The organism is Aquabacterium sp. CECT 9606 (assembly GCF_918741295.1).
Classification (GTDB): domain Bacteria; phylum Pseudomonadota; class Gammaproteobacteria; order Burkholderiales; family Burkholderiaceae_C; genus Aquabacterium.
This window is the reverse complement of sequence record NZ_CAKKNB010000008.1, coordinates 1-40,751: the sequence shown is the minus strand read 5'-3', so window position 1 is coordinate 40,751 and position 40,751 is coordinate 1. Positions and strand designations below refer to the sequence as shown.

General features: G+C 64.8%; 14 protein-coding genes. 5 read left to right on the top strand and 9 right to left on the bottom strand.

Going from position 1 to position 40,751, the window contains the following annotated elements; all coding sequences use genetic code 11:
- The 5 genes from LQ232_RS23220 to LQ232_RS23200 all read right to left on the bottom strand — a co-directional run.
- On the bottom strand, positions 1-7,468 hold a 7,468-nt coding region (locus LQ232_RS23220; RefSeq protein WP_230182783.1), incomplete at its 3' end, for a DUF4347 domain-containing protein.
- Positions 7,469-7,478: 10 nt separating this feature from the next.
- Complete coding sequence (locus LQ232_RS23215) at positions 7,479-8,621, bottom strand: efflux RND transporter periplasmic adaptor subunit (protein WP_230182782.1); 1,143 nt, start codon at positions 8,619-8,621, stop codon at positions 7,479-7,481.
- A gap of 241 nt (positions 8,622-8,862) precedes the next feature.
- Positions 8,863-10,869 (bottom strand): DEAD/DEAH box helicase, encoded by a 2,007-nt coding sequence (locus LQ232_RS23210; RefSeq protein WP_230182781.1) that lies wholly within the window; start codon positions 10,867-10,869, stop codon positions 8,863-8,865.
- Positions 10,870-10,874: 5 nt separating this feature from the next.
- Positions 10,875-13,043, bottom strand: a complete 2,169-nt coding sequence (locus LQ232_RS23205; RefSeq protein WP_230182780.1) for a PqqD family peptide modification chaperone — start codon at positions 13,041-13,043, stop codon at positions 10,875-10,877.
- A gap of 9 nt (positions 13,044-13,052) precedes the next feature.
- Positions 13,053-14,504, bottom strand: coding sequence for an efflux RND transporter periplasmic adaptor subunit (locus LQ232_RS23200; RefSeq protein ID WP_230182779.1), 1,452 nt, complete (start codon positions 14,502-14,504; stop codon positions 13,053-13,055).
- Positions 14,505-14,680: 176 nt separating this feature from the next.
- Here LQ232_RS23200 and LQ232_RS23195 point away from each other — a divergent pair, with 176 nt between their 5' ends.
- Positions 14,681-15,397, top strand: coding sequence for a response regulator transcription factor (locus tag LQ232_RS23195; RefSeq protein ID WP_230182778.1), 717 nt, complete (start codon positions 14,681-14,683; stop codon positions 15,395-15,397).
- 6 nt (positions 15,398-15,403) lie between these two features.
- A complete protein-coding gene (locus tag LQ232_RS23190) occupies positions 15,404-17,236 on the top strand; it encodes a hybrid sensor histidine kinase/response regulator (RefSeq protein ID WP_230182777.1) in 1,833 nt (610 codons plus the stop codon).
- Between the two features lie 589 nt (positions 17,237-17,825).
- Here the strand turns inward: LQ232_RS23190 and LQ232_RS23185 are convergent.
- The 4 genes from LQ232_RS23185 to LQ232_RS23170 all read right to left on the bottom strand — a co-directional run bounded on the left by LQ232_RS23185 (position 17,826) and on the right by LQ232_RS23170 (position 22,493).
- The gene (locus tag LQ232_RS23185) at positions 17,826-18,779 is read right to left on the bottom strand and encodes a nitronate monooxygenase family protein (RefSeq protein WP_230182776.1); all 954 of its coding nucleotides are present in this window, start codon (positions 18,777-18,779) and stop codon (positions 17,826-17,828) included.
- A gap of 87 nt (positions 18,780-18,866) precedes the next feature.
- On the bottom strand, positions 18,867-20,672 hold the full coding sequence (locus LQ232_RS23180) for an acyl-CoA dehydrogenase (RefSeq protein WP_230182775.1): 1,806 nt from the start codon (positions 20,670-20,672) through the stop codon (positions 18,867-18,869).
- 125 nt (positions 20,673-20,797) lie between these two features.
- Positions 20,798-21,730, bottom strand: coding sequence for an electron transfer flavoprotein subunit alpha/FixB family protein (locus LQ232_RS23175; RefSeq protein WP_230182774.1), 933 nt, complete (start codon positions 21,728-21,730; stop codon positions 20,798-20,800).
- Between the two features lie 13 nt (positions 21,731-21,743).
- On the bottom strand, positions 21,744-22,493 hold the full coding sequence (locus LQ232_RS23170; protein ID WP_230182773.1) for an electron transfer flavoprotein subunit beta/FixA family protein: 750 nt from the start codon (positions 22,491-22,493) through the stop codon (positions 21,744-21,746).
- Between the two features lie 135 nt (positions 22,494-22,628).
- Here LQ232_RS23170 and murI point away from each other — a divergent pair, with 135 nt between their 5' ends.
- From murI to LQ232_RS23155, 3 genes are all read left to right on the top strand, one after another.
- Entirely contained in the window at positions 22,629-23,474 is an 846-nt protein-coding gene (murI, locus tag LQ232_RS23165; RefSeq protein WP_230182772.1) for a glutamate racemase, read from the top strand.
- A gap of 378 nt (positions 23,475-23,852) precedes the next feature.
- Entirely contained in the window at positions 23,853-33,872 is a 10,020-nt protein-coding gene (locus tag LQ232_RS23160) for an S-layer family protein (RefSeq protein ID WP_230182771.1), read from the top strand.
- A gap of 115 nt (positions 33,873-33,987) precedes the next feature.
- The coding region (locus LQ232_RS23155; protein ID WP_230182770.1) for a heme utilization protein at positions 33,988-40,751 on the top strand (6,764 nt) is incomplete at its 3' end.

Below are 40,751 nucleotides of genomic sequence, written 5' to 3'. Positions count from 1 at the left end.
TCGTGTTGGGCGATGCATCCAGGTCCACACCGCCATTGGCCGTGCCACCGTTGTCTTGCACCTGGAAGGTGAAGCTGGCATAGCCCGTGCCATTGGCGTTGGCCGTGGGCGTGAACTTGAGCAGGCCAGAGTTGATGTTGGCCGCCGAGATCACCTGGCCGGCCGTCACCGCCACGCCGTTCAAGGTCAGGCTGCCTGCGCCCGGCAAGGTGGTGATCTTCACACCCAGCAAGGTGTTGGCGGGCGAATCGCTCACGTCGGTGAAACCAAAGTCGGCCGCCGTGAAAGTGTAGGCGGTGTCTTCGTTGGTGGTCACCGTCTTGTTGGTGCCCGCAGGCGCATCGTTGACCGCCGTGACGTTGACGGTCATCGTGTTGGGCGATGCATCCAGGTCCACACCGCCATTGGCCGTGCCACCGTTGTCTTGCACCTGGAAGGTGAAGCTGGCATAGCCCGTGCCATTGGCGTTGGCCGTGGGCGTGAACTTGAGCAGACCAGAGTTGATGTTGGCCACCGAGATCACCTGGCCGGCCGTCACCGCCACGCCGTTCAAGGTCAGGCTGCCTGCGCCCGGCAAGGTGGTGATCTTCACGCCCAGCAAGGTGTTGGCCGGCGAATCGCCGGTGTCGGCAAAACCAAAGTCGGCCGCCGTGAAAGTGTAGGCGGTGTCTTCGTTGGTGGTCACCGTCTTGTTGGTGCCCGCAGGCGCATCGTTGACCGCCGTGACGTTGACGGTCATCGTGTTGGGCGATGCATCCAGGTCCACACCGCCATTGGCCGTGCCACCGTTGTCTTGCACCTGGAAGGTGAAGCTGGCATAGCCCGTGCCATTGGCGTTGGCCGTGGGCGTGAACTTGAGCAGGCCCGAGTTGATGTTGGCCACCGAGATCACCTGGCCGGCCGTCACCGCCACGCCGTTCAAGGTCAGGCTGCCTGCGCCCGGCAGGGTCGTGATCTTCACGCCCAGCAAGGTGTTGGCTGGCGAATCGCCGGTGTCGGCAAAACCAAAGTCGGCCGCCGTGAAGGTGTAGACCGTGTCTTCGTTGGTGGTCACCGTCTTGTTGGTGCCGGCCGGCGCATCGTTCACAGCCGTCACATCCACCGTCATGGTCCGAGGTGTGGTGTCCAGGTCCACACCGCCATTGGCCGTGCCACCGTTGTCCTGCACCTGGAAGGTGAAGCTGGCATAGCCCGTGCCATTGGCGTTGGCCGTGGGCGTGAACTTGAGCAGGCCCGAGTTGATGTTGGCCACCGAGATCACCTGGCCGGCCGTCACCGCCACGCCGTTCAAGGTCAGGCTGCCTGCGCCCGGCAAGGTGGTGATCTTCACGCCCAGCAAGGTGTTGGCGGGTGAGTCGCTCACGTCGGTGAAACCAAAGTCGGCCACGGTGAAGGTATAAACCGTGTCCTCCAAGGTGGTGATGGTGGTGCTGGCCCCCGATGGTGCATCGTTGACCGCATTGACCGTGATCGCCACCGTGTCCGAATCTGTCAGCGGACCGCCGCTGCCCGTGTTGCCCTGGTCCGAGGTGACGATGCTCAAAGTATCCGCGCCCGCATAGTTGCCGGCGGGCGTGTAGCTGAGTCCAGCCAAGGCGGCATTGATGTTGGCGATCGTTCCCGTGAACACCATGCTGGCGTCACCCGTGCCATCGCCCGAGGTGAAGCTCAAGCCGGTCAGGCCGGACAAGGTCAAGGTGCCATGCAGCACGCTCAGGGTTACCTGCATGGTCCCTCCGGCCGCGTCCACATCGCTGATCGAAATCAGGTTGCCATTGCCCGACGAAAACACCAAAGGGGCTTCTTCGTTGGTGGACTGCGCGCCGGGCTTGGTGTTGGCCGGCGCGTCATTGACCGCTGCGACCGTGACCGTCACGTTGTTGTCCAGGCTGGCCAAGCCAGTGGAACTCGTCAAGACATAGCGAACCGTGCGGTCGGTGGTCGACGGCGTCGAGGTGTTGGTGTTCTGGTACGTGATATTGCTGATCAGGGCACCCACGGCGGCGTCGGTGGCATTGGCATTCAAGGTGATCACCAGGTTGGTGCCACCTGCCCCGCCCGACAGCGTTCCGATCAGGGTGCCGGCATAGCTGACGTTGGCGCCACTGACGCTGATCTGCCCTGCCCCAACGCCCTGGTTGCGCACGCCCAGCACGTCTTCGGCGCTGGTGCTGCCTGCCGTGAATGAAACCGTCAGGTTGCCGCCGTTGTAGCCATAGCCGCTGCTCAACACCGCACTGGCCGCCGTGCCCTGGTCAATCACCGTGGCGGCCTGGTCTTCCGTGTAGGCCAGTGTGTCCCCGGCCAGGTTCATGATGGCTGGCGCGCTTTGGTACCAGACGTAGGTGAAGTTCTCGCGGTAAGTCTGCCCGGTGTCCGCGTCCAATTGGGTAACCGCCCCCCAGGCGCTGCCATCCCAGGCCACGAAGTTCAGGTCGGCGGCATTGTCCTGCACGCCCATCATGATGGTGTTGGTGTACGGATCGGCGAACAGCTTGAGAACCTGCGGCGCGTCGGTCCCGCCCATGGAAGGGCCTGTCTGCTCTGACGACCAACCGCCTCCGCTGGTCCAGGTGCGGTAGAAGACATTGGGCCCGCTGGCCTTGCCATAAGCGGCCAATAAATCGCCAGACTGGCTTTCAAAGGCCACCGACATGCCCGCGTGGTGGTCGGTCATGTCCGAGCCGGTGGCTGTGGCCAACTGACTGCTACCCCAGCTACTGCCATTCCACACTGACAGCCACACCTCGTCGGCGGCGTCTTGAACGGCGATGGCGATGCGGTTGCTCTTGGCGTCCGAGGCCAGCACGGTCGAGTACACGTCGGAGGAAACCGTCACGCCCACGGGCGCCGTGATGGTTGATTCGGCCGACCAACTGGTGCCGTTCCAGAGCCGGTACTGAACGCTGGAAGAACCTGATGCGGAGGCGTCGTACACCACCATGACCCGGCCGCTGAGCTGCTCGTAAGCCACGTTGATCTCAAACTTCTGGCTGTCCGTGTTCGAGCCCAGAGTTTGCGCATTGCCCCAGCTGCTGCCGTTCCACACCATGGCGTACTGGTTGTTGGACGCGGCCGAGGTCTGCACCGCCAACACCATTTCGTGCGTGTTCGCACTGGAGACCAGCTTCATCTGAAGGGGCTCGCCGCTGACGGGCGCGGTGACCGTGCCGATGGATGACCAGGTGCTGCCATTCCAGGTTGCATAAGACAGGCCGGTGGTGCCTGTGTTGCCGTTGTCCCAGACCAGCATCGCATCGCCGCTGACATTGTCATAAGAGATGGCGAAGCTGTCGTACTGCGAGGCGGAGGCACTTGGACTGGCCACCGGCAAGGACAGCACCGATGACCAGGTGCTGCCATTCCAGATGGCAGCCAGGATCTTGCCGGACACATCGGCGGAACCGATGAAGATGATCTCGTTGCGCGTGGGCGCTTCGGCCGCCGCGATCATGGAAATGTCATCGGTCAGATTAAGGCCTGTGGTGCCAACACCGCTCCAACCCGAGGGGCCCCAATCGGCATAGCTCTGGTAATAGCGGTCATTGGCATTCCAGATGACCTTGCCTCGCGGCGCATTGGCAGGTGCCACCGCCTGAACTGCCATGGCGAACTCCGACGCACCGATCGGCCCACCCTCCACGTTGGCCACGGCCGTGATCCAGTCACCCACGCTCACCCCCGTCACGGTGAGCGAGAAGCTCGCGTCACCAGTGGTGGCATCGGTGGTCACCTGCGCAAAACCCAGGTAGGTCTTGCCCTCGCCAAAGCCGCTGGCATCCTTGCTGGTGCTGGAGAAGAACTCGATGTAGATGGGTTGCGCCTGGGCATCCCATTCAATCGACCCCGAAATGATGGTGCTGGTCCCATTGGTGACCACCGAGGTGATCACCGGGAAGTTGTTCGAGTAGTTGGCGCCGCCATCGCCGTCGTTGTAGTCGTTGGCGGTGACACCGTCGTTGCCCAGGTCGATTCCCAAGCCGGTGTTGCTGTAGATCGAGTTGCGGTAGAACAGATCGCGGATGCCGCCCACCACCGCGATGCCCGCACCGCCATTGCCGGCGATGATGTTGCCATCGCCACTGTTCTTGCCGCCGATGATGGTGTTGTCGCCCGTGATGTACACCCCGGCCGAGCCATTGCCAAGCAAGGTGGTGCCATCCGCCCCCACGCCAATGTAGTTGCCCTTGATGACGTGCCCACCCGTGGGGCTGGACACCACCTGGATGCCGTAAGTGGAGTTGCCGGAGATGATGTTGCGTGCGGCGGCCGTGTTGCCGCCGACCGTCGAGGCATTGCCGGTGTTCAGGTACAGGCCCACGCCCGTGTTGCCCAAGGCGGCGGTGCCGGCCGCATTCAGCCCCACGGTGTTGCCTTGCACCGTGGCCCCACCCGTGCTGCCCACGTAGATGCCGCCACCGTCGTTGCCTGAAATCAGATTACCTGCGCCCGCGGCCGTGCCACCGATGATGGCGCTGCCGCCATCGTCCACGTACAGGCCATAGCCCGTGTTGCCCAGATCGACCGTGCCCGTGTAGTCCGTGCCGATGTAGTTGCCTTGCAGGGTCACCGTGCCCGTCGTGGTCACCCACACGCCCCGATTGGTGAAGCCCGAGACCACATTGCCCGCACCAGCCGCCGTACCACCGATGGTCACGTTGGTGGCTGAGTTCTCGATCATGATCCCGTAAGCGCCGTTTGTGGTCGTGAAGGCGGCCGTGCCCGCCGCGTTCAAGCCGATGTAGTTGCCTTTGATGACAGCCCCATCAGCGCCGGTGGCCAGGTAGATGTTGTAGGCCGAAGCATTGCCCGAGATCACATTGCGATCAGCCACCGTGGTACCGCCGATGGTCAGGTTGGCGCCGTAAGCCTCGATGCCCTCGGACGCATTGCGCTTGGCCGCGCCCGCGTTGCTGCCATCGGCATTGAAGCTACCGATGTAGTTGCCCACGATGGTGTTGTTGTCCGAGCCGGCCTGCACATAGATGCCATTGGCGCTGAACGCCCGGATGACCAGGCCCCGGATGGTGCTGCCATCGGCGGTGTTCGACAAGTACAGCCCCTCGCCCGATCCGCCATTGCCGTCCAGCACCACGATGGGCCGGTTGGTGTACCCCGTCTGGCTGGCCGCGTTGATGTAGACGGCGCCCGTGATGGTGGGCAAGGCCGAGGCCATCGTGATGGTGTATTCACCGTAGGTGCCGGTGGCACCCGTGATCGCAAAATTGATGGTGTCCAGGCCGGCCTGGGTGTTGGCGGCGATGATGGCTTCGCGCAGAGACACCTTGCTGTCAGTGCCGCCGTTCAAGGCGTTCAATTGCTCGGCCGTGAAGCTGGTGCCGAGGCCGCTGTCGTTGTTGTCGGTGATCGTGGTCACCGTCAGCGTGGAAACCACGTCGGTCACGGTCACCGCAAGGGCCTGCGTGTCGGTCAAGGTGCCATCCGAGACCTGAACGATCACATCGTAGACATTGTTGGCGCCCACGTCGGTGGGTGCTTCGAAATCAGGGGCGGCGTTGAAAGTCAGCACACCAGTGGTCGCGTTGATGCTGAACTTGCCCGAGTCCGCGCCACCTGAGATGGCGTAGGTCAACGACGCACCCTCCACGTCGGTGGCGGTGACCGTGGTCACGGCGGTCAAGGTTTCGCGCACGCTGACCGCCCCAGATGCGCCGCCGCCATTGCTGCCGATGACCGGCGCGTCATTGACGCGTGTCACCGACAAGGTGGTGGTGGCCGTGTTGGTAACGGCGCCATTGGTGTCGGTGGCCACCACATTGATCGTGCGGTTGGTCGTGGTTGGGTTGTCCGAGGTGTTGCTGTAAGTGATGCTGCGCAACACCGTTTGGTAGTTGGCCACCGTGTCGGTACCCGACAAGGTCAGCACGCCGGTGCCGCTGTTGTAGGCGGCTGAGATGCTGGTGCCGGTGGTCGTGGCCGCCAAGGATTCCAGCACGCCGTCCAGCGGGTTGGCGATTGTCGCCGTCATGCTCGTCAGGCTGGTGGTTGATCCGCCCGAGATGGTCGCGTCGGTGTCAGCAATCTTGAGGGGCGTTTGCTCGGTGAAGGCGCCGGTGTAGCTCGTACCTGTGGCGCCTGAGCTGTTGTTGGCGTCCAGGTCAATCGATTGGGGCGTCGGCGCCGTGTAGGTGACGTTCAAGGTGGGCCGCCATGCCGCCGTGGCGTTCTCCGATGAAGCAAAACTCGCCTTGGACGAGTTGTCATCGCAGAACAAATACCAGCCCTGGTTGCTGGACGGGGTGTTCACCCAAGCCTGCACCGTGGCAATCATCGCGCTGTTGCTGGCAAAGGTGTACGACTTGACGCCTGAGTCGGTGATGGTCTGATCGGCCGTGAGTCGGTATTCGGCACCGTCCACACCGCTGCCCAGGGAGGAGTAGGTGGAGGTGTCTGTCCACGAGGCCAGCATCCGGTAGAGGCTGAAAGTGGGGTTGGTGAAAGTCGGCGTCGCGGTCATGTACATCGTCAGGGTGACGCTGGTGATGACCGAGCCTTGCGGAATCTGGTTGGTGCCGGCGCCGATGATGTCGTCGAACTTCACCAGTGTCTGGAAGGCGTTCTGGGTGGTGGAGCGGCCTGAGCTCAGGGTGGTGCTGGCGCTGTTGTCGGTGCCCGGGCTCAGCTGATCCAGGAAGGTGTCGCTGGTGCCCACATAGCCGTTGGAGCCCTCTTGTAACGTCAAGGTGGCCAGGACGTGGTCCCACGAACTGGCCAGGCTCGCGTCCACCACGACGTTGGCATCAATGTGGCCGCGCTGGTATTCCAGCACCCAGTTGCCGCCCAAAGCCGCCGCCCCGGTTCGGTCAATGCTGGAGGCCACATCGGCGCCCGTGAGCAGCGCCAGGTTGTCCACCAAGGCCTGCCCTTCAGCCGAGCTGCTCAGGTCGCAGCCATAAAGCATCAGGTCGGCTTCTTGGGCCAGTGACTGGCCCCATGACGACACGGCCCCCAGGTTGGCGTTCAAGCTGGCCGCGTCCAGGCGGCTGGTGCCCAGGGTCAAACCCGAGGCATCGCCATGGCTGATGATGTGCACGGCGTCCAGGTCGTGACGTTGCTGCAGCGCGTTGGTGATGACAGCCAGGCCATCCTCGCCGGCCTGGATCACGATCACGTCGATCACCTTGCTGGCCGAAGCATTCGCCTGGATGCCCTGGATCAGCTTGTCGGCTTCCGGAACGCTGGCGTCCACAAACACCAGTTCATGCCGCACCGAAGTCTCAGGATCCTGGGCGGGCGCGGCCAGCACGGCCTGCATGACGGGGATGGAGGCCGCCGATGCGTCTTCAGACACGGTGGCTTGGGCGTCGTTCGCCGTTGCAGGCGCCGCCAGTGAGACCGGCAAGCCGAGCAATGTCGCTGCATCCGCGGAGAAAAGGAGCCTCGGCTCCAGCTCTTCAACCTGAAAAGACACTCCGCGGCCACGGCGTTGGGGTGGGACCTGCCGCATGGCCATTCCTTCAGCGCATCGCAATCATCCGGGGAACCACGAAAGAAGGCATCGGTTGCACCTTGGCTTTGCCAGGGGACGCCAATGACGTGCTGATGCTCAAACGAGCTTGGCGCATCAGCAGATAACTCTTGACCGCTGCCCGGCTACCGGGCGGCTGGTTCAGCGCAAAGACGCGCCCGCCTGGCAGGGTCTGGCCGGCCCGGGTCACACTTTTCTTCAAAGCCGACATGTCCAATGGGTCGGTCAGTTGATTGGTGCCTGGAGGCAGCTTGGGCTTCTGCCCGACCGGTGATGGCACCGCCATGGGCGCTGTGGGCAGCACGGGCGCAGTGTCCTTGGCTGCCGGTTGTGCCACCAGAAAATCGACACGGCACCGCAATCCGGCGGGGATGCGGTTGTTGGGATTGGGCAGCACCATGCGCACGCGGAAGCTGTTGGAGGCCGGGTCAATCACCCGGTCCACCAACACCACTTTGGCGTTCAGGGCCCCGAAGTTGGGAAGATCGGTTTTGACCAAAGCACCCTGCCCGGCCAGGATCGAACCGAACTGGGATGCCGGCACGATGGCCTCGACACGCAAGGGATCGACACGCGCCACGCGCACCAGTGGTTCGCGCTCGATGCGCTCGCCTTCGGTGCGGTACCGCTCGATCACCACGCCATCGAAGGGGCTGCGCACATCGCGTTGCCCGAGTTGCACGGCAGAGAGTTGGTATTCGCGCAATGCCACACGCTGGGCTTCCTTGGCCTGCGCGACACGCTGCTCGGCCACCCGGGCCTCGGCATCGGCCTGATCCAAGGCCTGGTCCGACACAAAATCCTTCTTGACCAGATCGCGGGTGCGCTCCAGTTTGCGCTGCGCGAGCACATTGGAGGCCACGGCCTGCTTGTACTCGGCATCAGCCGCTGATTTGGTTTGGGCCACGTTCACAGACGCGCGCTCGACCTGCGCCGTCAGGCGCGCCAGGATCTGGCCAGCGGAGACGCTGTCTCCACGCTCGACCTTCATTTCTTCCAGGACCCCAACCACTTGGGTGCCCACATCCGCAACGCGGTCCGGCTCGATCAGGCAGCCCATGGATTCAGCATGGCAGCCGACACCCCACCCGAGGGTAGAGGCTGCCAACAAGCTCAACGCTTTGATCTTCAATGCATGCTCCTGGACCACGAATCTTCGGACTTCCGATAGTGGTTACTTTTTGACATATGTCGTCTTTTCGGCCGTTTTTGTGCAGGACTTGATGCCCCAAAACCGGCGTGGACGTTGAAATGCCAACTAAGTCACCAAAACCGGGTGCGACTACTGGAAGAAGCGCATCGTTTAACGCTCTTCAAGCACCGCCATCATGGCTTTCGGAAGGTGAATGCGATCCATGGAATAGGAAAGGTGTTCAGTCCCAATCCTGGCGTCCGGCCAGGGCCAACTGGCGCGCAATCAGGCGCTCGTTGACCAGCAAAGACCAGCGCTGATGGCGGCTGGCGCCTTCCTGGCGCTGTTGGGCGCCACGGCACAACCACACGCCCAGCATGCGCGACCGCAGCACCTGGGTGGACAAACGCCAGACCAGCGCGTGCCACCCTGGGGCAGTGGCCGCTCGGGTGGCCTCATCTTCCCAGCTCAGCACGCATTCGCAACTGCCAGGCATGCCTTGGCGTGCCGCGCGGCCGTACAGCTGGCGGTCGATTCGGCGCGAGGGGTTCAGGTTGGTGTTGATGACGTGCAGGCCGCCACGCTGCAGCACTTCGGGGCTGAGGTGGATGTCGGTGCCGCGCCCGGCCATGTGGGTGGCCACGGTGATGGCGCCGGGCAAACCAGCGGCCGCGATCACCGCCTGTTCGGCCTCGCCGCTGGCCTCGTCCTGCCGGGCGTTCAGCAACTGGTGCGTCACACCAGCCGCCACAAATGCGCGCGACAAGGCATCCGAATCAGCCACTTTGTCAGTGCCGATGAGCACTGCGCGGCCGGCCTTGGCTTCGGCATGGGCCCGGCGGACCACGTCGCGCCACTTTTCATCGGCGGTGGCCAGAACATGCGTGGCGCGGACCTGCCGGCGCGAGGGCAAACGCAAAGGCACGCGCACCACGGGCAAACCGTAAACACTCATCAACTCGGTCCGGCCTTCGAACACGGTGCCACTCAGCCCAGCCAGCGCGTGGTATCGCGGAAAAAAGGATTGGTAGGTGGTTTCGGTCAAGGTTTCGTTTTCGGCCTGGGGCGCCTGGCCTTCCTTGATCGCGATCATCTGGTGCAGCCCCCGTGACCACACGCGGCCAACGGCGAGGCGGCCGGTGTTGCTGTCCACGATGTGGATGCCGTCTTCACGCACCAGGTAGTCCACATCGCGCTGAAAGCAATGCAGGGCCGACAAACCCAGGCAGACCTGCTCCTCACGGTACCTTTTGAGCTTCCAGGGGCCTTCCAGGGTTTTGGTCAGCGAGGCGAGCAGTTTGGTGCCGTCTTCGGTCAACCGCACCGCGCCCTGGCCGGGCAAGGCAAAGTCGCGGGACTGCACCAATTGGCGGGCCAGGAACAAGGCCAGGCGGTAACGCTGGTCGGCCTCGCGCTGGCTGATCTGCTTGGACAGGATCAAGGGGGTGCAGGCTTCGTCGATCAGGATGCTATCGGCCTCGTCCACGATGGCCATGCACAGGCCGCGCAACACGATGGAGCCCGTGTCCAGGGCGGCGCGGGCAGCGCGGTCACGCAAGTGGTCAAAGGCCACCTCGCGCGCGGTCACGTGCACCACGTTCTGCTGGTAGGCCTTCTGGCGCTCCGGTGGCGTGCTGGCGGCCATCACCCAGGCCACGCTCAGGCCCAGGGCCTCGTAGATGGGCTTGAGTTGCGTGGCATCGCGGCGGGCCAGGTAGTCGTTGGCGGTCATCACGTGCACGGGCACGCCAGCCATGGCCGCGGTGGCGGCCGTCAGCAACACCGTCAGGGTCTTGCCCTCGCCGGTGGCCATTTCCACCAGCCGGTTGCCCAACATCCACCAGGCCGCCTGCTTTTGAACATCGTGCAGCGAAAATCCCATGTGGCGTTTGACCTGCAGACCGATCACCGCAAAGGCCTCGGCCACCAGTTCGGGCAGGAAGCCGGACACGCTCAGGCGAACGCGCAGGTTTGCCAGGCGCTCCTCGAACTCGCGGGCGCTCAAACCGGCCCAGATTTTTTCGGACCGCTGGATCTGCTTCAGCAATGTCTTGTCCTGCCTGGCCGACGGCTTGGCCGGCGCGGCCAACATCGACTGCGCCCAGGCGATCATGGGGCTGGTGGACCGCAGGGGCAGATCACGCAAAGGGTAGTTGCCAAACACCGGGCCCGGACGGGGCACCAGCCCCTTGTGCGAGACCTGATCCGACCAGAGATTGATGGGCAGCCCGTGGGCATTGGTGTCCATGCGGCTCAACCTTTGATGTCTGAAAAATGCTTGAGGAACAGCTGGCGGGCACTTTGCGTGACGGTGGCCAGCAAGGGCTGCGGGGCCAGGTCGATGCGCACCCGGGCCAGGCCGCCAGTCCTGGGGATGCGACCGTCCAGAAGCAGGTCAATCACGAACTGGGGCTCGGTGGGGCGCAGTCCATCGGTGTCGGTGCCATCGGTGGGCACACGCCCGCCTGACCGGTCACCCAAAGCGGCACTGGGCAGCTTGTCCGAGGCCGCCGGCACTTCACTGATCAGTTTGGCGGGCCACACCTTGCCAGGCTGCTCGTCCAGCACCACCGACAGGGATTTGACCCGATGGCGGACCGCGTCCACGGAGCGCTCAGGCACCACCGCGCGGATCACACTGGGTTCGTCGGCCAGCACATAGGCCAGCAACTCGCCGCGGCTCACCTGGTGCTGGTCCAGGTCTTCCTGGCGCGACATCACGAACTCGCCACTCACCCCGGCGCGCAGCACCTGGCGCGAGAGGTCCTTGTCCAGTTGGGCCATGGCCGCACGGTCACGCACCAGCGCCTCCTGCGCGTTCTTCATGCGCAAAGGGTCGGTGGTGTAGGTGCCATGCAGTTCGTTTTCAAGGGAATCGATCTGGGCCTGCAGCACCGCCTGGCGCGTCAGCAGCTCGGGATCGTGGACGGACACCACGGCCTGCCCGGCATTCACCTGCTGGCCACTGCGCACCCAGACGGTATCGACCTGGCCATCGCTGGCAGCGCGAACCTGGGCATGCTCCGGCAACCACACCAGGCCCTCCACCACCATGCTGGAGGGCATCGGCACAAAGGCCGCCACGGCCAGCAAGCCTGAGAGCACAAAGCCCGCACCGACCATGGCCCGCCCACGCACCCGGTCAAAGCCCGGAGACTGCATGAGCTGGTCCAGCCAGGCGCGCGTGGGTGCCAGCACCAGCGTCCACACCGACCAAACCAGGATGCCCACGCCCAGCCATGAGGATTTTTCTGAGGCCCACATGACCATGAGCGCGGTCACGCCGATGCGGTACAGCCAGGACAGTGGCGCATAGCTCCACAGCGCCCAGCGCTCCAGCCGATCAGCACCGTGGATGACCTGGGTTTCCACCGGCGCGTCCATCCGCAGAAGCCGCATGGCGCAGCCGCGCATCAACTGCGTGACGGCGCGCGCACTGCGGTTGCTCAGATTGGGCAGGTCCAGCGCATCACAGGCCACGAAATAGCCGTCGAACTTCATCAACGGGTTGCCATTGAACATGAGCGTGGACAGGCCGCCAATGGTCATCGTGGTGAACGCCACCTGGCGCACCCAACCATCTTCCACCAGCAGCCAGATGCCCAGGGCCATGGATGCCAAGGCCAGCTCCACCGCGATGCCGGCCGCGCTGATCTGCACGCGGTGCCAGCGGTTGACCAGGCGGTTGGACGCGCTGGCATCCACATAGGGCATGGGCACGAACAGGAAGAAGTTCACGCCAACCTCGGGCACCTCGCACCCATGCCTGCGCAGGGCCATGGCATGGCCCATCTCGTGCAGCCCCTTGAGGATCGGATAGATAACCCAGGCCATGGCCAGGAAAGCCGGGCTCATGAAGTTGACCTGGGCGTAAGGCAGGATGTCCTTGAGGTTGAGCACCGCGGCCACGCACGCCAGCGACACCAGCACCAACCACAGCATGGCCACCCAGGGCCTGAAAAGCACGCGCACCGCGGGCTGCATGCGCTCCAGCACGGAGGAAGGGTTGAACAAGCCCAGGCGGAACGACAAGGGATTGAGCCGGCTGCGCTGCTCGCGCTGAGACCGTTGTTCGTCGGCGGCCAACATCTGGCGCACATCCGGCGTCACTTCGGCCTGCACCAAGCCAGCATCGGTCAACTGACCCAGGATCCGGATCACGTCATGCTGGGATGGCGCGTCATCGCCCAAGCGGGTCAGCAGCACCTGCCAGATTTCGTCCACCGTGAAGCGCCCATCCAGGCGCCCCACCAGCTCATAGGCTTGGGCGTTGACCCGATGGAAGCGACCCGTGGCTTGGTTGTGCAGCACGTACCAGGCTTGGCCGCGTGTGGTTTGCATGCGCACGTGCACGTGCTGCCTCAAGCGCGGGTGCAAGCCAGAAATGCGGTACCAGTAGGGGGACAGTAAGGTGTCTTGCATGGCCCGGGCTCACAACCAGGTCCAGACAAACATGCGCAACCTTTGCCAGCTGTACACCGCCGCGCGCCACAACAAAGGCCGCGCCGGCATCTCGATGCGCGCCACGCCTTGCAAGCCGGGGCGCAGGCCCGTGGCACCAGCACCCGCGCCATTGGGCCGGGCCTCGATTTCGTACATCACACCGCCGGGCGTCGTCTTGGCCACTGGCGTCACGCGCTCCAGCAGCAAACCGATGACCTGGTCGGGCAAGGCGGCCAGGCGCAAACCGGCCACTTGGCCCCGCTGCAGGCTGGCGATGTCGGACTCGTCCACCTCCAGCACCACCCGCCAATCCAGGCCAGGGGCCAGGGTCAGCAGGGTTTCGCCACGCTTAAGGGGCGCGCCCAGTTGCTGGCGCAAATCGCCCTGGATCACGACCCCATCGAACGGCGCCACGACTTTCAAGCGTGACAACTGCTGGTCCACCAGTGACAACTGGGCTTTGGATTCGGCCAATTTGTTCTGCGCGGTCATGGCCTGGGCCCGATCGCCGCGCGCAAAGGCCTCGGAGAATTCGTTTTCGTGTTGGGCGACCTCGGCCATGCGGCCCCGTCGCGCGCCTTGCAAATCGTCGTCGGACAACTGCGCCAAGACCTGGCCTGCCTTGACCACATCGCCCGGCCGAACCATCACTTCGCGCAAGAAGCCGTCTTGCGGCGCGCTCATCACACGCTGCACCGCGCCTTCAAGGCGGGCATTGGCCGTGACTTGGTGGGGCATGGGCACCAAAGCGCCCACCACCAACAGCACGGCCAAACCGCCCAAGCCCCACCGCAAACCGCGCTCGGCCGGATCGGCCAGGCGCTGGCGGAAGTCGTACCACTGGGCACGGCGCCGGTCCAGCCAGGGGCGGTCAATCTGGTAGCGCAGGAGCAGCATGGGCGCGGCCACCTCGGCCAACGATTCCAGCCACTGCACTTGCTCGGGCATGAAGACGCCGGTCGACGAGGCATCGGTCGAATTGGGGCGAAGCGGATCGGCCTGAACGGCACGCTCGCACACCAACACCCCCACCGCCTGGCCATGCCGCGCCAAAGGCACCGACACCAAACCGCTCAGCCCCTGCGTCTTGAACAAGGCCTGGTGGGCCAGGGTGATGCGTTCATTCATGCCCCGGGCCGGTGGCCAGACGAGCGTGGCGTGCTGATGCGCCGCCTCCAGCATCGCCTGGTGCAGTTCTGGAATGGCCACGCCTTCTTCCAGAACCACCCCGTCGGACAGGGCCACCACCTTCAAGGTATTGCGCGTGATCCAGCCCAGGGATACCCGGGATGCGCCCAGGAAGCGGCAAATCTGGGTCACCAGCGCCGTGCTGCCGGTGGCCCAGTTTTCTTCAACCAGGGTGGCGCGCACGCAGGTCAGCACGTCCGGCATGCCCAATTGGACAATCGGTTCGGCAGGCAGAGCCTGTGGATCCAGCATGGTGGGAGACCATGCCGACCCTTCACGTGCTTTGACAGAAGAAACCATCGAACCCCAAGGACACCTTGTCGTGTTATCGACCGGTTGCCCTGATGATTGAGCCCGGCTTGCCCCTATGATTCAGGAAATTCAAAAAGCTAAATCCTGAAATAGAGGATGAATCCAAGGAGTTATTCATGAAGGTCCTGCTGATTGACGACCACCCGCTGATCCTGGCCGCCCTGCAATCGGTCATCCAGGGCCTGGGCGACAACGTCACGGTGTCCACCGCTTCCAACGGCCAGACCGCCCGCGACGCCCTGCGCGCAGACCACAATTTCGACCTGGTGCTGCTCGATTTGCACCTGGGTGAGGACGACGGCTTTGATTTGCTGGCCGAACTGCGCACCGCCTACCCCGCCCTGCCCGTCGTCGTGATCTCGGCCTCTGACCGCACCAGCGACGTCATCCGGGCCATCGACATGGGCGCCATGGGGTTCGTGCCCAAGCGTGCCTCCAACGAAACCCTCATTGATGCGCTGCAACAGGTGATGAAAGGCGGCGTTTACGTGCCGCCCATGAGCATGGGCTCCGACTTCAACCCCGGCAAACCGCCCGCCCCTGTGCCGAACATCCAGCAGGAAGCGGTCGAGGCGGGCTTTCAAAGCGTGCCCTCTCTGGTCCAACTGGGCCTGACGCCCCGCCAATCCGACGTGCTGGCGCTGCTACTCAAGGGCCAGCCCAACAAACTGATCGCCCGCGAGCTTGGCTTGTCGGTGGAAACGGTCAAGGACCACGTGGCCGCCGTGCTGCGCGCACTGGGCGTCAGCTCCCGCACCCAGGCTGTGATCGCCGTCAGCCAGATGCTGCAAAAACAAAGCGGATTCTCGGCCTGGCGCCCCAACGCCCGGTAAGTCGTCATGAGCACCGCGCCGCCCGCCCTGGTGACCAGCGCTGCTCCGGCTGCGCCTGACATCCCCTCGCCGCCCAGGGCCGCCTTGGTGCCAGACACGGTCCGGTCGGTCTACAGCCAGACGGGGTCGGGCCTGTTCGGGCACATCCTCGGCATGGCGGTCACCACGGCCATCTACTGGCCGCATGCACCGCACCAGGTCCTGCTGGGCTGGGCCACCGCCTTCTTGCTGATCTGGCTGGCGCGCATCGTGGGCATGTACAGCTTCGAGCGGGCCGTGCGGCGCAACCAGGTCGACCATGAACGCTGGCTGCTGCTGTGGGCCTTGGGCGCCGGCTTCAACGCCGCCACCTGGTGCGTGGCCGCCGTGCTCTTTTATGACTACGGTGGATCGTTCGAGCGCACCGCGCTCATGTTGATCATCTATTCATTCGCCATTGGCTCCGTGCCCTTCATGGCGATGCAGACCAAATTGTTCCTGACGTGCATGACCATGTACTTCGGGACCATGATCCTGCGCTCGGCCTTCCACGGCCAGCAGCACGACCTGAAAATGGCTGGCATCTGGTTTTTGCTGGGCGTGTGCACCATGTCGGTGGCCTGGGCCTTCCGCAATGTGTTCTCCGAGATGGTCAAGCACAAATTGCAGACGCAAGACCTGGCCCTGAAGCTGCGCGGTGAGACCGCCGCCGCCGAAAGCGCCCAACGCCTGGCCGAAACCGCCAACCGCGCCAAAACACAGTTCTTTGCTGCCGCCAGCCACGACCTGCGCCAGCCCCTGCACGCCATGGGTTTGTTCGCCGAAGCCCTGCGCCAGCGTAACAAGGACGAAGAGGTGGTTCACCTGGTCAACAGCATCAACAGCTCGGTCGATGCCCTGGAAGGCCTGTTCAGCGAACTGCTGGACATCACCAAGATCGACACGGGCGCGGTGGACATCGAACCCGAGCACTTCTCGATGCAGGAGCTCTTCAACCGCATCCGCCTGCACTTCGAGCCCACCGCCTTTGAAAAAGGCCTGATGCTGAGCTTTCGGGGCGAGCAGCACCACGCCCTGGCCGACCCTGTGCTGGTGGAGCGCATCTTGCGCAACCTGGTCTCCAACGCCATCCGCTACACCGAAGACGGCGGCGTGTTGGTGACCTGCCGCGTGCGTGGCGAGCAACTTTGCCTGCAGGTCTGGGACTCGGGCATCGGCATCGCCGAGAAAGAGCAAGTCCGCATCTTTGACGAGTTCTACCAAACCCACAGCGGCCGCCCACTGGAGCCGCACCACCGCAAGGGCCTGGGCCTGGGTCTGTCCATCGTCAAGCGCCTGGCCGACTTGATGGACGCGCCCCTGACCCTGCGCTCACGCGTGGGCCATGGCACCGTGTTCACCTTGATGCTGCCGATCGGCCGCGCGCCGCGCATGCAGCGCAGCAGCATCCCCAGCAAGCCCGCCCTGGGCGTCACGCTGGACCGGCGCCACATCGTGGTGGTGGAAGACGAGTTGGCCGTGCTGGAAGGCCTGCAGGTGCTGCTCAAAGGTTGGGGCGCCACGGTGAGCGCATTTGACAGCGTGGCTGCCGTGGAAGCCTGGGCCCGCAGCACCGAATCCAAACCCGATCTGCTGATCGTGGACTACCGCCTGCCTGAGCAGTTGACGGGCATTGAGGCCATCAAAGCCATGCGCGCACGCTTTGGCCCTGAGCTGCCGGCCATCATGGTGACGGGCAGCACGATGACGGGGCACGAGGCGGATGCGGCCGAGTACAACTTCCACCTGTTGGTCAAGCCGGTGGTGCCGACCAAGTTGAGGGCCATGATTGCCTTCAAGCTAGGGTTGCGGACGGGTTAGGCGTTCTGAGCCACTGCTGTTCACAGGCCTTGGCTTTTTGAATCAGCGCGGGGCGGGGGGACTGGTGCGGCCTCCGGCAGGGCTTCAGCTTGGTGGTCCCGCGATGCGGGACTGCCTTGCGATGCTCGCGCCGAGGTGGGGCCGTGGAACTCTCTTCGCGGCCGTTGGCCGCTTCGTTCAAACAACCACGGCCAGTCAGTTGACGATGCACACTACGCGTGCCCACCTCGGCGCAAACATCGCAAGCACCAAGCCAGGCGCCCCGTCGGAGGCCGCCCCAGTCCTTTTTTCCCCGCCCCGCTGGTGGCGCAGCACGGTTTTTTTCGTGCCACGCCATCAGCGAGGTGATCAGGGATGAGGCGGTGGCTGGCAGGGCGACTTCGGGGGCGTTGAGGAGCGGAGCCCGGGGCGGAAAAGGATCGTCCGTTGTCTGAGCCGAAGGCGAGTTTCGGACGATCCCAGCCCCGGGCGAGCACCGCAGAGCAGTCCGACGCGCAGCGGAGGACCGCCACCATAGGAGCCCTGCCAGCCACCGCCTCATCCCCACCTCGCGCTCCCGTTAATGGCACCCAACGATGCCAACAAACGGTCAGCCCAAACGTTGACGCGCCTCCGCGTACTCCGCCTTCAACCGTGCCACCAGCTCACGCACCGGCACTACCTTCTTCACCGCGCCAATGCCCTGCCCGCAACCCCAGATGTCCTTCCAGACCTTGCCACTGCTGGCATTGCTGTCGAAGTTCATCTGGCTGGGGTCGCCATTGCCCAGCGTCTCCGGGTCCATGCCCGCCCGCACGATCGACGGCCTCAGGTAGTTGCCATGCACGCCCGTGAACTTGCTGGAATACAGGATGTCGTCGCTGCTGCTGTCGACCACCATCTGCTTGTAGTCCTCGACCGCGCGCGCTTCGTCAGTGGCAATGAAGGCTGAGCCGATGTAGGCGAAGTCGGCCCCCATGGCCTGGGCCGCGAGCACGGCGCCGCCGGTGGCAATGGCGCCTGACAAAGCAATCGGGCCGTCGAACCACTCACGGATCTCGGCGATCAGCGCGAAGGGGCTGATGGTGCCCGCATGGCCACCCGCACCGGTTGCCACAGCGATCAAGCCATCGGCGCCCTTCTCGATCGCCTTCTTGGCAAACTTGTTGTTGATGATGTCGTGCAGCACGATGCCGCCATAGCTGTGCACGGCATCGTTCACGTCGGTGCGAGCACCCAGCGAGGTGATCACGATCGGCACCTTGTACTTCACGCACAGGGCCAGGTCGTGCTCCAGCCGGTCGTTGCTCTTGTGCACGATCTGGTTGATGGCGAATGGCGCGGCAGGCTTGTCCGGGTTGGCGGCGTTGTAGGCCGCCAGCGACTCGGTGATCTCGATCAGCCACTCTTCAAGCTGCGCGGCCGGGCGGGCATTGAGCGCGGGCATGGAGCCGACGACACCAGCCTTGCATTGCTCGATCACCAACGCGGGCGTGCTGAGGATGAACATCGGTGAGGCGATGACGGGAAAGGGAACACTCTTCAAGACGGCGGGCAGAGACATGAGGACTCCTAAGGGCCAAAGAAAAAGGATGCCCTCACCGGTCGAACCGTGTGAAGGGCATCCTTGCCTGGTGGGTCAAAAAAACAATCAGAACGAATCAAGTGCCATCGCGGTCACGCTGTCGCCACCTTCGAGGATGCTGTCGCGCAGCGCGCCGATGCGGGGCAGGATGTGGTCGCCATAGAAACTGGCGGTGGCAATCTTGGCCTTCATGAAGTCAGCGTCTTCGCCGGCCTTCAGGCGGTCTTCGGCCACCAGCAGGGCCCGGCCCAGTTGCCAGCCGCTGACCAGGTTGGCCGTCAGCATCAGGTAGGGCACGGAGCCTGCAAACACAGCATTAGGCTTGGTCTTGACATTGGCCACGACGAAATCCACCACCTGCAGGAAGGCTTCGCGGCCGGCCTTCAGGCGCTTGGCCAAGTTCTTGGCCTGCACGCTGTCGCGGACGGCCAGTTGGCCTTCGGTGTCGGCGATCTGGGCCGCGATGGCCTTGGCCAAGGCACCACCATCGCGCGAGGTCTTGCGGCCGACCAGGTCATTGGCCTGGATGGCGGTCGTGCCTTCGTAGATGGGCAGGATGCGCGAGTCGCGGTAGTACTGGGCTGCGCCTGTTTCTTCGATGAAACCCATGCCGCCGTGCACTTGCACGCCCAGCGAGGTGATCTCGACCGAGTTTTCGGTGCTGAAGCCCTTGATCAGCGGCACCAGGAATTCATACACCGACTGGGCTTGCTTGGCCACGGCTTTGTCAGCGTGGTGGTGGGCTGTGTCATAGGCAGCTGCGCCCACGATGGCCATGGCGCGCGCGCCTTCGATCAGCGAGCGCATGGTCATCAGCATGCGCTTGACGTCGGGATGGTGAATGATGGCGGCTGAACCGGGCTGCGAGCCATCCACAGGGCGCGATTGCACGCGGTCCTTGGCGTAAGACACGGCCTGCTGGTAAGCACGCTCGGACACGCCGATGCCCTGCACGCCCACGTCGAAGCGGGCGGCGTTCATCATGATGAACATGTATTCCAGGCCGCGGTTCTCTTCGCCCACGATGTGGCCGATGGCGCCAGCGCCGACTTCACCCTTGTCATCGCCGAACACCAGCACGGCGGTGGGCGAGGCCTTGATGCCCAGCTTTTCTTCGATGGAGGCGCAGTACACGTCGTTGCGCTTGCCATTGGAGCCGTCTTCGTTCACCAGGAACTTGGGCACCACGAACAGGCTGATGCCCTTGACACCTTCGGGCGCGTCGGGCGTGCGGGCCAGCACCAGGTGCACGATGTTCTCGGACATGTCGTGCTCACCATAGGTGATGAAGATCTTCTGGCCCGAGATGCGGTAGCTGCCATCGTCTTGCTTGACGGCCTTGGAACGCACCAAAGCCAGATCGGAGCCGGCTTGCGGCTCGGTCAGGTTCATGGTGCCGGTCCAGGCCCCTTCAATCATCTTGGGGATGTAGCGCGTTTTCAGCTCATCGCTACCGGCCACCAGCAGGGCCTCGATGGCGCCGCCTGTCAGGATGGAGCACAGCGAGAAGCTCAAGTTGGCCGCGGTGGTGTGCTCAATGCAGGCCGCACCGATGGTCTTGGGCAGGCCCTGGCCGCCAAACTCGGCGGGCTGCTGCAGGCCTTGCCAGCCACCTTCGGCCAGCAAACGGTAGGCTTCCTTGAAGCCCTTGGAGGCGCGTACCACGCCATTGTCCCAGGAGCCGTGGTCCTGGTCGCCACTCCAGTTCAGGGGAGCCACAACGCCCTCGTTGAACTTGGCCGACTCTTCGAGCACAGCCTGGGCGGTTTCGATGCCAGCATCTTCAAAGCCGGGGATCTGGGCAATCTGGTCCAGGCCAGCGAGTTCCTTCATGCAGAAGAGCTGGTCTTTGACGGGGGCGCGGTAGGTCATGTTCTTCTCCGGATAACGACAAAGGGGGCACCTTGTAAGGTGCCCCCGCAAGCATCAGACAGACGGTTTGTCTGGCATTTGCATCCGCCAATTCAGCGGTGGTTCAATCAAATCAAACTAAATGATCACAGAGCCTTGATCAGTTCAGGCACGGCCGTGAACAGATCGGCTTCCAGACCGAAGTCGGCCACTTGGAAGATCGGGGCTTCAGGATCCTTGTTGATCGCGACGATCACCTTCGAGTCCTTCATGCCGGCCAAATGCTGGATGGCGCCGGAAATACCGATGGCCACGTACAGCTGAGGCGCGACGATCTTGCCGGTCTGACCCACTTGCAGGTCGTTCGGGGCGTAGCCCGCGTCAACCGCAGCGCGCGAGGCACCCAGGGCGGCGCCCAGCTTGTCGGCCAGGGGCGACAGCACGTCGTTGAACTTGTCGCTCGAGCCCAGGGCACGACCACCGGACACGATGATCTTGGCGGCGGTCAGCTCGGGGCGGTCGTTCTTGGTGACTTCACGGCCCACGAAGCTGGAGGTGCCGCTGTCGGCAACGGCAGCAACCGTTTCAACGGCAGCAGAACCACCAGTGGCGGCAGCAGCGTCAAAACCAGTGGCGCGCACGGTGACGACCTTGACGGCGTCAGTCGATTGCACGGTGGCGATGGCGTTACCGGCGTAGATCGGGCGTTCGAAGGTGTCGGCACTGACCACCTTGGAGATTTCCGACACCTGGGCGACGTCCAGCTTGGCGGCCACGCGAGGTGACACGTTCTTGCCGTAGGCGGTGGCGGGGAAGAACAGGTGGCTGTAGCCAGAAGCGACGGCCAGCACTTGGGCTGCCACGTTTTCAGCCAGGCCATCGGCGAATTGCGCGCCGTCGGCGTGCAGCACCTTGGTCACGCCAGCGATTTGCGCGGCGGCCGCAGCAGCTGCGCCGGCGTTGGAACCAGCGATCAGCACATGCACATCACCACCAGCTTGCTTGGCAGCGGTGATGGTGTTGAACGTGGCGCCTTTCAGGCTGTTGTTGTCGTGTTCAGCAATGACGAGAGCGGTCATGGTTATTGTCTCCTCAGATCACTTTGGCGTCGTTCTTGAGCTTGCTCACCAGCGTGGCCACGTCGGGCACCTTGATGCCAGCGGAGCGCTTGGGCGGCTCAGAAACCTTCAGGGTCTTGATGCGCGAGGCCACGTCCACACCCAGATCGGCCGGTTTGACCACTTCCAGGGGCTTCTTCTTGGCCTTCATGATGTTGGGCAGCGTGACGTAGCGGGGCTCGTTCAGGCGCAGGTCGGTGGTGATCACCGCAGGCAGCTTGAGCTTGAGCGTTTCCAGGCCGCCATCGACTTCGCGGGTCACGGAGACGGCGCCGTCGGCCACTTCCACCTTGGAGGCGAAGGTGGCTTGGGGCAGGCCCGTCAGCGCAGCCAGCATCTGGCCGGTCTGGTTGCTGTCGTCATCGATGGCTTGCTTGCCCAGAATGATCAGATCGGGCTTTTCCTTGGCGACCAAAGCGGCCAGGATCTTGGCCACGGCCAGGGGTTGCACTTCGTCGGTGGTCTCGACCAGGATGCCGCGGTCTGCGCCAATGGCCATGGCCGTGCGCAGGGTTTCCTGGCATTGGGTCACGCCCACCGAGACGGCGATGATTTCAGTGACGATGCCTTTTTCTTTGAGGCGCGTGGCCTCTTCGACGGCGATTTCATCAAAGGGGTTCATGCTCATCTTGACGTTGGCGATGTCCACGCCAGAACCATCAGATTTCACACGGACTTTCACGTTGTAGTCAACAACACGTTTGACCGGAACCAGAACCTTCATGCCTTGTTCTCCTGCGTCATGAGGAATAGTTGATAAGAAAAACATGCCTAAAAAAGCACGATCGTTCGATTCTAGCGCGAGTTCTGGGCTTCGGACCGCTTTTGCCCCCTCTATTCAGAGGAAAATAGCGCCCACATGACCCAACCCGACATTGTGCCTCCTGCCTCGCCCCTCCTCGACACCTCTCTTGGTGAAGGATTGCGCATTGGGCTGTTCGACTCGGGGTTGGGCGGGCTGTCGGTGCTGCGGGATCTGCGGCAGCACATGCCATTGGCGCAACTCTTATATGTGGCGGACTCCGGCAATGCGCCTTATGGCGAGCGCGACGATGCCTTCATCGCTGGCCGGGCACTGGCGATCAGCGAATTTTTGCTGAGCCAGGGCGCACAGGTCATCGTGGTCGCCTGCAACACGGCCACGGCCATGGCGGTGCACACGCTGCGCCAGCGTTGGCCCGAGCTGCCCATCGTCGGGGTTGAGCCGGGCGTCAAACCGGCGGTGGCTGTGTCGGTCAACAAACGCATTGGGGTGCTGGCCACGCCGGGCACCCTGGCCAGCGACAAATTCAAACGCTTGATTGAAATGCATGGCCAAGATGCCCTGATCGTGTTGCAACCCTGCCCAGGGTTGGCCAAGGAGATCGAGGCGGGCCACCTGGACAGCCCCGCCTTGCGGGCACTGGTCGAGACCTTCTCCCAACCGCTGCGTGAGGCCCAGGTCGATACCGTGGTGCTGGGCTGCACACACTACCCCTTTGTCGCGCCCCTGTTTCAGCAAGCGCTGGGACCCAAGGTGCGCATCATTGACACGGCACAGGCCGTGGCGCGTCAAACGCAACGGGTCAGCGCCGAGCTGCCCCGCTTGCCCCGCCCAGACTACAAGCCCACAACTCAATTGTGGACAAGCGGATCGGTGAGCCATTTGGCCCAGGTGGCCGACCGTTGGCTCGACTTGAAGGCCCAAGTCAGCGTATTCCCGTAATTCCCCGGGCGGCCGTTAAAAAGTAGACGGGCGGGCACCGTTTACCCGGCAGAAACATCAAGTCACCACCTTTTGGATAAGTGGACTGCGTGATGCAGTTCACGCGCTGCCGTGCATCTCCACCTTTTGGTCAAGCCCATCGACCACCCCTCGCCTTCAGTCTATTTAGACCGCGCCGATAAGTCCGAGGATGACTTGAAGAATCTCGCGGGCTGAAATCGGTTCTGAATGCCCCGGCTTATTCAAGCTTTGGAGGCTTGGTCCCGGATTTAGCCTCCATGCAGATTTATCAATTCTTTTTTTGATGAGCGGCTGGTTGGTGCTTTTCATGACCCGAAGCCGCTTTTCAGTGTGATTTACACCCAAGGGGTTTGACTTATGGCTTCGTTGATTCCACTGCTGTCCACCACGCAGATCGCGGCACTTTCGACCCAATCGATCGTCAACCTCGCCACATCCGACTGGGCTCTGTTCAACACGGCCCAGATCGCTGCGCTCACGACAGCCCAGATTGAAGCCATTGAAACCGCCGACATTCGAGCGCTGACCACGGCCTCGGTGGCCGCACTCACGAGCGACCAGGTCGCCGCCATGAACACCACGCACCTTGCTGCGTTGAGCACCAGCCAGGTGGCGGTGCTGAACACAGCCCAGGTGTCCGCCATTGAAACCACCGACATTGGCGCCCTGAACACAGCGGCCATCCGGGTGCTGACCACCTCGGCGGTGGGCGCCTTGACCACCGATCAGATCTCGGCCTTGAATTCGGCCCAGTTGTCTTCGCTGGCCACCACGCAGATCGTGGCCATGAACACCGCACAAATCGCCGCGATCGACACGGTGGATCTGCGCACGCTGACCACCGCTCAGATCGCCGCGATGACCACCGCGCAGATCTCGTCGCTGAACACGGACCAGGTCGGGGCACTGACCACTGCCGAAACCCGCGCCATCACCACGGCGGGCATCGCCGCTTTGACCACCGACCAGATCGTTGCCCTGACAACGGTGCAGATCGCCGCCTTGAGCACGACCCAGGTCGCCGCGCTGAACACGCGTCAGATCTCGTCCATCGACACCTCGGACATTGGCGCCCTGAACACGGCGGACATCCGCGCGTTGAACACCGCCGCCGTCGCCGCGTTGACGACCGACCAGATCGCCGCCTTGACCACGTCGCAGGTGAACGCCTTCGCCACCAACCAGATCGCCGCGCTGACGACAGACCAGGTCGCCGCGATTGAAACCGTTGACGTGGGCGTGATGAGCACCGCCCAAGTGGCCGCGTTCAACACCAGCCACGTGGCCGCCTTGACCACCGACCAGGTGGGCGCCTTGACCACCGCCGGCGTGCGGGCCCTGACCACCGCTGGGGTGGCCGCCTTGACGACCGACCAGGTCGTGGCGCTGAACACCGCGCAGATCTCCGCCCTGGGCACCAGCCAAGTGGCCGCACTGAACACGGCGCAAGTGTCGTCGATCGACACCAGCGACATCAGCGCGCTCAACACCGCCAGCATGCGCGCCTTGACGACCGCAGCCGTCGCCGCGCTGACCACTGACCAGATCGCCGCGCTGAGTTCGACGCAAGTGGCCTCCTTCGCCACCAACCAGGTCGCCGCCTTGAACACCGCCCAAGTGGCCGCGATCGAAACCACCGACCTGGCGGTCATGAGCACCGCCCAAGTGGCCGCGATGAACACCGCCCAACTGTCGGCACTGACCACCGACCAGATCGGCGTGCTGACGACGGCCGACGTGCGCGTGCTGAGCACCGCCGGCATCGCCGCATTGACCACCGACCAGATCGTGGCTCTGAACACCGCCCAGATCGCGGCCTTGGGCACAACCCAGGTCGGCGCACTGAACACGGCGCAAGTGTCGGTGATTGACACCAGCGACATCTCGGCCTTCAACACCGCCAGCATCCGCGCCCTGACGACCGCTGCCATCAACGCCCTGACGACCGACCAGGTCGCGGCCTTGAACTCCGCACAGATTTCAACCTTGGCCACGAACCAGGTCGCGGCCCTGCGCACCGACCAGGTCGCCGCCATTGACACGGCTGACCTGCGCGTCATGACCACCAGCCAGATCGCCGCCTTCAACACGGCCCAGGTGATTGCGCTGACGACCGACCAGATCGGCGCCCTGAACACCGCCGAAGTGCGGGCTTTGACCACCGCCGGCATCGCCGCCTTGACCACCGACCAGATCGCGGCCTTGAACTCGGCCCAAGTGGCTGCGCTGGGCACCACCCAGGTCGCCGCCCTCACCTCGAGCCAAGTCTCGGCCATCGAGACCGCCGACATCGGCGCGCTGAGCACCGCCTCCATCCGCGCCTTCAACACCGTCGCGGTGGGTGCGCTGAGCACCGACCAGATCGCCGCCTTGACTTCGACTCAGGTCGCCTCGCTGAGCACCAGCCAGGTCGCTTCGTTGAGAACAGACCAGATCGCCGCCATCGAGACCGCTGATGTGCGCGTGCTGACCACGGCACAAGCTGCCGCGCTGAACACCGCCCAAGTGGCCGCCCTGACCACCGACCAGATCGCAGTGCTGAACACGGCCGACGTGCGTGCGCTCACCACAGCCGCCACTGCCGCGCTGACGACCGACCAGGTCGTGGCCATGAACTCGGCCCAGATTGGCGCCCTGTCCACCTCGCAAGTGGCCGCGCTGAACTCGACCCAGGTCGCGTCCATCGAAACCACCGACATCAGCGCCCTGAGCACCGCCAGCGTGCGCGTGCTGAACTCGGTTGCCGTCACAGGCCTGACCACCGACCAGGTCGCCGCCTTGAGCACCACGCAAGTGGCCGCCCTGGGCACCAACCAGGTTGCCGTGCTGACCACCGACCAGGTCGTGGCCTTGAACTCGGCGCAAGTCGGCGTGCTGAGCAGCAGCCAGGCAGCCGCGCTGAACACCGCCCAAGTGTCCGTGATTGAAACCACCGACATCGGCAGCCTGAACACCGCCAGCTTGCGCGCCCTGACCACCTCGGCCGTGGCCGCACTGACCACCGACCAGGTCGTCAACCTGAGCTCGACCCAGGTCGCTTCGCTGGGCACCAATCAAGTGGTCGCGTTGACCACGGACCAGGTCGCCGCCATTGAAACGGTGGACCTGCGTGTGATGACCACGGCCCAAGTCGCGGTGCTGAACACTGCCCAAGCCTCCGCGCTGACCACCGACCAGGTGGGCGTGCTGAACACAGCCGACGTGAGGGCCTTGAGCACCGCCGCCATCGCCGCGCTGACCACAGATCAGATCGTCGCCCTGAACTCGACCCAAGTGGGCGCGCTGGCCACCAACCAGGTCGCTGCGCTGAACACCAACCAGGTCGCCGCGATCGAGACCGCCGACATTGGCGCCTTGACCACTGCCGATGTGCGCGTCTTGAGCACTGCCGCCATCGCCGCACTGACGACCGACCAGATCGTCGCTTTGACCTCGACGCAGATCGCGTCCATGACCACCACCCAGGTTGCCGCATTGACGACCAACCAGGTCTCGCCCATCGAGACGCTGGACGTGCGAGCCATGACCACCGCCCAGATCGCCGCGCTGAACACCGCGCAGATCGTGACCCTGACCACCGACCAGGTCGGTTCATTGAACACGGCCCATGTCCGCGCCCTGAACACGGCGGCAGTGGCCGCCCTGACCACCGACCAGATCGTTGCCCTGAACTCGGCGCAGATCTCCGCGCTGGCCACCAACCAGGTCGCGGCGCTGAACACGGCCCAGGTGTCAGCCATTGAAACCACCGACATCACCGCCCTGAACACGGCCAGCATCCGCGCCTTGGCGACCGCTGCCGTCGGCGCGCTGACCACCGACCAGATCTCCGTGCTGACCTCGGCACAAACCGCCGCGCTGAGCACCAGCCAGGTCACGGCCCTGACCACCGACCAGGTGGTGGCCCTGAGCACCACGCAGATCGGCGGGCTGGCCACCAGCCAGATCGCTGCGCTGAACACCGCCCAGGTCGCTGCCATCGAAACCAGCGACATTGGCGCCTTGAGCACCGCCGCCGTGCGGGCCCTGAGCACCGCCAACGTGGCCGCGCTGACCACAGACCAGGTCGCCGCACTGAACACCGCGCAGGTCGCCGCGCTGGCCACGAACCAGATCGCTGCCCTGAACACCAACCAGATCAGCGCCCTAGAAACCACCGATGTCAAGGCCATGACCACGGCCCAGATCGGTGCGCTGAACACCGCACAAGTCGCTTCGCTGACCACCGACCAGATCACGGCCCTGACCACCGCCGAAGCGCGTGCCATCAGCACCGCTGGCGTCGCGGCCTTGACCACTGACCAGATCGTGGCTTTGAGCTCGGCCCAGATCGGCGCCCTGGCCACCACCCAAGTGGCGGTGTTGAACACCGCCCAGGTGTCGGCCATTGAAACCCAGGATGTGGTGGCGCTGAACACCGCCGACATGCGTGCCTTGAGCACCTCGGCCGTGGCCGCCTTGACCACCGACCAGGTCGTGAACCTGAACTCGGTCCAGTTGGCCGCGTTGGCCACGACTCAGATCGCCGCGCTGACCACCGACCAGATCGCCGCCATCGAGACGGCCGACCTGAAGGGCCTGACCTCGGCCCAGGCCGCTGCCTTGAACACCGCCCAGGTTGCCGCGCTGACCACCGACCAGATCACGGTGATGAACACGGCCAACATCCGGGCCCTGACCACGGCTGGCGTCGCCGCCTTGACCACCGACCAGATCGTGGCGCTGGGCACCGACCAGATCAGCGCACTGGGCACCAGCCAGGTCGCTGCGCTGAACACCGCACAAGTGGCAGCCATTGAAACGACCGACATCGGCGCGCTGAACACCAGCCACGTCCGTGCCCTGAGCACTGCTGCTGTCGCCGCGCTGACCACCGACCAGGTCGCTCACCTGAACACGGCCCAAGTCGCCTCGCTGGCCACCAACCAGGTGGCCGCGATGACCACCGACCAGATCGCCGCCATCGAGACGACCGATCTGAAGGCCATGACCACGTCGCAGATCGCTGGCCTGACCACCGCGCAAGTGGCCGCCTTGACCACCGACCAGGTCGGCGCCCTGACCACGGCCGAAACCCGTGCGATCACCACCGCGGGCGTCGCCGCGCTGACCACCGACCAGATCGTGGCCCTGAACACGGTCCAGATCTCGGCCCTGGGAACCAACCAGGTCGCCGCGCTGAACACCGCGCAAGCCGCCGCGATTGAAACGACCGACATCGGCGCGCTGAACACGGCCAACATCCGGGCCCTGAGTACCGCTGCCGTCGCCGCGTTGACCACCGACCAGGTCGCCAATCTGACCTCGGCGCAAGTGTCGTCGCTGGCCACCAGCCAGGTGGTCGTGATGACCACCGACCAGATTGCCGCCATCGAGACGGTCGACCTGAAGGCCATGACCACGTCGCAGATCGCTGGTTTGACCACCGCGCAAGTGGCCGCCTTGACCACCGACCAAGTCGGTGCGATGACCACGGCCGAAGCGCGCGCCCTGACCACTGCCGGCATCGCCGCACTGACCACCGACCAAGTCGTGGCATTGAACACGGTTCAGATCTCCGCCTTGGGCACCAACCAGGTCGCCGCGCTGAACACCGCGCAAGCTGCCGCGATTGAAACCGGTGACATCGGTGCCCTGAACACGGCCAACATCCGCGCGCTGACCACGGCCGCCGTCAACGCCCTGACCACCGACCAGATCGCCAACCTGACCACGGCGCAAGTCGCCTCGCTGGGCACCAACCAGATCGCCGCGATGACGACCGACCAGATCGCGTCCATCCAGACGACAGACCTGAAGGTCATGACCACGGCCCAGATCGCCAGCCTGACCACAAACCAAGTGGCCGCCCTGACCACCGACCAGATCGGCGCCTTGACCACGGCCGAAGCCCGCGCCATCACCACGGCCGGCATCGCTGCCTTGACCACGGACCAGGTCGTCGCCCTGACCACCGTTCAGATCGCCGCCCTGGGCACCAGCCAGGTCGCCGCGCTGAACACGGCACAAGTCGCCGCGATTGAAACCGGTGACATCGGTGCGCTGAACACGGCCGACATCCGCGCTTTGAACACCGCCGCCGTCAACGCCCTGACCACCGACCAGATCGCGGTCATGACCACGGCCCAGATCTCGTCGTTCGGCACCAGCCAGCTCGTCGCGATGACCACGGCCCAGATCGCCGCCATCGAGACGACCGACCTGAAGGCCATGACCACGGCCCAGATCGCCAGCCTGACGACCACGCAAGTGTCCTCGCTGACCACTGACCAGATCGGCGTCCTGACCACGGCCGAAGCCCGTGCCATCACCACGGCCGGCATCGCCGCCCTGACCACGGACCAGATCGTCGCCCTCACCACCGTTCAGATCGCCGCCTTGGGCACCAGCCAGGTCGCCGCGTTGAACACCGCCCAAGTGGTCGCGATTGAAACCGGCGACATCGGCGCCCTGAACACGGCCGACATCCGCGCCCTGAACACGGCGTCGGTCGCAGCACTGACCACCGACCAGATCGCGGTCATGACCACAGCTCAGATCGCCTCGTTTGGCACGAGCCAGATCGGTGCGATGACCACCGACCAGATCGCCGCCATCGAGACCACCGATCTGAAGGCGATGACCACGTCGCAAATCGCCAGCCTGAACACGGCGCAAGTGTCCGCCTTGACCACGGACCAGATCGGCGTGTTGACCACGGCCGAAGCGCGTGCCATCACCACGGCCGGCGTCGCTGCCCTGACCACGGACCAGATCGTCGCCCTCACCACCGTTCAGATCGCCGCCTTGAGCACCAGCCAAGTCGCCGCGCTGAACACGGCCCAAGTGGCCGCGATTGAAACCGGTGACATCGGCGCCCTGAACACGGCCGACATCCGCGCCTTGAGCACCGCCGCCGTCAACGCCCTGACCACCGATCAGATCGCCTTGATGACCACGGCGCAGATCGCTTCGTTCGCCACCGCCCAGATCGCCGCGATGACCACGGCGCAGATCGCCGCCATCGAAACAACCGACCTGAAGGCCATGACCACGGCCCAGATCGCCAGCCTGACGACCACGCAAGTGTCCTCGCTGACCACCGACCAGATCGGCGCCCTGACCACGGCCGAGACCCGCGCGTTGACCAACGCCGGCATCGCTGCCCTGACCACCGACCAGATCGTGGGCTTCACCACCGTGCAGATTGCTGCCCTGGGCACCAGCCAGGTCGCCTCGCTGACGACCGCGCAAGTGGCCGCCATCGAGACCGCCGACATCGGCAGCCTCAACACGGCCAGCATGCGCGCCCTGACCACCGCTGGCGTGGCCGCCCTGACCACCGACCAGATCGCCACCCTGAACTCGGCGCAACTGTCGGCCCTGAGCACCACGCAGATCGGCGCGCTGAACACCAACCAGGTCTCCTCGATTGAAACGGCCGACCTGAAGGCCATGACCACGGCCCAGATCGCCAGCCTGAACACCGCGCAAGTGGCCTCGCTGACCACCGACCAGATCGGCGTCCTGACCACGGCCGAAACCCGTGCCCTGACGACGGCCAGCATCGCTGCCCTGACCACCGACCAGATCGTGGCCTTGAGCTCCACCCAGCTGGGCGCCTTGAGCACCCAGCAGATCGGCGCGCTGAACACGGCCCAGGTGTCTGCCATCGAAACCACGGACATCGCCGGCCTGAACACCGCTGACATCCGAGCCCTGAACACGGCCAACGTCGCGGCCCTGACCACCGACCAGATCGCGGTCATGACCACGGCCCAGATCGCCGCCTTCGGGACCACGCAGATTGGTGCGCTGACCACCAACCAGGTCTCCTCGATTGAAACCACCGATCTGAAGGCCATGACGACGGCCCAGATCGCCAGCCTGAACACCGCCCAGGTGTCCTCGCTGACAACGGCTCAAATCAACGTCCTGACCACGGCCGAAGTCCGCGCCCTGACCACGGCGGGCATCGCTGCCCTGACCACGGACCAGATCGTGGCCCTGAGCACCACGCAGATCGCCGCCTTGGGCACCACCCAGGTCGCCGCCCTGAACACCGCCCAGGTGTCCGCGATCGAGACGACGGACATGGGGGCCCTGAACACGGCCGACATGCGCGCCTTGACCACCACGTCGCTGGCCGCCTTGACCACCGACCAGGTCGCCGTTCTGAACTCGGCCCAGTTGGCAGCCCTGTCGACCACCCAGGTCTCGGCGCTGACCACCGACCAGATCGCCGCGATTGAAACCGCTGACATCAAGGCCATGACCACGGCCCAGATCGGCGCCCTGACCACGGCCCAAGTGACCGCGCTGACGACCGACCAGATCAACGTGCTGACCACGGCCGAGACCCGCGCCTTCACCACCGCTGGCATGGCCGCCCTGACCACCGACCAGATCGTGGCGCTGACCACGGCTCAGATCGCCTCGCTGGGCTCCACCCAGGTGGCCGCCCTGACGACCGCGCAAGTGGCCGCCATCGACACCGCCGACATCGGTGCCTTGACCACCACCAACATCCGCGCCCTGACCACGGCCGGTGTGGCAGCCCTGACCACCGATCAAGTGGCCAACCTGACCTCGACCCAGGTCGCGGCCCTGAGCACCACCCAACTGGTGTCGCTGAACACCGCGCAGATCTCGTCCATCGAGACCACCGACCTCAAGGCCATGACGACGGCCCAGATCGCTGGCCTGACCACGACGCAGATCGGTGCCCTGACCACCGACCAGATCGGCGTGCTGACCACGGCGGAGGTTCGCGCCTTCACCACCGTCGGCATCGGCGCCCTGACCACCGACCAGATCGCTGCACTGAGCACCACTCAGATCGGCGCACTGGGTACCAACCAGGTCGCGGCCCTGAACACGGCTCAGATCTCGGCGATTGAAACCACCGACATCACGGCCCTGAACACCGCCGACATCCGCGCCCTGACCACGTCTGGCGTCGCTGCTCTGACCACCGACCAGATCGCCGCCATGACCACGGCGCAGATCTCGGCCTTTGCCACCAGCCAGATCGGGTCGCTGACCACCAACCAGATCGCCGCCATCGAGACGACCGACCTGAAGGCCATGACCACGGCCCAGATCGCGTCCTTCAACACCGCCCAGGTCTCCTCGTTCGGCACCGACCAGATTGCGGTACTGACCACGGCGCAGGTGGTGGCCTTCACGACGACCAACATCGCGGCCCTGACCTCGACCGAAGTCGCCGCCTTCGACACCGTGGCCATCCATGTGTTGACCACCTCCCAGGTGGCCGCGCTGAACACCAGTGCGATCTCGGTCCTGGACACGGCCGACATCGTGGCCTTCACCACCGCCGGTGTCCACGCCTTCACCACGGCCCAGATCGCCGCCCTGAACACCGATGCAGTGGCCGCGTTCACCACAACGCAGATCCACGAGCTGACCACGACTCAGATGCAGGCCTTCACGACCGACCAGATCGTGGCCCTGGAGACGACCGACCTGGCCGCCCTGAGCATGACGCAGAGCGTGGCCTTCACCTCGACACAGGTCGGCGCGATGAGTGCCGCCCAAGTGGATGCGCTGATCTCCGCCTCGCCCATCGTGCTGGACCTGAACGGCGACGGGGTGCACACCACCTCGGCGGCGCATGGCAACACCTTCGACCTGAACGCCACTGGCGCCACCAGCCAGCACGGCTGGACATCCTCTGGCGACGGCTTGCTGGTGATGGACCGCAACCATGACGGCACCATCAACAACGGCACCGAACTGTTCGGCACCGGCACCACCCTGGCCAATGGCCAGCGTGCAGGCGACGGCTACGCGGCCTTGAGGGAGCTGGACTCCAACCACGACGGCAAGATCACGGCCGCCGATGCCCACTTCAAGGACCTGCAGGTCTGGGTCGATGGCAACGGCGACGGCATCACCAACGCTGGCGAGCTCAAGACCTTGGCCAGCCTGGGCATCATCGAGCTGGACCTGGGTGCCAAGACCGGCACGGAAATCGACAACGGCAACCTGCTGGGCCTGGTCTCTGGCTACAAGACCTCCGACGGCGCGTCTCACGACATGGCCGACGTCTGGTTCAGCAAGGAAGTCGGCAGCTCGACGACCACCGCCACGACCGTCCCGGTGGATGACGCCAATCTGCACGCCACGGTGCAGGCCTCGGCAGCAGCATCGGCCACCGGCGCAGCGGGTGAGGACGGCACCAAACCGGCCACGCCCCTGGCGGTCAGTGCCCAGGACCTGTTGTCAGACCGAGGGCAGGACTTGCTGGCAGGACATGCGGATCCGGCAGCCAGCCAGACCACGCTGGATGTGGCATCCGTCACACACCACTTGCCGCTGGTTCCGATCGACCACACGCAACTGGTTGACGACAAGCAGAACAACCTGCTGATCTGACATCCAAAGAAAAAACAGGCTGGGCCACCGAGAGGTGGTCCAGCCTTAAGTATTTGAAATCTTTACCGATATTTTTGCTTACATGCCAGAAGCACTGGCTGAAAAAGGGTAGACCATGTCCTCGCTGATTCCGATGTACACGACCACGCAGATCGCTGCGCTGTCGACTCAATCGATCATCAACCTCTCCACGGAGGACTGGGCTGCCTTCAACACCGCGCAAGTCGCAGTGTTGACCACCACTCAGGTCGGGTCCATCGAGACCAGCGGCCTGCGCGCCCTGACCACGGCGGCATTGACCACGCTGGGCACCGCCCAGATGGCCGCACTGAATTCGGCACAAGTCGCCGCTTTCACGACCAGCCAGGTGTCGATCTTGACCACGGCCCAGGTCGCCGCCATTGAAACCGCAGACATCGTCGGACTGAGCACCAGCGACATGCTGGCCCTGACCACCGCCGGGGTGGCCGCCATGACCACCAACCAGGTCCTGGCCCTGAACTCGGCCCAGGTCAGCGCCCTGAACACCACCCAGGTCGCAGGTATGACGACGGCGCAAATCGCGGCCATCGATACCGCCGACCTGCGCGCCATGACCACGGCCCAGATCGCCGGCATGACCACCAACCAGGTTGCCGCGCTGACCACGGACCAGGTGTCGGCCCTGACCACCTCCGCTGCCCGTGCCTTTGGCACCTCGGCCACGGCCGCACTGACCACGGCGCAGATCGTTGCCTTGAATTCTGCCCAGCTGTCGGCCATGAGCACCGGCCAGGTCGGTGCATTGACGACCGCCCAGGTGGCCGCCATTGACACCAATGACATCAAAGCCCTGACCACCGCCCAAGTCGCGGCGCTGACCACGGCCGGTGTCGCTGCGCTGACCACCGCGCAAGTTGCTGCGCTGACCACCAGCGAGGCTCGCGCCTTGACCACAGCAGGCGTCGCCGCCTTGACCACCGCGCAAGTCGTGGCCCTGGACTCCAGCCAAGTGGCTGCACTTGGCTCAAGCCAGGTTGCCGCTCTGACGACGGCCCAAGTGGCTGCCATCGAAACCACTGACATCAGCGCCCTGACCACGGGCAATGTCCGTGTTTTGAACACGGCCGACGTCGCCGCCTTGACCACCGCGCAAATCGCGGCCCTGGACTCCAACCAGGTATCCGCCCTGACGACCACCCAGGTCGGCGCGTTGACGACCGCCCAGGTCGCCGCCATTGACACCAATGATGTCAAGGCCCTGACCACTGCCCAGGTCGCTGCCTTGACCACGGCTGGCGTCGCTGCCCTGACCACCGCGCAGGTCGCCGTGATCGAGACCGCCGACATCCGCGCCCTGACCACCGCCGGCGTGGCCGCCTTGACCACCGCCCAAGTTGTGGCATTGGCCTCCAGCCAGGTCGCTGCCTTGACATCTGGCCAAGTCGCCGCGTTGACGACCGCCCAGGTCGCCGCCATCGAAACCAGCGACATCACTGCCCTGACCACGGCCAATGTCCGCGCCCTGACCACCGCTGGTGTGGCTGCGCTGACCACCGCCCAAGTCCTGGCCCTGGATTCCACCCAGGTGGCCGCATTGACGACCGCCCAGGTTGGCGTGTTGACGACAGCCCAAGTGGCTGCCATCGACACCAATGACATCAAGGCCCTGACCACGGCCCAAGTGGCTGCCCTGACCACGGCGGGCGTCGCTGCACTGACCACCGCCCAGGTCGCCGCCTTGACCACCAGCGAGGCCCGAGCCTTGACCACGGCAGGCGTTGCTGCCTTGACCACGGCCCAAGTCGTGGCCCTGGATTCCAGCCAGGTTGCCGCACTCGTGTCCACCCAAGTGGCCGCCCTGACGACCGCGCAAGTCGCTGCCATCGAAACCACCGACATCAGCGCCCTGACCACGACCAATGTCCGCGCCCTCACCACCGCTGGCGTCGCTGCCCTGACCACGGCCCAGGTCGCCGCCCTGGAGTCCACCCAGGTTGCTGCCCTGACCACCACCCAGATCGGTGCCCTGACGACCGCCCAAGTCGCCGCCATCGACACCAATGACATCAAGGCCCTGACCACCGCTCAGGTGGCGGCCCTGACCACGGCCGGTGTCGCTGCCCTGACCACGGCGCAAGTCGCGGTGATCGAAACGACCGACATCAAGGCCCTGACCTCCGTCCAGGTGGCCGCCTTGACCACGGCCCAAGTCGTGGCCCTGGACTCCAGCCAGATTTCCGCATTGGTGTCCACCCAAGTGGCCGCCCTGACGACCGCGCAAGTCGCTGCCATCGAAACCACCGACATCAGTGCCCTGAACACGACCAATGTCCGCGCCCTGACCACCGCTGGCGTCGCTGCACTGACCACGGCCCAAGTCGCTGCCCTGGAATCCACGCAGGTCTCTGCCTTCACGACCACCCAGGTCGGCGCCCTGACAACGGCCCAAGTGGCCGCCATCGAAACCGCCGACATCAAGGCCCTGACCACCGCCCAGGTGGCCGCCCTGACCACCGCCGGTGTCGCTGCCCTGACCACAGCGCAAGTCGCCGTGATCGAAACGGCCGACATCAAGGCCTTGACCACAGCTCAGGTGACCGCCTTGACCACGGCCCAAGTCGTGGCACTGGACTCCAGCCAGATTTCCGCATTGGTGTCCACCCAGGTCGCCGCCCTGACGACAGCGCAGGTCGCCGCCATTGAAACCACCGACATCAGCGCCTTGAACACGGCCAATGTCCGTGCCCTGACCACCGCCGGTGTCGCGGCTCTGACCACGGCCCAAGTCGTCGCCCTGGACTCCAACCAGGTTGCTGCCCTGACCACCACGCAAGTGGGCGCTTTGACGACCGCCCAAGTGGCCGCCATCGACACCAATGACATCAAGGCCTTGACCACGGCTCAAGTGGGTGCTTTGACCACGGCAGGCGTCGCTGCCCTGACCACCGCGCAAGTCGCGGTGATTGAAACGGCCGACATCAAGGCCCTGACCACCGCCGGTGTCGCCGCATTGACCACGGCCCAAGTCGTGGCCCTGGATTCCAGCCAGGTGTCTGCCCTGACATCCACCCAAGTGGCTGCTTTGACCACGGCCCAGGCTGCGGCCATCGAGACTTCCGACATCAGCGCCCTGAACACGACCAACGTGCGGGCCCTGACCACCACCGACCTCGCCGCCCTGACCACCGCTCAGGTCGCTGCCCTGACCTCCACCCAGGTGGCGGCTCTGACCACAGGCCAAATCGCTGCCCTGACGACCGCCCAAGTGGCGGCCATCGATACCACCGACATCAAGGCACTGACCACTGCGCAAGTCGCCGCTTTGACCACAGCGGGCGTCGCTGCCCTGACCACGGTGCAAGTCGCCGCGATCGAAACGGCTGACATCAAGGCCTTGACCACCGCCGGTGTCGCTGCCCTGACCACCGCCCAAGTCGTGGCCCTGGACTCGGCCCAAATCGCAGCCCTGGTGTCTACCCAAGCGGCTGTTTTGACGACGGCCCAGGTGGCCGCCATCGAAACCGCTGACATCAGTGCCCTGAACACGACCAATGTCCGTGCGCTGACCACAGCAGGTGTCGCTGCCCTGACAACGGCCCAGGTGGCCGCCATGGAATCCACGCAGGTTGCTGCCTTGGCCACCAGCCAGGCTGCCGCCATGACCACGGCGCAGATCGTCGCCTTGAACTCTGCCCAGGCTGCCGCACTGACGACCGCCCAGGTCGCAGCCTTGACCACCGCGCAGGTGGCCGCCATTGAAACCACGGACATCAGTGCCCTGAGCACCGCCAATGTCCGCGCCCTGAACACGGCCGATGTCGCCGCCCTGACCACGGCCCAAGTCCTGGCCCTGAACTCGTCGCAGATCTCTGCGCTGACCACCAGCCAGATCGCTGCCCTGACGACGGCCCAAGTGGCCGCGATCGACACCAATGACATCAAGGCCCTGACCACCGCCCAGGTGGCCGCCTTGACGACCGCCGGTGTCGCCGCCCTGACCACCGCCCAAGTCGCCGCCATGGAGACGGCCGACGTGCGGGCCCTGACCACCGCGGGCACAGCGGCCCTGACCACCGCGCAAGTCGTGGCCCTGGACTCGGCCCAAGTCGCTGCGCTGACCACTGGCCAGGTGGCCGCCTTGACGACGGCCCAAGTGGCCGCCATCGAGACCAGCGACATCACCGCGCTGAACACGCTCAATGTCCGTGCCTTGACCACCGCTGGCGTCGCTGCGCTGACCACCGCCCAGATCGTGGCCCTGGACTCGGCGCAGGTTTCTGCCTTCACCACCGCCCAGATCGCCGCCTTGGTCACCGCCCAGGTCTCGCCCATCGAAACACTCGATGTGCGCGCCATGACCACGGCACAAATCGCCGCGCTGACCACAGCCCAGGTCGCCTCCCTGAACACCAATCAGGTGAACTCACTGACCACGGCGGAAGCCCGTGCCTTGACCACCGCCGGCATCGCCGCGATGACCACGGCGCAGATCGTTGCGCTCAACTCCGCGCAGATCGGTGCGCTGGTCACCAGCCAGGTTGCCGCACTGACGACCGCCCAGGTGGCGGCCATCGAGACCGCTGACATCAGCGCCTTGAACACGGCCAATGTCCGCGCCTTGACCACCGCTGGCGTCGCTGCCCTGACCACGGCACAAGTTGCCGCCCTGGACTCCACCCAGATCGCCGCGCTGGCCACCAGCCAAGTGGCTGCGCTGACCACCGCCCAGGTCGCCGCCATTGAAACGGTTGACATCAAGGCCCTGACCACCGCCCAGGTCGCTGGTTTGAGCACGGCCCAAGTGGCCGCGCTGACCACCGCCCAGGTGGCTGTGATCGAAACGGCCGACATCAAGGCTTTGACCACCGCTGGTGTGGCCGCCCTGACCACCGCCCAGATCGTGGCCCTGGACTCCACCCAGGTCGCCGCCTTGGTCTCAGCCCAAGTGGCGGCCTTGACGACGGCCCAGGTCGCCGCCATTGAAACCACCGACATCAGTGCGCTGAACACGACCAATGTTCGCGCCCTGACCACCGCTGGCGTTGCTGCCCTGACCACGGCCCAAGTCGTTGCCCTGGACTCCAACCAGGTTGCCGCCCTGACCACCACGCAAGTCGGTGCCTTGACAACCGCTCAAGTGGCGGCCATCGACACCAATGACATCAAGGCCTTGACCACCGCCCAGGTGGCTGCTTTGACGACCGCCGGGGTCGCCGCCCTGACCACGGCCCAGATCGCTGTGATCGAAACGGCTGACATCAAGGCTTTGACCACCGCCGGTGTCGCTGCCCTGACCACGGCCCAAGTCGTGGCCCTGGACTCCACCCAAGTCGCCGCCTTGGTCTCCAGCCAAGTCGCCGCCTTGACGACGGCTCAGGTCGCCGCCATTGAAACCACCGATATCAGCGCGCTGAACACGACCAATGTTCGCGCCCTGACCACCGCTGGTGTCGCTGCGCTGACCACGGCCCAAGTCGTCGCACTGGACTCCAACCAAGTCGCTGCTCTGACCACCACGCAAGTCGGTGCCTTGACGACCGCTCAAGTGGCGGCCATTGAAACCGCCGACATCAAGGCCCTGACGACCGCTCAAGTCGCGGCGCTGACCACCGCGGGTGTGGCTGCCCTGACCACCGCACAAATTGCTGTGATCGAAACGGCCGACATCAAGGCTTTGACCACCGCCGGTGTCGCGGCCCTGACCACCGCCCAGATCGTGGCCCTGGATTCCACCCAGGTCGCGGCCCTGACCTCCACCCAGGTGGCTTCGCTGACCACGGCTCAGGCCGCGGCCATCGAGACCTCCGACATCAGCGCCCTGACCACCGCCAACGTGCGGGCCCTGACCACCACCGACCTGGCCGCCCTGACAACCGCTCAGATCGCCGCGCTGACCACCACCCAGGTCTCTGCCCTGACCACTGGCCAGATCGCTGCCCTGACGACCGCCCAAGTGGCGGCCATTGACACCACCGACATCAAGGCCCTGACGACCGCGCAAGTCGCTGCCCTGACCACCGCCCAAGTGGCGGCTCTGACCACGGCCCAGATCGCTGTGATCGAAACGGCCGACATCAAGGCCTTGACCACAGCCGGTGTCGCTGCCCTGACCACGGCCCAAGTCGTGGCCCTGGATTCCACCCAAGTCGCCGCCTTGGTCTCCAGCCAAGTCGCCGCCTTGACGACGGCTCAGGTCGCCGCCATTGAAACCTCCGACATCAGCGCGCTGAACACGACCAACGTGCGCGCCCTGACCACCGCTGGGGTCGCTGCCCTGACCACCGCCCAAGTCGTGGCCCTGGACTCCACCCAGGTTGCGGCTTTGACGACCACCCAGGTCTCCTCGCTGACCACGGCTCAAGTGGCTGCCATCGAAACCGCCGACATCAAAGCCCTGACCACCGCTCAGGTGGCTGCTTTGACGACCGCTGGTGTCGCTGCCCTGACCACGGCGCAAGTCGCCGTGATCGAAACAGCGGACATCAAGGCCTTGACCACCGCCGGTGTCGCGGCCCTGACCACCGCCCAGATCGTGGCCCTGGATTCAACCCAGGTCGCTGCCCTGACCTCCACCCAGGTGGCTTCGCTGACCACGGCCCAGGCCGCGGCCATCGAGACCTCTGACATCAGCGCCTTGACCACCGCCAACGTGCGGGCCCTGACCACCACTGACCTGGCCGCCCTGACCACGGCCCAGATCGCTGCCCTGACCACCACCCAGGTCTCTGCCCTGACCACTGGCCAGATCGCTGCCCTGACGACCGCCCAAATCGCTGCCATCGAAACCACCGACATCAAGGCCCTGACCACCGCCCAGGTGGCTGCCCTGACGACCGCTGGGATTGCTGCCCTGACCACGGCGCAAGTCGCCGTGATCGAAACGGCCGACATCAAGGC

What these genes read in the sequence shown, in the direction of transcription:
- LQ232_RS23200 (WP_230182779.1), bottom strand. Translation starts at nt 14,504, where the DNA reads ATGCTGGATCCACAGGCTCTGCCTGCCGAACCGATTGTCCAATTGGGC.
- murI (WP_230182772.1), top strand. Translation starts at nt 22,629, where the DNA reads ATGACCCAACCCGACATTGTGCCTCCTGCCTCGCCCCTCCTCGACACC.
- LQ232_RS23160 (WP_230182771.1), top strand. Translation starts at nt 23,853, where the DNA reads ATGGCTTCGTTGATTCCACTGCTGTCCACCACGCAGATCGCGGCACTT.
- LQ232_RS23205 (WP_230182780.1), bottom strand. Translation starts at nt 13,043, where the DNA reads ATGCAAGACACCTTACTGTCCCCCTACTGGTACCGCATTTCTGGCTTG.
- LQ232_RS23210 (WP_230182781.1), bottom strand. Translation starts at nt 10,869, where the DNA reads ATGGACACCAATGCCCACGGGCTGCCCATCAATCTCTGGTCGGATCAG.
- LQ232_RS23195 (WP_230182778.1), top strand. Translation starts at nt 14,681, where the DNA reads ATGAAGGTCCTGCTGATTGACGACCACCCGCTGATCCTGGCCGCCCTG.
- LQ232_RS23170 (WP_230182773.1), bottom strand. Translation starts at nt 22,493, where the DNA reads ATGAAGGTTCTGGTTCCGGTCAAACGTGTTGTTGACTACAACGTGAAA.
- LQ232_RS23185 (WP_230182776.1), bottom strand. Translation starts at nt 18,779, where the DNA reads ATGTCTCTGCCCGCCGTCTTGAAGAGTGTTCCCTTTCCCGTCATCGCC.
- LQ232_RS23190 (WP_230182777.1), top strand. Translation starts at nt 15,404, where the DNA reads ATGAGCACCGCGCCGCCCGCCCTGGTGACCAGCGCTGCTCCGGCTGCG.
- LQ232_RS23180 (WP_230182775.1), bottom strand. Translation starts at nt 20,672, where the DNA reads ATGACCTACCGCGCCCCCGTCAAAGACCAGCTCTTCTGCATGAAGGAA.
- LQ232_RS23175 (WP_230182774.1), bottom strand. Translation starts at nt 21,730, where the DNA reads ATGACCGCTCTCGTCATTGCTGAACACGACAACAACAGCCTGAAAGGC.